A 57,463-nucleotide genomic window follows, 5' to 3' on the forward strand; every position below is an offset into this window, starting at 1 on the left:
TTGCATTGGCGCGGACAAAATGCGGGCCGGCTAAGTCAACGGCAGCGTGACCGGAACTAGGGCGCCGATGGCGTCATCAGGCCGACAGTCGAGCCGATCAGGCACCCGCACCAAAATGCGGGTCGGCCGGGCACGAAGTAGCGTGGTCGGAACAGGAGCGCCGAAGGCCTCGATTGAGGCGGGTCAACCGTTATCGAGTGATCCGCAGTTCTGCGCCGCTGAAATCTTCAGGTGCCATTGCATCGATGCAGTTCCAGTTAGCGCTTGGCTGATACCGATGCATCCAAAGATGGTGTCGTGATGGCCGCTGATGGGCGACGTTCATCGGAAATGCACGATAAATGACGCTTAACTGCGAAACTCATCCAGCCTTATCCCCATCCTTCTACGCTTCGCCTCGACCTGTTCGAGCACGTCATTCAGCGAACGCAGCACGAAACCGTCCCCGAAATCTATGCGCATAAAGTGCATTCGTGCGACATGAGCTGGCGAAGCGAAGAGCAAGCCCTTCGGGGTAATATCGCCATTCGCCCCGATCCCCGGTGCTTGTCTGCACCTGTTGGTGGTCGGTGTTTTCCGCATTCCGTCTCCTGCACCGTTCATGATTGACAGCCCTGCCCAAGGTGGTCGGACGACCGACTTCTTGCCGTACCTCGTCGCCGCAACGTTCTTCATGGAGTACCTCGACACGACCGTGATCGCGACCGCGCTGCCGCAAATGGCACACTCGTTTGGCGTCGGGCCGAACGCGCTGAGCCTCGGGATGACGGCCTACATGCTTGCGCTTGCAGTGTTTATCCCGATCAGCGGCTGGATCGCGGATCGATATGGATCGCGTACCGTGTTCGCCAGTGCGATCGTCGTCTTTACCGGCGCATCGGTGCTGTGCGGGCTGTCCGATGGCGTCGTGACGTTCACGGCAGCGCGACTGCTGCAGGGTGTCGGCGGGGCGATGATGGTGCCGGTCGGACGGATGATCGTCGTGCGCAGCACCGAGAAGGCAAAGCTGATGCGAGCGATCGCGACGATCACGTGGCCGGGCATCGTTGCGCCCGTCGTCGGGCCCCCGATCGGCGGCTTCATCACGACCTATGCGTCATGGCGATGGATCTTCCTGTTGAATGTTCCGTTCGGTATCGCCGCGCTCGCCTGTACCTGGCTGATCGTCCGGAATACGCGGGCCGACGAGCAGCGGCCGCTCGATTGGGGCGGCTTCGTGCTGGCCGGCGGAGCACTGACCTGTCTGTTGATCGGCACCGAGGCGGCCGGCCAGCAGGATGTCCACTTCACGCGCGCGGCCGTCCTGGTGGGCGCGAGCGCGCTGTTCGGCATGGCCGCATGGTTGCATGCGCGGCGTTGCGCGCATCCGTTGCTCGATTTCACGACGCTGAAGGTGCCGACCTTCTCGGTGACGGTGATCACCGGCTCGATCACGCGGATGGCGATCAACGCCGTGCCGTACCTGCTGCCGCTGCTGTTCCAGATCGGTTTCGGGCTGTCGCCGTTCCAGTCGGGCCTGCTGCTGCTCGCGAGCGCGCTCGGCAATCTCGGCATGAAGGCCGGAACGTCGTGGATCCTCGATCGCTACGGCTTCCGGCGCGTCGCGCTCGTCGACGTGACGATCGTCGGTATCTTCACGATCGCGTGCGGCTGGTTGACTGCATCGACGCCGCTGACGATCACGCTGTTCATCGTATTCGTCTACGGGCTGACGCGGTCGATGCAGTTCACGACGCTCGCGACGCTGGCCTATGCGGATATCCCGGCTCACCAGACGAGCGCGGCCAGCACGTTATGGAGCGCTGCGCAGCAGATGACGATCGGGATGGGGATCGCGTTCGGTGCGTTGTCGCTGCGGCTCGCTGCGTTGGTGCGTGGCGACGCGGCCGGCATGCATTACGTGCTCGAGGATTTCCGCTGGGCATTCGTCGCGGCGGGCCTGCTCGCACTGCTGACGTTGCCGGGCTACGCGCGATTGGCCGCCGACGCAGGCGACCGGCTGCGGGCGAATATGGCGCGGGGGTAGGCCGGACTGCTAATCGATCTTGTGTCGCGGCAGGTGAGTGTTTTGTTTCCTGTCGCTCGCCAGCAACGTCGAATCGTCACGGCTGTGATGACCTGACGGGCGGCGAATGCTGTCGTCCGTCGCAGTGGACTAGCTGGCAGATCGTGCGGCGATGCGTGGCCGTAACGTCCTTGGAGCGATCACACGCGACTGGCGCGACAGACGCGCGGCGTTCCCCGCGCGAACCCACCGGCGTGATCAACCGCACGACCGTATCGTGTTCGTCCCGATTACCGTCACTGCGCGTCATGGAAGATGATGCCGACCGTATGGCGGTGTCCGCTTCTTATCCGGCTTACGCCGTGGCGCAGGTTGACGCGATAGACGCCGCGCGTTCCCTGTAAGGGCCTGCCGTGCACGGCGAAGATCACCGCGTCGCCTTGCGTCAGCGGCACCACTTCTGCACGCGACTGCATGCGTGGCCGCTGTTCCGTCAACACGAACTCTCCTCCGGTGAAGTCGCGACCCGGCGCCGATAGCAGGATCGCGGCCTGCAGCGGAAACACGTGCTCGCCATACAGATCCTGATGGAGGCAGTTGTAGTCGTCGAGACCGTATTGAAGAATCAGCGGTGTCGGTCGTGTCTGTCCCGCGGCGTGGCAGCGGTCGAGGAAGATCGCGTGGTCTTTCGGATAGCGGACGTCGATCCCGAGTGCCTGGTTCCAGCGATTCGCGATCGGCGCGAGATGCGGGTAGATGGTCCTACGCAGCTCCGCGACGATCGCGGGCAGCGGATACGCGAAGTACTTGTATTCGCCGCGCCCGAATCCGTGCCGCGCCATCACGACGCGTGAACGATAGAGCGCATCACGCGGATAGAGCGATGCGAGCGCATCGCACTCGTTTGCCGAGATCAGGCCCGGCACGCGCGCGCATCCGTAGCGATCGAGTTCGGCGTCGACGGTCGTCCAGTCGACTGTGTCGACGCGTTGTGCGATGTCCAGCGATTCGACGGCAGGTTGCAGATCGGCGATGTTCACGGGCGTACCTCGTTCGTCAGCAGTGTGGCGCCGTGCGATCGCGTGGAATGCTCAGGAAACGTCGCACGCACGGGTGAATCCACGATGAGAGTTGATGAACCCAGTCTAGCGATGTCCGCGCGCCGGCGCGCTCCAGATCTTGCGCTCCAATTCGGAAAATGAAGAGGTTGAACGCTCGCGACGTTGCATGGACGTACCGAATGCGTCGATATGTCGGAGCGAAGAAGCGAAGAAGCGAGGGTCGAATCTTCAACAGCGGTCGGCCGGCTTCCGCCGGCCACCTGCAGCGTCCCCGATCAGGCCAGCGACCGGAACAACCAGTAGAGCCCGCCCGCAAGTGCGATCGACGCCGGCAGCGTCAGTACCCACGCGAGTACGAGGCTGCGCACCGTACTCCATTGCAACCCGGACCCGTTCGCCGCCATCGTGCCCGCGACGCCCGATGACAGCACGTGTGTCGTCGACGCGGGCAGCCCGTACATGTCGGCGGCACCGATCGTCGTTCGCAATCAAGGTCCTGCCGTGCGGCGATGCAACGAACGTCATGCACGACAGCGGCGCGACGTCGATGCGGGTCGCAGCGTCGGGATCCATCCTCAGCACATGCGCGACGGCTGCGCGAACGATCGCCGCATGCGTGATCGCGACGATGTCGCGGCCGGGCGGCAGCGCGTTCAACCATGTGCCGACGCGGCGAGCGGTGCCTTCGAACGATTCGCCGCCGTGCGGCGACGCGGACGGATCGGCGATCCACGCGCCCAGTTCTTTCGGCAGGTCGTGTGCGAGGTCGTACAGCCGCTCGCCGCGCCAGTTTCCGTGTCATCGCGGCCGTGCAACTCGGGCTGCCGTCGATCAACGAAGTGCCGGCCGCCGAGCTGTGGAAGTTCCGCGTCGCGGCCATCGGCATGCAGGCGATCATGTGGGCGACGATCGGCCTGCTGTTCGGCGCCTGGGTCGAGCGCGACGAACGCATCGGCATGCGCACCGCCTGACGCGCATTGCAACGGGGCGCGCCTACCGCAGCATGCGCGGCGCGCTCCACGTCGATTCGCGCGCAAGCGCGACGAAAGCGGCCAGATAGTCGATCGATGCATCCGCCTCGCGGATGCCGAGGAAGATCTGCTTCGCGATCCCCTTCTTGCCGAGCTTGACCGGCACGACCGGCATCCGGTCCGCGTATTCGTCGGCGAGCCATCTCGGCAGCGCGGCCACGCCGCGCCCGCTCGCGACCATCTGCAGCATGATGTCGGTCGTCTCGATCGACTTGTGCCGCCTCGGCACGATGCCGGCCGGCGTCAGGAACTGGTTGTAGATGTCGAGCCGGTCGGTTTCGACCGGATAGGTGATCAGGATCTCGTCGGTCAGTTGCTCGGGCGTCACGTAATCGGCGTTCGCGAACCGGTGTGAATCGGCGACCACCAGCACCTGCTCGTAATCGAACACGGGATCGAAGCGCAGGCCCGGCTTGTTCAGAGGATCGGGCGTGACGAGCACGTCGATGTCATAGCCGAACAGCGCACCGATGCCGCCGAACTGGAAGCGCTGCTTCACGTCCACGTCGACGTCGGACCAGCGCGACAGATACGGCGACACGACCTTCAGCAGCCACTGGTAGCACGGGTGGCACTCCATCCCGATGCGTAGCGTGCCGCGCTCGCCTTTCGCGTACTGCTTCATCCGCTCCTCGGCGAGCTCGAACTGCGGCAGCAGCCGGTTCGCCAGCTTCAGCAGATACTGCCCGCCCTGCGTGAGCCGCAGGCCGCGTCCTTCCCGATCCCAGATCGGCGTGCCGAGCTGCTGCTCGATTTTCCGGACGGTATGGCTAAGCGCCGACTGCGTGAGATGCAGCGCATTGGCGGCCGCGGTCAGCGAGCCCTGACGCTCGACTTCGCGAATGACGACGAGATGGAATCGTTCCAGCATGGATATCGCTCGCCTGACAGATGCATGAATAAATTTAATGGATGAATGAAATAATGCCATTTTATTTCATGTTTTGAAATCCCTATCATGGTTGCCGGATCTTCTATTTCATCTGGACGGCAGCTTCATGGTTACGACACACAACCTCGGTTTTCCGCGCATCGGCGCGAAGCGCGAACTCAAGTTCGGTCTCGAACGCTACTGGAAGGGCGAATCGTCGCGCGACGAGCTGAAGGCACTCGGCGCCGAGCTGCGCCAGCGTCACTGGCACGAACAGCGCGATCTCGATCTCGCGCCGATCGGCGATTTCGCGTTCTACGACCAGGTGCTCGACATGAGCTTCACGCTCGGCAACCTGCCGAAGCGCGTGCAGGGCTTCCATGGCGACGTGCTCGACAATTATTTCCGCGTTGCGCGCGGCCGTTCGGCTCAGTCGGCGCAAGAGCACGCGGCGTGCTGCGGTGGTGTCTCGGCCGGTGAAATGACGAAGTGGTTCGACACGAACTATCACTACATCGTGCCGGAATTCCACGCGGACACGAACTTCTCGCTCGACCCGTCGCGCCTGCTGCTGCAGCTGGCCGAAGCCAAGGCGCAGGGCGTGAATGCCAAGCCGGTGATCATCGGCCCCGTCACGTACCTGTGGCTCGGCAAGGAGAAGGACGATTCCGATCGTCTCGCGCTGCTGCCGAAGCTGCTGCCCGTGTATGGCGCGCTGCTCGATACGTTGACCGCGCAGGGCGTCGAATGGGTGCAGTTCGACGAACCGATTCTCGTCACCGAACTCGACGCCGAATGGCGGCAGGCGTTCCGCACCGCGTATGCGGCGCTGGAGACGCGCCGCATCAAGCTGCTGCTTGCCACGTACTTCGGCCAGCTTCAGGACAACCTGACGCTCGCGAGCTCGCTGCCCGTCGACGGCCTGCATGTCGACGCAATCAATGCACGCGACGAGGTCGACGCACTGGTGCGCGAGCTGCCGGCCGAGCGCGTGCTGTCGGTCGGCGCGATCAGCGGCCGCAACATCTGGAAGACGGACCTGAACGCGACGCTCGACTGGCTCGAACCGCTCGCGAAGCAATTGGGCGATCGCCTGTGGCTCGCGCCGTCGTGCTCGCTGCTGCACGTGCCGGTCGATCTCGCGAGCGAGGAGAAGCTCGACGCGGAGATCCGTTCGTGGCTCGCGTTTGCACTGCAGAAGCTCGACGAGCTGAAGGTGCTCGCGACCGCGCTGAACGAAGGCCGCGACAAGGTGGCCGATGCGCTTGCCGCGAACGCCGCCGCGATCGACTCGCGCCGCCGCTCACCGCGCGTGAACAACCCGAAGGTGAAGGCCGCGATCGCGCGCATCGACGCGCAGCTCGGCAACCGCGCGAGCCCCTACACGCAGCGCGCGCCGAAGCAGTCGGCGCGACTGAACCTGCCGGCCTTCCCGACGACGACGATCGGCTCGTTCCCGCAGACGGCCGAGATCCGCCAGGCGCGCAGCCAGTTCAAGGCCGGCGCGCTGGATGAAACCGGCTACCGCGCGGCGATGAAGGCCGAGATCGAACGCAGCGTCCGCGAACAGGAGTCGCTTGAGCTCGATGTGCTCGTGCACGGCGAAGCCGAGCGCAACGACATGGTCGAATACTTCGGCGAGCAGCTCGACGGCTACGCATTCAGCCAGTTCGGCTGGGTGCAGTCGTACGGTTCGCGCTGCGTGAAGCCGCCGATCCTGTTCGGCGACATCAGCCGCCCGAAGGCGATGACAGTCGAATGGATCACGTATGCGCAGTCGCTGACGAACAAGCCGATGAAGGGCATGCTGACCGGCCCCGTGACGATCCTGAACTGGTCGTTCGTGCGCGACGACCAGCCGCGCTCGGTGTCGTGCTACCAGCTGGCGCTCGCGATCCGCGAGGAAGTGCTCGATCTCGAGAAGGCCGGCGTGCGCGTGATCCAGATCGACGAGGCCGCGCTGCGCGAAGGGCTGCCGCTGCGCCGCGCGCAATGGGGCGAATACCTGAAGTGGGCGGTCGAATCGTTTCGCATCACCGCGAACGGCGTGCAGGACGATACGCAGATCCACACGCACATGTGCTATTCGGAGTTCAACGACATCATCGCGTCGATCGCCGGCATGGACGCGGACGTGATCACGATCGAGACGTCGCGCTCGGACATGGAGCTGCTCGACGCGTTCGACAGCTTCAGGTATCCGAACGAGATCGGGCCGGGCGTATATGACATCCATTCGCCGAACATCCCGACGCAGGATCACATCGTCGGCCTGATGCAGAAGGCGGCTGAACGGATTCCGGCGGAGCGCCTGTGGGTGAACCCGGACTGCGGCCTGAAGACGCGCCAGTGGGCGGAAGTGATTCCGGCACTGACGAACATGGTCGCCGCCGCGAAGACGCTGCGCAGCCAGGTGCGATAACGCACGCCGTGCCCGTCGGGACGATTACATCCGTTCGCCAGGCCGGTTCCGCAGCATGGTTGGCGACAAGCGCAACGTGATGCTGACCGTGCGCTCGGCCTTCCGGCGGGGAAATGAAAAAGGGCGGCGTGGTGCGCCGCCCCTTGCATGCGAGCGATGACCGGGCAGGCGAGTGACGCAGCCAGCCCGTTGCGGGACGTTACGCGGTGCGCGCGCCGCGCGGCAGCGGCTCGTTCGCCTTGCCGGGCGCACCGGCATCGTCGATGCCGACGCGGCGCGAGATCAGCCACACGCACAGCGACGACAGCACGGCGGCACTCGTGTACTGGATCGCGAGCGGCCACCATTGCGGCGTGGCGTTCTGCGCGATGATGGTCGCGACGAGCGGCGTGAGGCCGCCGGCGAGCGCGCCGCACACCTGGTACGCGATCGAGATCGCCGTATAGCGGATCCGCGCGACGAAGATGCCGCTGACGAAGCCGGCGACCACCGAGTAGTAGCCCGATTCCGCAAGCGTCGCGAGGCCGACGCCGACCGTGATCGACAGCGGCGTGCCCATGTGCACGAGCGGCAGCATCACGAACGGGACGATCGCGGCCCATGCGCCGGTGATCAGCAGCACGCGCGTGGTGCCGAAACGCTGCGCGAGAAATGCTGCGGCGAGTTGCACGACGAACTGCAGCACCGCGACGATCGCCATGCAATGCAGCACCATCGACCGGTCGAGCGACAGGAATTGCGTCGCATAGCTGATCATGAAGATGTTGCTGAAATACACGCCGGCGATGCCGTACACGTTCGCGCCGATCGCGAGCAGCAGCAGCGGCCAATACTTGAGCGCTTCGCGCACCGGGTTGCGCGCGGTGCTGCCGCTCTTCCTGATTTCCTCGAACTCGGGCGACTCGGACACGCTCGCGCGGATCACGAAGCCGACCACCAGCAGCACGGCGCTCGCGAGGAACGGCACGCGCCAGCCCCAGCTCATCATGTCGTCCTTCGACAGCGTGCTGATCGCGCCGAACGCGAGCATCGACAGGATCAGGCCGCTCGCGCTGCCGAGCTGCGCGAACGACGCGAAGAACGTGCGCTTGCCTTCGGGCGCATGCTCGCCGGCGAGCAGCACCGCGCCGCCCCATTCGCCGCCGACCGCGATGCCTTGCAGCACGCGCATCAGCACGAGCAGGATCGGCGCGATCACACCGGCTTGCGCATGGGTCGGCAGCAGGCCGATTGCAACCGTCGACACGGCCATCAGCATCAGCGTCGCGAGCAGCGAACGCTTGCGGCCGAAGCGGTCGCCGAGATAGCCGAACATCACGCCGCCGAGCGGCCGCGCGAAGAAGCCGACCGCGAACGAGCCGAACGATGCGAGCAGGCTGACGAAGCGGTTTTCGCCGGGAAAGAACAGCGGCCCGAACACGATGGCGGCGGCGGTCGCGTAGCTATAGAAGTCGTACCACTCGATCGTGGTGCCGACGAACGAAGCGAGCGCCGCCCGCTTCGGTTGCTTGACGGAAGTCCCCATCTTTTATTGGCTCCTCTGGAATCTTCTGATTTGGAATGGGTCGTGCGTTGCGGGGATCAGTCGCGGTACTTGACGCCCGGCAGCACGCACAGCAGCTCGTACGCGAGGTTCGCGCCGAGCAGCGCGGTGGTGCCGAACGGGTCGTACGGCGGCGCGACCTCGACGAGATCGCAGCCGACGATGTTCAGCCCCTTCGCGCCGCGGATAATCTCGAGCGCCTGCGGCACCGTGAGGCCCGCGATTTCCGGCGTGCCGGTGCCCGGCGCGTAGGCCGGATCGATACCGTCGATGTCGAAGCTGATGTAGACGGGCGTGTCGCCGACGCGCTCGCGCACTTCTTCCATCAGCGGCGCGAGCGACTTGTTCCAGCATTCCTCGGCCTGGACGACGCGGAAGCCCTGCTCGCGGCACCAGTCGAAATCCTCGGCCGCGTAACCCGTGCCGCGCAGGCCGATCTGCGTGACCTTGTCGCCGTGCAGCAGGCCTTCCTCGACCGCGCGGCGGAACGGCGTGCCGTGCGCGATCTTTTCGCCCATCATCGTATCGTTCACGTCGGCGTGTGCATCGACGTGGATCAATGCAACCTTGCCGTGCTTGCGGTGGATCGCGCGCAGGATCGGCAGCGCGATCGTATGGTCGCCGCCGAGCGTGACCGGCTTGCAGTCGTGCTCGAGGATCGCGTCGTACGCGGCTTCGATCCGCGCGATGGAATCGTGCAGGTTGTAGGGATTGATCGCGACGTCGCCGATGTCGGCAACCTGCAGCGAATCGAACGGCGCAGCGCGCGTGGCCATGTTGTACGGGCGCAGCAGCACGGATTCGGTGCGGATCTGGCGCGGGCCGAAGCGCGCGCCGGTGCGGTTGGACGTGCCGAGGTCGAACGGCACGCCGACGAAGCATGCGTCGAGGCCTTCGGCGCTCGCCACGTGCGGCAGGCGCATCATCGTCGCGATGCCGCCGCAGCGCGGCATTTCATTGCCGCCGAGCGGCTGGAAATGGGGGTGGTCGTTCATGGGGCGCCTCTTCCGGTGTGGGGTTGCCGTATCATTCGACGCGGCTTGGCGCACAGTTTTACGCGCTCCGCCGGGAAAGAAGAATGCGAAGATATCGACGTTAACATCGATTTCCATCGATGTATGGAAGGGGAAGAGCGTGCTGGGGAATCTGTCGACCCTCGATCTGCGGTTGATCCGCGTGTTTCTCGCGGTCACGGACGCGGGCGGCGTATCGGCCGCGCAGGCCGTGCTGAACGTCGGGCAATCGACGATCAGCGCGCAGTTGGCGTCGCTTGAGACGCGGCTCGGCTACCGGCTCTGCGAGCGCGGCCGCAGCGGTTTCCGGCTCACGCCGAAGGGCGAACGGTTTCATGCGATGAGCCGCAAGCTGCTCGCGGCGCTCGATGAATTCGGGATGGCCGCGCGGCACATGGACCGCCAGCTGGTCGGCACGCTGAACATCGGCCTGATCGGCCACACGCCGGTGAGCCAGAACGCGCGGATCGCCGAGGCGATCGCCGCGTTCCGCACGCGCGACGAGGCCGTGCGCTTCTCGATCTCCGTGCGCGCGCCGGGCGATCTCGAGGAGAAGCTGCTGAGCGACGAGATCCAGATCGCCGTCGGTTATTTCTGGCACCGCGTGCCGTCGCTGCACTACACGCCGCTGTTCATCGAGCGCCAGGTCGCGTATTGCGGCCGCGGCCATCCGCTGTTCGACGGCGCCGGCACGCTGACGCCGGCCGACGTCGCGGGCTTCGAATGGGCGTGGCGCTCGTATCCGCTGCCGGAAGCGCAGATGTCGACGACGCCCGACCGCGTGACCGCGACCGCCGACAACATGGAGGCCGTCGCGCTGCTGATCCTGTCCGGCCACCACCTCGGCTACCTGCCGCAGCACTTCGCGGCGCCGTACGTCGCGCAGGGGCTGCTCGCGCCGCTCAATCCGGAGCAACTGCGCTACGACGTGACGTTCCACATGGTCGTCGCGCACAACGGGCGCGGTAATCCGCTCGTGGAGGCGTTTCTCGAGGATCTCGAGCGCGCGCACCAGGCGCCGGACATCGCGTGACGCCGGCGCTGCCGACAGTGTGAACGAGCGTTACATCGGCGCGGCACGCTGCGCGGATCACGGCACCGGCAACCCCGCGTCGTGCTTCACCTCGCGCAGCGACAGCGCCGATTCGATCGACGTCACGCCCGGCAGCATCCGCAACGAGTCGCGCACGAACGTGCCGTAGTCGTCGAGGTCGCGCGCGACCACCTGCAGCAGGTAGTCGGCCGTGCCCGCGACGTTGTGGCATGCCAGGATCCGCTCGATGGCCAGCACTTCCCGTTCGAACCGGTCGGCGACCTTGCGGTCGTGCGTCGCGAACCGCACCAGCACGAATGCGACGACGCCGAAGCCGAGCGCCTGGCGCGATAACTGCGCGCGGTAGCGTTCGATGTAGCCGTCGTTTTCGAGACGTTTGAGGCGCCGCGCGCAAGGCGTCTCGGACAAGCCGACGGATTCGGCGAGGCGCGCGATCGGCACGCGGCCGTCGCGCTGCACCGCAGCGAGGATCGCGCGATCGGTTTTGTCGAGTTCGGTCATATTGGCGGAATCCGTGTTCTGATTCCGTGATTGTGGCGGATTCCCCCATGGATCGCCAATCCTGAGCCAAAGTTGGCCAATAATCCCTCTACCTTTAGCGGCAACATATCGTCATTGAAGGACGGGGGCAGAACATGATTTCCACACATTTACTGTTGATCTATCTCGCCGCGCTGGCGGCCATTTATGCGGTGCCGGGGCCCGACATGGCGCTCGTGCTGCAGACCAGCATCGGCCGCGGCGTGCGGCCGGGGATGGCGGCGGCGGCCGGGCTGTCGCTCGCGCGCACCGCGCACGTGACGCTATCCGCATGCGGCGTCGCAGCACTGATCCGCGGTGCGCCGTGGCTGTACGAGGTGATCCGCTACGGCGGCGCGCTTTATCTCGCGTATGTCGCGATCCAGGTGTTCCGCTCGCCTGTGTTCGCGCTCGGCGACGGCGATGCGGCAGCGGCGGGCGAGCTGCGGCAGTCGTTCGTGAAAGGGTTGCTGACGAACCTGCTGAACCCGAAGGCGCTGCTGTTCTGCTCGGTGCTGCTGCCGCAGTTCGTGCGGCCCCAGGCCGGGCCGGTCGTCGTGCAGATGTTCGAACTCGGCGCGCTGCTGGTGGCGGCCGGCGTGTGCTTCGACCTCGCTTGCGTGTTCGGTGCGTCGCGCATCGCGGCGTGGATGCGTGCGCATCCGCTCGCGCAGACGGTGCAGCGCTGGACGTTTTCCGCGGCGCTGATCGGTTTCGCGCTGCGCCTGTCGATGGACTGAGCGCCGCCGCGCATTGCCGCCGCGCGGGTCGACATCGGCTGCGCGGTATCGATGCGCCGATCGGCGCAGGCCGCGCGCAATGCCGGCCTTCGCGCGCATGCCCCGCCGCAGAAGGGCGTGCGCGCAAATCATCTGACTGTTCTAAACTCCCCTTAACTTCGCGCTGCTGCGAACCGACTGACCGAACGGAACCGACTTCCGCCGGCTATGTCCGATTTCCTGGCTGTTCCGTGCAACGCGGTACCAAGGAGGGTCTGAACATGGCAAGGCATCTTCACGCCGACCGTGAACCCCGAATCGTCGCCGAGTCCAAATGCCTCGGCCCGTGCGATCCGGCAGAACGCATCCACGTCACGATCATGTTGCGGCGGCAGGAAGAAGAGCAACTCGATACGTTGGTCCACCAACTCGCCACTGGCGACGCACAGGCAAAACCGCTGTCGCGCGACGCGTTCGCGCAGCGTTTCTCCGCCAATCCCGACGACATCCGCAAGACCGAGGACTTCGCGCGACGTCACCAGTTGACGGTCGATCGCGTCGATCCGGTTGAAAGCGTCGTCGTGCTGTCCGGCATGATCCAGCAGTTCGAAGCGGCGTTCGGCGTGAAGCTCGAGCGTTTCGAGCATCACTCGATCGGCCAGTATCGCGGCCGCACCGGCCCGATCGCGCTGCCCGACGATCTCGGCGACGCCGTCACGGCCGTGCTCGGCCTCGACAGCCGCCCGCAGGCGCGGCCGCACTTCCGGCTGCGCCCGCCGTTCACGCCCGCGCGCGGCGGCGCGGCGGGCGTCACGTTCACGCCGGTCCAGCTTGCGTCGCTGTACGGCTTTCCGGCCGGCGACGGCACCGGGCAATGCATCGCGATCGTCGAACTCGGCGGCGGCTACCGTGCGGCCGACATCCGGCAGTATTTCAGCGGGCTCGGCATCAAGACGCCGCCGACGCTCGTCGACGTGAACGTCGGCACCGGCCGCAATGCACCGTCCGGCGACCCGAACGGCCCGGACGGCGAAGTCGCGCTCGACATCGAGATCGCCGGCGCGATCGCGCCGGCCGCGAAGATCGCGGTCTACTTCGCACCGAACAGCGATGCGGGCTTCATCCAGGCCGTCAACGCGGCCGTCAACGACACGACCAACAAACCGTCGGTGATCTCGATCAGCTGGGGCGGCCCGGAAGCGGTCTGGCAGGCGCAGTCGGCGCAGGCGTTCAACCGCGTGCTGCAGGCGGCGGCCGCGCAGGGGATCACCGTGTGCGCGGCGTCGGGCGACAGCGGCTCGGGCGACGGGCTGCAGGACGGCGCCGATCACGTCGACTTCCCCGCATCGAGCCCGTACGTGCTCGGCTGCGGCGGCACGCAGCTCGATGCGCTGCCCGGGCAAGGCATCCGCAGCGAGGTCGCGTGGAACGACGAGGCGTCGGGCGGCGGCGCGGGCGGCGGCGGCATCAGCACGCTGTTCGACCTGCCGGCGTGGCAGCAGGGGCTCGCCGTCACGCGCGCCGACGGCAGCCGCACGCCGCTCGCGAAGCGCGGCGTGCCGGACGTGGCCGCCGATGCGTCGCCGCAGACGGGCTACGAGGTATCGGTCGCCGGCACGGCCGCCGTGATGGGCGGCACGAGCGCGGTCGCGCCGCTGTGGGCCGCGCTGATCGCGCGGATCAACGCGGCGGCCGGTGCTTCGGCCGGCTGGGTCAATCCGGTGCTGTACAAGAATCCGGGTGCGCTGCGCGATATCACGAAAGGATCGAACGGCACGTATGCGGCCGCGTCGGGCTGGGACGCCTGCACGGGCCTCGGCAGCCCGGACGGCGCGCAGCTTGCCGCGATCCTCGCGCGCAAGCCGTCGAGCTGACGCATCGGCACACGCGTTTTCGTTCGACGCGGGTTTCCTGCCCGCGTCTTTTTTCACCTCCAGGAGCAGCACGATGGGCATCGATTCCGCATCTTCCGGCGGCGTGTATCCGCTGCATCACGGCGACCACAATTCGCATGGCGTGCCGCCGACCATCAATCCGGTCGCGCTGAGCCACGGCCGCGACCAGCCGTTCTTCGATCCGGTTGCGTACGGCAACGGCCCCGACGATTCGGTGACCGACACGACCGAGGCGGCCGCGATCACGCATCACACGATCCTGATCGACGGGAAGCGCATCGCGTACACGGCGACGGCCGGCCACCTCGTGACGGTCGACCCGAGCAGTTCGCAGCCGGCCGCGAAGATCTTCTACGTTGCATTCACGGCCGACGGCGCGAAGGAGGAAACGCGGCCCGTGACGTTCTTCTATAACGGCGGGCCCGGTTCGTCGGCGGTGTTCGTGCTGCTCGGCTCGTTCGCGCCGAAGCGCATCAAGACGTCGATGCCGGGTTTCACGCCGCCCGCGCCGTACCAGATGGAAGACAACCCGGACAGCATGATCGACCACAGCGACCTGGTGTTCATCAACCCGGTCGGCACCGGCTATTCGGCGGCCGTCGCGCCGAACAAGAACCGCAATTTCTGGGGCGTCGACCAGGACGCGGATTCGCTGAAGCAGTTCATCAAGCGCTACCTGACGAAGAACAACCGCTGGAATTCGCCGAAATACCTGTTCGGCGAATCGTACGGCACCGCACGCAGCTGCGTGCTCGCGTACAAGCTGCACGAGGACGGCGTCGACCTGAACGGCGTCACGCTGCAATCGTCGATCCTCGACTACCGGCAGGCCGGCAACCCGGTCGGCGCGTTGCCGACCGCCGCGGCCGACGCGTGGTATCACAAGAAACTCGGCGTCACGCCGGCGCCGACCGATCTCGGCGCGTTCGTCGAGGAAGTCGCGCAGTTCTCGCGCACCGACTACCTGAACGCGCTGCGCAACGCCCCGCATGCGGACCCGGCCGCCGTGCAGAAGCTGTCGCAATACACGGGCATCGACACGGCGACGCTGCAATCGTGGAGCCTCGACATCGCGGGCTACGATGCACGCGGCAATTCGCTGTTCCTGACGACGCTGCTGCATGCGCAGGGGCTCGCGCTCGGCTCGTACGACGGCCGCGTGACCGGGATCTCGTCGGGCATCGCCGGCAAGATCGACCCGAACTCGGGCGGCAACGACCCGACGATGACGGCCGTGACGGGCGTCTATACGGCGATGTGGAACAGCTACCTGAACGAGCAGTTGAAGTTCACGTCGAATTCCGCGTTCACGGACCTGAACGACCAGGCGTTCCGGAACTGGGATTTCGGCCACATCGACCCGACCGGTGCGCAGCAGGGCATCGATGCGCAGGGGAACGTGATCCTCTACACGGCCGGCGATCTCGCCGCGGTGATGGCGCTGAACGTCGACCTGAAGGTGCTGTCGGCGAACGGTTTGTACGATTTCGTCACGCCGTTCTACCAGACCGTGATCGACCTGCAGCAGATGCCGCTCGAGGACCAGAAGGTGCGGCAGAACCTGTCCGCGCGGTTCTATCCGTCGGGGCACATGGTGTATCTCGACGGCGGCTCGCGCACCGCGCTCAAGCGCGATCTCGCAACGATGTACGACACGACGGTCAGCGATACGGGCGCGCGGATGCGGATCCGCGCGCTGCAGGCGAAGAAGACGGGCGGGCACGCGTAGCGTTGCCCGTCGTTTGGTTGCCGCGCGTAGCCGCTACGGTGCGCGCGGCGGTCGGGTTCCGACGCTGTGGGCCGGTCGCGCCGGGCCGCGGCGCCGGATTGCGACGCGACGGCGGTGGTTCAGTCGCAGCAGCGGCTTACGCGGTCGGCCAGTCGAACGGCGTGTACGGCAGCGCGCGCTTGTGGCGCGAGCCGTCGTAGAAGCGCAGCACCGTTTCGTACACATGGTCGCTGACCGGCTTGCCTTCGAGGAAATCGTCGATCTCGTCGTAGCTGACGCCGTATGCGTGCTCGTCGGGGCGCAGCGGGCGCAACTCCTCGAGGTCGGCCGTCGGCACCTTCATCACGATCGCTTCGTCGCCGCCGAGCGCGCGGGCAACCGCGCGCACGCGGCGCTTGCTGAGGCCCGCGAGCGGCAGGATGTCCGCGCCGCCGTCGCCGAACTTCGTGAAGAAACCCATCAGCGATTCGGCCGCGTGATCGGTGCCGATCACGATGCCGCGCCGCGCGCCGGCCACCGCGTACTGCGCGATCATGCGCTCGCGCGCCTTGATGTTGCCGTGCACGAAATCCTGTTGCGCGGGCGTGTCGAACGCATGGCCGGATGCGACCAGCGACGCGAGCATCGCATCGGCGGCCGGCTTCACGTCGACGGTCAGCTCCTCGTCAGCGCGCACGAACGCGAGCGCGCGCTGCGCGTCGGCTTCGTCGTTCTGCACGCCGTTCGGCAAACGCATCGCGATGAAGCGCGCATCGTAGTCGTCGGAGCGCAGGCGTTCGACCGCCAGTTGCGCGAGCCGCCCGGCCGTCGACGAATCGACGCCGCCGCTGATGCCGAGCACGTAGGTCCGCAGGCCGGTTGAACGAAGGTACTGCGCGAGGAACTCGACGCGGCGGGCGATCTCGGCCTCGGCGTCGAAGTGCGGGGCGACGTTCAGTTCGGCAATGATCGCGCGTTGGCGGCTGGCGTAATCGGCGGATGTCATGAAGGTGGTTCCGGAACGAAATGCAAGGCGCCCATCATAAGCGCAATCGCGGCGGGGCGCCGCGCCGGGCGTGCGATCCGGCCGCCTCGCGTTGCTTCGGCGAGACGCGCTGCATCGCCGTGGTGCACGGTGCGCCGGGCGGGTGCAGGATGCCGCGGGACGAGCGTCCGTGAGGCCGATCTCGATGAGCTTGCCGGCAAGCGTCGGCGCGGCCGCACGACCGCGCGCATGTGCGCCCGCGTCAGCGCCGCGCGAGCACGACGCCGGCCAGCGCGAGCGCGAAGCCGAAGAGCTGGATCGCCGCGAGCGTTTCGCCGAACAGCAGGTAACCCTGCAGCGCGGCAAGCGGCGGCGCGAGGAACAGCAGTGACGTCGCGCGCGCCGCGTTGCCGCGCCGTAGCATCCACATCAGCATCGTGACCGCGCCGCCGGACAGGAACACGACGCCCCACACGAGCGACACCCACAGCGCCGGCGCGCCGATCCAGCGTGTTTCATGCAGCAGCACGACGAAGATCGCCGCGACGATCGCGGCGCCGAAGTTCTGCACGGCGACCGCGGTGCGCAGGTCGCTCTGCGCGAGCTTGCCCTTCTGGTACAGCGAACCGGCGGTGATCGACCCGACCGCGAGCACCGATACGGCAACGACGAACCACGCAGGCGCCGCGCCCGGCGGCGGCGCGACGCCGCCCGCGACCTTCGGCGCCAGCACGAGCGCGACGCCGGCGAGCCCGAGCGCCATCCCGAACCAGCCGCGCGCGGGCAGCCGCTCGTTGAACAGCGGGACGGCGAGCACGGCGGTGGCGAGCGGCTGCAGCGCGCCGAGCAGCGCCATCACGCCCGCGTTCAACCCTTGCGCGACGGCCCAGTAGCTCGCGCCGAGATAGACGCCCTGCAGCAGCGCGCCCGCGATCAGGTGGCGCGGCCACTCGCGGCGGGCCGGCCACGGCGCGCGCGCGACGAGCGCAACCGCGCCGAACAGCGCGGCCGTACCCGCGAAACGCGCGAGCAGGAACAGGTTGGGATCGGCGTAGGGCTTGATTGCCCGTGCAACGATGAAGCCGGTGGACCACAGCGCGACGAAAGCGGCGGCGACGATCGAGGTAAGCATGCGAGGCGGGCCGCGATGCGGCCGGACAGGACCGTAAAGTCGGCCAGTATCGCGGGAAGCGGCATCGGCGTCTTGTCGAATCCTGCACTCGTGCCGCGCATCGTGCGAATGCGCCGGCGCTCGTTGCTTGCCGGGCATCCGGCATCCGGCGCGGGCCGGCTATCGGCTATCGGCTATCGGCTATCGGCTATCGGCGGGCGCGAGCGGGGCGCGGACGAGGCGCCGACGGGAAGGGCGCCACACCGCACACGGTGCGGGCAAGCGCGAAGCGGCGGAGCTCAGTCGATCGAGAACGTGTCGAGCGGCTGGTTGGCGCGCGCGTCGGTCGCGAAGCGTGCGGCGAGCTGCTCGTAGAGCCGGCGGGCTTCGTCGAGCGTCAGGTCGATCCAGTACGGATCGCCGGCCGCATCGTTGAGTCGTTCGGGCGGAAACTGGATTTCGATCACGCTGCCTTTGCGATACATTGTGCGGGCCCCTTTGCTTGGTCTGTCGTTTGAGGAAGCGCAAAGTGTAGCAACCGGCACTGCGCCGATTCGCGCGCGTGAGGCAATACAGAATTTCGCTTTCGGGGAATGCGGCCGACCGTGTTTCGCGCCGCGGTCAAATCGCGGTCAAACGGCCGTAATACAATACCCGGCTTACCCATTACCAGTCGCCCCGGGCGCACACGCGATGCTGGCGGAACAACGTCATCAATACATCCTGTCGGAGCTCGGACGGTCGGGCGCGTTGTCGGTCGCGGAACTCGTGCGCTCGCTCGACGTGTCGCGCGAGACCGTGCGGCGCGACCTGAACGCGCTCGCCGCGCGCGGCCTGCTCGTGATGACACATGGCGGTGCGCTGGCCGCCGACCGCCGCGAACCGAGCCTGTCCGAGCGCGAAGCCGCGAACGCCGAAGCGAAGCGCACGATCGGGCGGCGCGCGGCCGAATTCGTGCCCGACGACGCATCGGTGCTGATCGATTCGGGCAGCACGCCGCACGCGGTTGCGCTTGCGCTCGCCGACCGGCACCGGCTGTCGATCTATACGAACGACTGGCGCACCGCGTTCGTGCTCGCGCGGCGCAACGGCAACCGCGTGACGCTGCTCGGCGGCGAACTGTCCGACGACGAGGACGCAACCTTCGGGCTCGACACGATCCACCAGCTTGCGCAATACCACGTCGATTTCGCGTTCGTCGGCGCGGGTGGCATCACGCCCGACGGCGAGTGCACCGACTACTCGCGGATCGCGGCCGAAGTGCGCAGCCGGATGATCGCGGCGGCCGGCACGGCGATCATCGTCGCCGACCATTCGAAATTCGGCCGCGTGACGCCGGTGCGGATCAACGGCGCGGCCGCCGCGCGCTATCTCGTGACCGAACGCGCACCCGACAAGGCTGTGCGCCGCGCACTGACCGCACGCGGGATCGAGCTGCTCGTGTGCGACTGACGCGCGCCCGACATACAAGGTTCACCGAACCGTCATTCCGCGGGAAGAACCTCTGCCGACACTGACGCATTCATTTCGACCGGCCTCGCGGCCAGGGAGCAACGAATGACCGTCAGCGTGCGCAGCTATCTTTCCCCCACTCTCGTCCTGCTGGCCTTCGACTGGGCCGATGCGCAGTCGCGCAACGATTTCCTCGGCTTCGCGATCCGGCGCACGCCGGGATTCTGGTCGGCCGACGGCAAGACGCGCGCGCCGGACAGCTGGCTGCCGAACCGGCTGACGTTCGACGGCCCGGCCGCCGACACGCAGGGCGACGCGCCGACCGACCAGGCTCCGATCCAGAAATTCATGTGGTGGGACGCGCGCATCGATCCGCAGGACCGCGGCGCGTCGTTCCGCTACGACGTCTATCCGGTCGTCGGCACGCCCGACAATCTGCAGGTGCTCGACGCGCAAGCCGGCGTGTGCGACGTCGTGCTGCCCGCGCATATCGAGGACGGCATCGGCACGTGGTTCAACCGCGCGGTGGTGAGTTCGCAGGCGTTCGCGAAGCAGGTCGCGGCGCTGGGCCTCGCGCAGAATGCGGCGCCGAGCGCGGCGCAGGCGTTGAAGCTGCGCACCTGGCTCTCGAACGACATGGAGCAGGTGTTCGCGGAGATGCTCGACCCCGCGTCGCGCGCGGCGTCGGCCGTCTATCACCTGACCGACACGCTGTGGGCGCTGCCCGCGTTCGAAGCGTTCGGGCGCAAGCACGGCGATGCGTCGCTCGCGATCGTCTACGACGCGCACACGACGGCGCGCCAGGGCAAGCCGCCGCTGCCGTCGCCGAACCAGCCGGCCGTCGACGCGCTGCAAGGGCTCGCGACGCTCGCGCCGCGCGACAAGACGCACATCATGCACGACAAGTTCATCGTGACCGATGCGCCTTCGAACCCGTCGCCCGCGCGCGTGCTGACCGGTTCCGCGAACTTCACGACCGAGGGGCTGACCGAGCAGGCCAACGTGCTGCACGCGTTCGACTCATCCGCGCTCGCCGCGCTGTACAACGACCGCGCGCATGCGCTGGCCGCGAATCCGTCGATCGCGGAGACGGCGCGGCTGTCGCCGGGCTGGTCGGCGCCGATGACGATCGGCAGCGCGCAGGTGCGGCTGGCATTCTCGCCCGAACCGGCGGGGCAGCGCACCGAGATCGACACGATCGTCGCCGCGATCGCGGCCGCGAAGCATTCGGTGTCGTTCTGCCTGTTCATGCCGACCGACGCGGCGCTGCGCGACGCATGTTTCGCGGCCGGCGACCGCGGGCTGATGATGTTCGGGCTCGTGAACAAGATCAACATCGGCAGCGCGACGAAGGCCGATGCCGCGCTGCAGGCCGGCCAGCCGCTCGATGCGGCGACGCTTGCGAACCTCGAGCTGTATCACCGCAGCCGCGACAACCACGACGTGATCGACGCCGAGTACTTCTCGCCGGCGACGGTGCCGCAGGGCTTCGAGCCGGAATTGCGACAGTTTCCGGGTGAACCGGCGCCGGCCTATCCGCCCGTCGTGATCCATCACAAGTTCATCGTGATCGATGCGGAAGGCGCGAATCCGGTCGTCTATACGGGCTCGGCGAACATGAGCCGCAATTCCGAGCAGTACAACGACGAAAACCTGCTCGAGATTCGCGACAAGCGGATCGCGGGAATCTATCTGGCGGAATTTCTGCGGCTCTACGAGCACTATCGCGCCAGGGCGCTGGCGATCAGTGCGAAGCAGCACGGTGCTGGCACGGGTACGCATGCGCGGCTCGCGCTTGCGCCCGATTCGAGCTGGGCGAAGAAGTATTACGTGGCGGGAAGCCCGGAAGAGAAGGCGCGGCTCGCGCTGGCGTCGACCGCGCCGACGGATTGAAGCGTTGACGCGCGAAGGGCACGGACGTTTCGTGCCCCCGGCTGCTCCGGCCGCCGCTTACGCGGCGACGTAGCGCAGCACGGCGTCGGCGATCGTGTCGCGATGCCGTGCGCGCAGGCGAGGCGCCGACGGGTCGCGGCCGAACGCGGCGCCGAACGTGTAGCGGTTCGACACGCGGTGGAAGCAGAACGAGCTGATCAGCAGGTGCAGGTCGAACGCATCGATGTCCTTGCGGAACGCGCCGCTTGCCGCGCCGCGCTCGACCAGTTCCTCGAGCGTCTTGATGATACTGACGTTGCGGTTCTTGAACGACTTGAGCTGTTCGAGATACTTCGCGCCGTGGATGTTTTCGATCGACACGAGGCGGACGAAGTCGCGATGCTTGTCGTGATAGTCGAACGTGAATTCGACGAGGCGGCGCATGCCTTCGCGCGGCTCCATGTCACCGACGTGCAGTTCCTGCTCGAGCGCGCGGATGTCGCCGTACACCTTCTCCAGCACGGCCTCGTACAGGCCTTCCTTGCTTTCGAAGTAGTAATAGAGCATCCGCTTCGTCGTGTTCGTGCGCTCGGCGATCGCGTCGACGCGCGCACCGGCGAGGCCCATCGCGGAGAATTCCTGCGTGGCGACCTCGAGGATGTTGCGCTTGGTTTGCTCGGGATCGTATTTGCGCCGCGCGTCGGACGCAAGCGCGCGGCTTTCGGACGTGGCGGCCTTGCTTCCTGCTTTCATGTGAATTTGTTGTGGGTTCGCGGCGGCTTGGAAAAGGCATTCTAGCATGTGGGAAATCGCCGCCCGGCCGACCCTCCGCTCTAATCGGCAAGGCCGTTTCGGTCGCAGCGGCCGCTCAGCGGCGGCAGGACGCGAGCGCGTCGCGGGCCTGGTATGCGGTGTACGTGAGCTGTGCGGCGGCCAGCCCGGCCAGCCCGAACGTACGCGTGAGCCCGAACGCTCCGAATCCGTCCGGCACGGGCCGGCCTTCGGCCAGCGCGGCCGCGAGCGCTTCGCCGGCGACCGTGGTCGGCGCCATCCCGTGGCCGCCGAACGCGATCGCGTGCCACACGCCGTCCGCGTCGCGGCCGATCTGCGGCATCTTGTGCCGCGCGTAGCTCATCAGCCCGCCCCACGCGTAGTCGACCTTCACGCCTTCGAGTTGCGGATACACGCGCAGCAGGTCGCGCCGCAGCAGGCGTGCGATCGCGTCGGGGCCGCGGTCGAGCACCGAGATCCGGCCGCCCCACAGGATGCGCGTGTCCTTCAGCGGGCGGTAGTAGTCGAACGCGAAACGCGTGTCGTAGATCGCGTACGGCGCGTCGATCGCGTCCGGCAGGCGCGCGCCGAGCGGTTCGGTCGCGATTACGTAAGTGGCGATCGGCAGCACTGAGCGTTCGATGCGCGGCGACACGCCGCGCGCGTAGCCGCCGCCGGCGAACACGACGTCCTTCGCGCGCACCGCGCCCTGCGCCGTGCGCACGACGTACCCGGCGCCTTCGCGCGCGATGCCGAGCGCGGCCGAGCGCTCGTACACGCGCGCGCCGCCGCGCGATGCGGCCGCCGCGACGCCGAGCACGTACTTGAGCGGATGGAAGTGGAATGCGTTCGGCTCGAACAGGCCGCCGTAGTAGCGCTGCGTCTTCAGCCGCGCGCGCAGTGCGTCCGTCGACACGGGCTCCCAGTCGACGCCGAGTTCGGCCTTCATCAGCCTACGCACGCTGTCGAGCCGGGAAGGATCGTCGAACCAGTTCGCGAGCATCACGCCCTCGTCGACGATGTCGCAGTCGATCCCGTAGCGCGCGATCCGCGCGCGGATCAGGTCGACCGCATCGACGGTGAGCCGGTACAGCCGGCGGCCTTCCTCGCGGCCGAGCGTGCGCAGCAGGTCGGCGTTGTCGAGGCTGTAGCCGCCGAATACGAAACCGCCGTTGCGGCCCGATGCGCCGAAGCCGACCCGTTCGCTGTCGAGCACGACGACGTCGCGCACGCCGCGCTCGACGAGGCCGAGCGCCGTGCACAGGCCGGCGAGGCCGCCGCCGACGATGCAGACCTGCGTGTCGATCGGGCCGGTCAGTTGCGGGTAGGGCTGGCGGGTAACGGTGGCTTCGTAGAAGTTCTGCATGCGATTTCGTTGACTCGTAACGGCGGAAAAACGGACGGCGCGCGTCGATCTTGCCTGAACGCGCGCGCCGCGTCGAATGGGGGTTGTCAAGGCGCCGGCTGCCGTGGTCGGGCGGCGGCCGGCGCGATGCGGGCCGTCAGCCGCCCGGTGTCGGGTTGGCCGGGCGGGCGACGTAGCCCGCGAAGCCGGTTTCGGCCTGCGGTGCAGCTTCGGGCGTCGCGTTGCGTTCGATCCACGGCGCGATCTCCATGTCCTCGTAGCGCACCAGGCGGCATTTGCGCACGAGCGCATAGCCGAGCCAGATCGCGAGGAAGAACGGCAGGCCGATGTAGGTCGCGGCGATGCCGGCCCAGTCGACCTTGTCCGCGAGGAGCGCCTGGTAATCCTGCCCGAGCGCGACGACCGCGCACAGCGCGAATGCGAACAGCGGGCCGAACGGGAACCACTTCGACCGGTACGGCAACTGGTCGAGCCCGTAGCCCTGCTTCAGGAAACCCTTGCGGAACCGGTAGTGGCTGACCGCGATGCCGAGCCACGTGATGAAGCCGGCCATGCCCGACGTGTTCAGCAGCCACAGGTAGACGGTCTTGTCGCCGTACAGCGACGTGAGGAAGCACAGCGCGCCGACGGCCGTCGTCGCATACAGCGCATTGCGCGGCACGCCGCCCGGCGACAGCTTCGCGAACATTCGCGGCGCGCGGCCTTCGACCGCGAGGTTGTAGAGCATCCGCGTCGATGCGTACATGCCCGAGTTGCCGGCCGACAGCACGGCGGTCAGGATCACCGCGTTCATCACGCCGGCCGCGAACGCGAGGCCCGCGTGGCGGAACACGAGCGTAAACGGGCTCACGCCGATGTCGGTCACGTCGCTCTTCAGCAGGCTCGGATCGGTATAGGGAATCAGCACGCCGATCACGAAGATCGCGAACACATAGAACAGCAGGATGCGCCAGAAGATCTGGCTCACCGCGCGCGGGATCGTCGTGCGCGGGTTTTCAGATTCGCCGGCCGCGACGCCGATCATTTCGGTGCCCTGGAACGAGAAGCCCGCGATCATCGCGACGCCGAGCATCGTCGCCCAGCCGCCGGCGAACGGCGCGTCGCCGATCGTGAAGTTGCCCCAGCCCGCGCTCGGGCCGCCCTGCATGATCCCGAAGATCATCAGCAGGCCGACGCCGACGAATGCGAGCACCGTCAGCACCTTGATCAGCGCGAACCAGTATTCGGCCTCGCCGAAACCACGCACCGACAGCGCGTTGAGCGCGAAGATCAGCGTGAGGAACAGCGCGCTCCACCAGACGCCCGGCACTTGCGGAAACCAGTAGTGCATCACGAGCTGCGCGGCGACGAGCTCCACCGCCAGCGTTACGGCCCAGCTGTACCAGTAGTTCCAGCCGAGCGCGAAGCCGAAGCCTTCGTCGACGAACTTTGCGCCGTAGGTCGCGAACGAGCCCGACACGGGCATGAACGCGGCCATTTCGCCGAGGCTCGTCATCAGGAAATAGACCATCAGGCCGATCACCATGTACGCGAGCATCGCGCCGCCGGGGCCGGCCTGCGAGATCGACGCGCCGGACGCGACGAACAGGCCCGTGCCGATCGAGCCGCCGATCGCGATCATCCGCAGATGGCGGGCCTGCAGCGCGCGGTGGAGGGACGGCTTCGCGGGCGGCGAGCCGGACGGACGGGGCGAATCGGGGCGGGCATCTGAATGCATGGCGGGCGCTGGGCGCTGTCTCCGGGATTGCTTTTTCGGTGACGAAGCGCGACGCGTTGCCGGCCGGGCAGCGGTGGTGCTTCGCGGGAACGGGCCGGATGAACCGGGCCGCGATGCGTGTCGCGTTCGTCTTGTCGTCCGGCTGCCGTAGCGGCGGCCGGCGGCGTGCCGGGTGCGTTGCACCTCGACGTCGCACCGATTGTGTGTGCCCGATGCACGGGCGGCAAACGATATTTCCGCACAGGGTGATGCGGCTTTGTCATCAACTTGCGTCGCGTCGAGACGCGTCCGACGGCCCGGCCAGGGGCTTTGGAAACGTCCCGTATCGGCACTAAAAAGCGTCGGTCCGGGCCGCCGAGGTGTTGCGTTTTGGGAATGAAGTCGTGAGTTAATATCAATAGCGGCCCGACTTGTGGCCGCCGACAATGTGTTTCATGGATCGTGCCTCGCGAGGCTGGGGCGCGCCGTCCGGCCGGGCTTCTCGGCGGCGGCGCAGCGCGATGCGCCGTGCGGCGCACCGGGCCCGCCGAGCTGCGCATCCGCTTGCACAGGGCGCGCGAACGCGCTCCAATCGAATCACGCGGGCGGCGCTGCCGCCGCACCGATCAATCTGTCCCTGAAGAGGAAGTGATGCAATTCAACGACATTCTTGCCGCGCTCGATATCGATCTCGCCCAGTGGAAAGGCAATGCGCTGACCGCGCGTTCGCCGCTCGACGGCGCGACGCTCGCGACGCTGGCCGTCGACACGCCCGCCGACGCCGAGCGCAAGATCGACGCCGCGCATGACGCATTCCTCAAGTGGCGCACGGTGCCGGCGCCGGTGCGCGGCGAACTCGTGCGCGTGTTCGGCAACGTGCTGCGCGAGCACAAGGCCGCGCTTGGCCACCTCGTCACGCTCGAGGCCGGCAAGATCACGTCGGAAGGCCTCGGCGAAGTGCAGGAAATGATCGACATCTGCGATTTCGCGGTCGGCCTGTCGCGCCAGCTTTACGGCCTCACGATCGCGTCGGAGCGCCCGGGCCACCGGATGATGGAAACGTGGCACCCGATCGGCGTGTGCGGCGTGATTTCGGCGTTCAATTTCCCGGTCGCGGTGTGGGCGTGGAATGCGGCGCTCGCGTTCGTGTGCGGCGACCCGGTCGTGTGGAAGCCGTCGGAGAAGACGCCGCTTACCGCGATCGCCTGCCACGTGCTGCTCGAGAAGGCGCTGCGCGAGTTCGACAAGACGCATCCGGGCGTCGCGCCGGAAGGGCTGAGCCAGCTGGTGCTCGGCATGCGCGATGTCGGCGAGGTGCTGACGGCGTCGAAGAAGGTGCCGGTCGTCAGCGCGACGGGCAGCGTGCGGATGGGCACGGAAGTCGCGAAGGTGCTGAGCCAGCGTCTCGCGCGCGGCATCCTCGAACTCGGCGGCAACAACGGGATGATCGTCGCGCCGAGCGCCGATCTCGACCTCGTCGTGCGCGCGGTCACGTTCGCGGCGGTCGGCACGGCCGGCCAGCGCTGCACGACGCTGCGCCGCCTGATCGTCCATCGCAGCATCGTCGATCAACTGCTGCCGCGCATCGAGAAGGCCTACACGTCGGTGAAGGTCGGCAGCCCGCTCGAAGAAGGCACGCTGGTCGGCCCGCTGGTCGATCGCGCGTCGTTCGACGCGATGCAGAAGGCGCTGGCCGATGCACGCGAGCAGGGCGGCGAAGTGAAGGGCGGCGAGCGCGTCGACGTCGGTCACGCGGATGCGTACTACGTGCGTCCGGCAATCGTGCGGATGCCGAAGCAATCGGCGGTGGTCGAGCGCGAGACGTTCGCACCGATCCTGTACGTGATGGTCTACGACAACTTCGAAGACGCGATCGACTTGCACAACGCGGTGCCGCAAGGCCTGTCGTCGGCGATCTTCACGAACGACATGCGCGAGGCCGAGCAGTTCATGTCGTCGGCGGGCAGCGATTGCGGGATCGTCAACGTGAACATCGGCACGAGCGGCGCGGAGATCGGCGGCGCGTTCGGCGGCGAGAAGGAAACGGGCGGCGGCCGCGAGTCGGGTTCGGATGCGTGGAAGGCGTATATGCGTCGCGCGACGAATACGATCAATTACAGCCGGCAGCTGCCGTTGGCGCAGGGCGTGAAGTTCGACGTGTAATGCGGGGCGCCGGTTTCGGCGCCGCGTGTGAATGAAACGGGCCGGTTGCCGCGATGCGGTGCCGGCCCGTCGTGTTTGGGGCGGTGGAGTATCGTGCGCGTTGGCGTCAATCGGGATTCCTGACGCGGGCCGGCGACGAATGAGTGGTGTCCGGGGACGATGCCGCGAACCATCGCATCGAGCGCGTGCGGCCTGTTCCAGTCGAATACGCGCTGGCGCGCAACGCCCGTTACTTCTCCACCGCCGGCATGTTCTGCACCACCAGCATCTGCGGGCTCGACAGCGTGATCCCCGCCGCACGCAACCGCTTCAGGATCTCGAACAGCAGATCGCTCTTCGTCGAACTCGCGATCCGCGGGCTCGCCACGTAGCCCGTCACGCTCAGCGTGATCCCGTCCGGCGTGAGCTGGCTGAACGTCACCGACGGCGCCGGTTTCTCGAGAATCGCGTCATGCGTGCGGTACGCATCGAGCAGCAGGTCGCGCACCTGCTCGGGATCGGTGTTCAGCGGGAACGTCAGCACCAGCGTCGCGACGCCCTGCGTGCTGTTGCCCATCGTCACGTTGCGCAGGTTCTGCGAGATCAGTTGCGAGTTCGGCACGATCACGGTCGAGCGGTCGCTGAGCTGGATCTCGGTTGCGCGCACATTGATGCGGCGGATGTCGCCTTCGACGCCCGCGATGCTGATCATGTCGCCCACCTTCACCGGCCGCTCGGTCAGCAGGATCAGCCCCGACACGAAATTCTTCACGATCTCCTGCAGGCCGAAGCCGATACCCACCGACAGCGCACTGACGATCCACGCGAGGTTGTTCCACCTGACGCCGAGCAGGCCGAGCGTCATCAGCACGAGCAGCACGTAGCCGACGTTGGTGAACAGCGTGATCAGCGACACGCGCATCCCCGTATCCATGCCGAGCGCGGGCATGAATTCGCCGTCGAGCCAGCGGCGCAGCGAGCGCAGCAGGTAGAAGCCGATCGCGAAGCCGATTACGGCATTCAGGATCCGGTCGGGCATGATGTTCAGGCTCTGCAGCCGCTGGCTGCCGATCATCGCGACCGCGCTGTCGAGCAGGTCGCCCGGTGTCGTGCCGAAGCCGCCCGTCAGCAGCGCGATGGCCGCGATCAGCATCAGCAGGCTCGTGCCGAAACCGGACAGGACGGTGCGGGCCTGGTCGAGGTGCCGGTCTTCGAGCGCGAACAGGTTCTTGATCTGCTGGCCCGTCGACAGGCTCGCGGAGAACAGGCTTTCGCTCGCGTCGCGCGTCAACTGGATCAGGATATAGGTGGCGCACAGCACGATCTCGAACCACACGAGTTCGTAGGTGATGAAGCGCGCGACCGTGATGTAGCCGATCAGGAGTGCAATCAGCGACACGACGATCGCCAGCGTGACGCCGGCGTGGATCAGCCCGGCGAGCGTGGAGCGCTGTTCGGGCGCCTCGCCGGCCGCCGCGAGCTCGCTGCGCGCGCGGTTCGAGCGCAGCAGCGACGCGCCGACCGTCAGCGCGACGACGAGCGATACGATGCCGCGGCCGAACAGCGTGACCGACAGGCTGGTGTCGACGATCCGGTTGATCGATTCGAGCGTGCCGGACATCAGCAGCAGCGCGGCCAGGATGCCGGGGAACGGCTTCATCGCGAGCGCGACGGGATCGGCGAGCGCCGGCAGGCGCCACGACGGATGCTTCGTGCAGAGTAGCGCGCGGCCGAGCCCGGCGATTAGTGCGCAGGTCGCGGCAAGCTTCGCGAACTGGTCCCACAGATCGGTCAGCGACGGTGTGAGCTCGTAATGGCGTGCGACCGCGAGGTAGAGGATCTGAACGGCGAAGGCGGTTGCCAGGAAGGTCGACAACGCGGTCGACAGCGCCAGCGCCAGCGCGCTGCGGCGCAAGCGGGTGGGCGGCAGGCGGTTCAGGCAGATCCACGCGAGCCCGCGCTCGATGAGCCGGCGGCCGCCGAGCCACATCGCGAACGAGGCGATCAGCAGCAGCGTGGTGATCGCCCGTTGTCCGGGCACCCACGACGAGCGCAGCATGTCGCGCAGTTCGTCGTTGAAATCCTCGAGCCGCTGGATGTCGTCCGGCGAACGCTGGAACAGCGGCAGCCAGAATTGCGCGCTGAAGATGCCGCCCGAACGGAACGCGAGCTGGTTCTTCAACTGGCTGCGATGCAGCTTCGCGAACTGTTCGGTCAGGTTCGCGAGGTTGGTCTTCTGGTCGGCGGCCTGTTTCAGCGCCGCATCGAGCTGTGTCTTGCGCGCGTCCAGCGTCGCGCGCTGCTTCACGACGGCGGGCGTTTCCGGCGCGGCGCCTTCGGCCGGCGCCGGGCCGAGCACGTCGAGTTGCGCCTGGACCTGCGCGCGCTGCGGAACGAGCTCGCTCTGCAGCTTCGCGACATCGGTGCTGAGTTCCTGCGTCGCATCGCCGAGCGCGTCCAGCTCCTTGCTGTTGGATGCGGTCGAGGTCTGCTGCTTGATGCGGTCCTGTTCGACCTGCATCTGCTTGAGCTGCGCGACGGCGTCGTTCAGCGAGATGGCCGGCACGGACGCGTCGGTGCCGCTCGCGCCCGGGGCGGAAGCGGCCGCCGGAAACGCCGACGCGGTCGCGATCGCCGCGAACTGCAGCAGCGCGATCAGCGCGACCCGGCGGGCGTACGTGGATAGTCGTTGTATGAACATGGAATGCTTGCGATTTGCCGACAATGTCGGTCGCCGAAAGGCGCCCGGAAGCCGGTAGTTGGCCCGGTAAGCATGTTACCGGGGCGGGGAACGCGTGGTTGTACCGATTGCGTACCCCATTTGCGGCGATTTCCGCGGCGCGCGCCCGCGCGAAACGGCGTGCCGGGCCCGTACCGTCGGGCCGGCACCGCCGAGGCGCTGCGCGGGCGGCGCCGGATCGCCGTTCCGACGCGTTTACCGTACCCGACAGACGGTTACGCAATTTACACAATATCCGGCGCGAAATCGGGGTGTCCGAATCGGTTCGGGGCGTGCAACACGGCCGGGCTTCTGGCGTGCACGTGCGCCGGACGGACGTGCCGGTACAATGCAGCGATTCGCCCGACGGCGGCTCGACGGTCGCCGGACAACAACACACAACACGACACGATCAGGAGACGCGCCCAAGATGGCCTCAACGGACAGCCTTTCGCAGGCATCTTCCCAATCCCCATCCATCGACCCCGGCTCGATCTCGGCCCGCCTCGACCGCCTGCCACCGACCCGCAGCGTCTGGAAGCTCGTCATACTGCTGAGCCTCGGCTTCTTCTTCGAACTCTACGACCTGCTCTACAGCGGCTACGTCGCGCCCGGCCTCGTGAAAAGCGGGATCCTTTCGGCGACGACGCACGGCCTGTTCGGCACCACGGGCGTCGCGAGCTTCATCGCCGCGCTGTTCTCCGGGCTTTTCATTGGCACGATCGCGTGCGGTTTCCTCGCCGACCGCTTCGGTCGCCGCGCGATCTTCACGTGGTCGCTGCTGTGGTACACGGCCGCCAACGTCGTGATGGCGTTCCAGGACACCGCGGCCGGGCTGAACTTCTGGCGCTTCGTCGTCGGCCTCGGGCTCGGTGTCGAGATGGTGACGATCGGCACGTACATCTCCGAACTCGTGCCGAAGCAGATCCGCGGCCGCGCATTCGCGTGCGAGCAGGCGGTCGGGTTCGTCGCGGTGCCGGTGGTCGCGTTTCTGGCTTACCTGCTCGTGCCGCATGCGCCGCTCGGCCTCGACGGCTGGCGCTGGGTCGTGCTGATCGGCGCGCACGGCGCGCTCTTCGTGTGGTGGATTCGCCGCGAGCTGCCGGAAAGCCCGCGCTGGCTCGCGCAGCAGGGCCGGGTCGACGAAGCCGACCGCATCATGCGCGCGCTCGAAGCGAAGGTCGAAGCCGAATACGGGCGGCCGCTGCCGCAGCCTGCGCCGGCCGAACCCGTGCCGCCGCGCGGCAGCTTCCGCGACATGTGGGTGCCGCCGTATCGCAGCCGCACGATCATGATGACGATCTTCAACGTGTTCCAGACGGTCGGCTTCTACGGCTTCGCGAACTGGGTGCCGACGCTGCTGATCAAGCAGGGCATCACGATCACGTCGAGCCTGATGTATTCGAGCGTGATCGCACTCGCGGCGCCGATCGGCCCGCTGATCGGCCTCGTGATCGCCGACCGCTTCGAGCGCAAGTCGGTGATCGTCGCGATGGCGGCGGCGATCGTCGTCTGCGGGCTGCTGTTCAGCCAGACGACGGTGGGCGCATTCCTGATCGTGCTCGGCATCGGCCTCACGCTCGCGAGCAACATCATGTCGTACAGCTTCCACGCGTATCAGGCCGAGTTGTTCCCGACGTCGATCCGTGCGCGGGCCGTCGGTTTCGTCTATTCGTGGAGCCGCTTCTCGGCGATCTTCTCGTCGTTCGCGATCGCGGCCGTGCTGAAGGGCTTCGGCACCTTCGGCGTGTTCGCGTTCATCGCGGGCGCGATGGCGATCGTGATGGCCGCGATCGGGCTCATGGGGCCGCGCACGAAGGGCATCGCGCTCGAAACCATCTCGAAGTAGTCAGTGGTTGCGCACGCGTGTCGCAGGGTTCGTGCGGCACGCGTGCGATGCGGTCTTCTCAGGGAGAAACGGCATCACCAAAATGATTTGGCATGCGAATTTGTTTGGCGGGAGCATCGTTGCATGCGGAACGCCGCACAAGCCTGCCGGGCGCATGCTTTGAAACGTCCAACTTGTAAGGTTGACACGCAACGAAGCCACAAGCGGCAACGAGTTGAAACAAAGCGTGACGAAGCGCAATCCGCCGCGAAACCGCGCGTTTCTTCGCTGCCGATTCCTGCGCTGGCGCGTAGAATGAAGGGCCTGACGACTCATTAACCGCCATCGGACCGCACGCGTTGCATCAGCGAACGGCTCCACCGCGAAGAGGCGTCGGCGCCGGGCGCACACGATGCGCCGGACGTGTCGATGGCTCGCGCGGAAGATGCGCCGCTCGCAACAGCAACATGCGGCGGCCGGATCGGCCGATGGCTTCGAACGTATGATGCTTTCCAGCCTGACGCGGCGATTTGCGAAGCCGCGTTGCCGTGCCCGCGCAGTCGCCGCGTATGTGTGGCTCGCTGCCGCGCTGCCGATTTCCGTTCTTGCCTGGCGGCCTGCCTTTGCGGCATCCGACGCCTCGTCGTCCACTGCTACGTCATCCTCATCAGTTGCGTCGCCGGTGTCGGCGGCTTCCCGTGTGCATCCGGCTTCATCCGCGCATGCGTCGTCGGGCGCATCGGCGGCGCAGCCCGCGTCCGCGGCATCGCATGGGCATCATGCGGAGCCTGCCAGCGCAGCATCGGGCGCGTTGCCATCCTCCGCAGCGCCTGCATCGGCGGCTTCCGCCGCATCCACTGCCGAACCTGCGTCGGCCGCGTCCGCCGTACCGGCGAGCGAGGCCGAGCCGCCCGTGCCGACCCCGCCGCGCCGGCATCCGCCGCTGTCGGCCGATGACGCGAAAAACGCGACGGTACGCGCGATCGACATTCGCAAGCGCTTCACGCAGGAAGTCACGCGGCGCCTGAGCGTACCCCTAAGCGAACAGCGCGCATACGGCGCACGGCTCCAGAACGCGCTCGCCGATGCGGACCTCGGCGACCTGGCCGGCGAATACGTTGCGATGGTCGATCGCGCGCCGAACGTGCAGGCGCTTTTCATCTATTTCCGTGCGACACCGGCCAATGCATGGCTGATGATCGGCGCATCGCCGGTCGGCACCGGGTTGCCGGGCAAGTACGATCATTTCCTGACGCCGCTCGGCGTGTTCCATCACTCGCCCGACAACATGGATTTCCGGGCGGAAGGCACGACGAACGAGAACGGCATTCGCGGCTACGGCCGCCGCGACATGCGCATCTACGACTTCGGATGGGTGGACGGCGAGCGCGGCTGGGGCAAGGGCGGTGTGTCGCCGATGCGCTTCCAGATGCATGCGACCGACCCCGACCGCCTCGAAGCGCTTCTCGGCATCCGGCACTCGAAGGGATGCGTGCGGATTCCCGCGTCGCTGAACCTGTTCTTCGACCGGCACGGCCTGCTCGACGACGACTACCAGGCGCGCGTCGAGGCCGGCAAGTCGCTGTGGGTGCTGCGTCGCGACCGCGACATCACGCCGATCGCTGGCCGCTACCTGGTCGTGATCGACAGCGCACGCAAGACGCGCCCGGCGTGGTCGCCGTTGCCGGGGCGCAACGCGTGGTCGAAGCTGCCGAAGGGCGGCGACACGGCAGATTGACCGCCGCTCCGGCGGGCGTGCGGCACGTGGGGATGAGAATAAATCCGTTTTATTGATACATAAGAAAAGCAAACTTTTATTATCCGATCCGGGTTCGTATAGTCGAGGCCAGTTTCGCGGAACCCTGCCGCGCCTGGACCACCACCGATCACACGACCCGCATGAAAACTCTCTACAAGCTCGCTCCGCTCGCGATGCTCGGCGCCTTCGCGACCCATGCCGGTGCGCAAAGCAGCATCACGCTGTACGGTCTCATTTCGGCCGGCGTCGGGTTCGCGACGAACCAGGGTGGCAAGAACGCCTGGCAGGCACTGTCCGGCACGAACCAGAACCCGCGCTGGGGGCTGAAGGGCAAGGAGGATCTCGGGCAGGGGCTGTCCGCGATCTTCCAGCTCGAGAACGGCTTCAACGTGATGACGGGCACGGCCGCGCAGAATGGCCGCGAGTTCGGACGCATGGCCTACGTCGGTCTTGCCGACCGCACGTACGGCTCGCTGACGTTCGGCCGCCAGTACGACGCGATCCACGACTACATCGGGCCCGTGATCATCGCGAGCAACGGCGTGAACATCGGCGACAACGACAACGGCTACAACGACATCCGCGTGCAGAACTCGGTGAAGTACGTGAGCCCCGTCTACTATGGCCTGAAATTCACCGCGCTGTACGGCTTCAGCAACGCGACGGGCTTCGCGAACAACAGCGCATACAGCTTCGGGCTCGGCTACGAGCGCGGCCCGCTGCGCTGGAGCGCGGTCTACGCGCAGTACAACCATCCGTACAGCAGCACGAACCAGGACGGCGCGATAGCGAACGACTATGCATCGCCGCTGCTGATCTTCAGCAAGAGCGCGATGTCGCCGGCGGCGTACGCGAGCCGGCAGCGGATCGCGGGCACGGGCGGCTTCTACACGATCGGCCGCGCGCAGTTCGCAGCGATGTTTACCGACGTGCGCTACGATTACCTCGACAATTCGCACCTGCACCTGCAGAACCTCGGCGTGAACGTCGTCTACACGATGACGTCGCAGCTTTTTCTCGGCGCCGCGTATGCGTTCACGAACGGCAAGTACGACGTGATCGACAGGCGTCCGAAATGGCACCAGGTGAACCTGCAGGCCGATTACTTCCTGTCGAAACGCACCGACGTCGCGCTGACGGTGATCGCGCAGCAGGCGGCCGGCGACGCGGACCATGCGCAGATCTTCGCGTACGCGCGCTCGACTGGTACGCGCCAGATGATGGCGACGCTCGGCGTCCGGCACGTTTTCTGAGCCCGACCATGACCCATCCGATCGCATCCCGCCGCACCTTCCTGAAACTGTCCGCCGCGCTGGCCGGCACCGCATTGCTGCCGGAAACGGGCGCGCTCGCCGCCGGCGGCGACGCCGCGCGCCGCACGGTGATCATCGATACCGATCCGGGCCAGGACGACGCCATCGCGATCCTGTTCGCCCTCGGCGCGCAGGACCGGCTCGACGTGCGCGCGCTGACCGCCGTCGCGGGCAACGTGCCGCTCGACCTGACCGAACGCAATGCGCGGATCATCCGCGACTGGGCCGGCCGCACGAAGACGCTGCCCGTCTATGCAGGCTGCCCGCGCCCGCTCGTGCGCGAGCTCGTGACGGCCGCGAACGTGCACGGCAAGACGGGGCTCGAAGGCGTCGAACTGCACGAGCCGCGCGCGCCGCTCGCGACCGGCCATGCGGTGTCGTACCTCGTCGATACGCTGAGCCGCGCGGCGCCGAACAGCGTGACGCTGTGCGCGCTCGGCCCGCTGACGAACATCGCGACCGCGCTGGTCGAAGCGCCGCAGATTCGCGGCGCGCTGCGCGAAATCGTGCTGATGGGCGGCGCGTTCTTCGAGCGCGGCAACATCACGCCGGCCGCCGAGTTCAACATCTATGTCGATCCGCAGGCGGCCGACGCGGTGTTCGGCAGCGGCGTGCCGATCGTCGTGCTGCCGCGCGACGTCGCGGTGAAGGCGCCGATCACGCCGGCGCGCGTTGCGCCGTTCCGCGCGCTCGGCAACCGCTGCGGTGCGATCGTCGCGGACATCATGACCGCCGAGCTCGCGTACAACAAGAAGCGGCGCGGCGTCGACGACGGGCCGATGTACGACCCGACCGCGGTTGGCTATCTCGTCGATCCGACGATGTTCAACGGACGCAAGGTGAACGTCGTCGTCGAGACGACCGGGCAGTGGACGCTCGGCGAGACGATCGTCGACTGGAACGGGCGCAGCGGTCGCGCGGCGAACGCGACGTGGATCAACGAAGTCGACGCGGACCGCTTCTACGCGACGCTCGTCGAGCGCATCGCGAAGCTGCCCTGAACGCGGGCCGTCGCGCGGCGAACGGATTCAGATGTGCTTGGCGATCCACTCGCGGCACGCGCGCACGTGCGGGCCGCGATCGTCGGCGGCGAGCGAGATCAGCGAGATTGCGCGCGTGACGCGTGGTTTGTCGACGCGCAGCGCGACGAGTTCGGGATCGTGCAGATGCATCGTGTAGAGGCTCGGCAGCACCGCGGTCGCGAGGCCGTTGCGCGCGAGCGCGTAGAGCGGCTCGGTGTATTCCATCCGGTACGTGACGTTCAGGCGCAGCTTCTCGGCGCCGCCGGTGCGATGCAGCGATTCGCTGACGCTGCCGCGCACGAACACGGCCAGCTCGCGATCGACGAGCTTCGCCCACGTGACGCTCTTCGCGCGGGCGAGCGGATCGTCGTGCCGCACGACGATCACGATCTCGTCCTCGAACAGTTGCCGGTAGTGCAGCGTGCCGTCGTCGCTGTCGGGTTCGCGCACGCCGATGCCGAGATCGGCGACGCCGTCGCGCACGGCTTCGACGAGCGCGCTGTTCGGCAGGTCGGTGAGCGTGAAGCGCAGCGTCGGATGCGTGCCGCGCAATGTGTTGAGCGCGGGCAGCAGGCGGCCCGCGACCGACGGGATGAACGCGATCCGCACGGTCTGGATGCGTTCGCCGATGAGCCGCGTCATGTCGTCGAAGGTGCCGCGCGCCTGGTTGAGCAGGCGTTCGGCGAGCGGCAGCACGGCAACGCCAGCGGACGTCAGCGTGAGCCGGTGCGCGGAACGCGCGAACAGGCGCCCGCCGAGCAGGAACTCGATCTGGCGGATCGACGCGGTGAGCGCGGGCTGCGTGAGCGACAGCGCCTGCGCGGCTTGCGTGAAGCTGCGTGCATGGGCGAGCACGACGAAGTGCTGGACCTGCCGCAGCGTGAGCGCGGGCAGCAGCGACGAGCGGTCGGACGACATCGGGCAATAACGGTCGGGGTGCGGTACGCGGCAGTATAAGACCGCGCTGCGTGAATCGGCACAGGACAATATTCGGAATCACAGGAGAACCACCATGTCAGCGACTGACACGATGCCGGCGCGAACGCCGGCCAACTGGCTCGAACGCCGCTTTGCACTCGCCGCGCGCGGCACGAACGTGCGCACCGAGACGATCGCGGGCGTCACGTCGTTTCTCGCGGCCGCGTACCTGCTCGTCGTGATTCCGTCGCTGCTCGCTACAGGCGGCATGGAGCGCGGCGCGGCGACGACCGCGACGATCATCGTGTTCGTGCTGTTCACCACGCTGATGGGGCTCTATGCGAACCTGCCTTTCCTGGTCGGCCCCGGTATCGGTGGCTCGGTGATCATCGGCGTGACGCTCGCGACGACGGAACACGTCGGCTGGCAGACGGGCCTCGGCATCGCGTGCGTGTCGGGCGTGCTGTTTTTCCTGCTGACGATCCTTGGTGCACGCGGCGTCGTGGTGCGGCTGATTCCGGTGCAGATCAAGCTCGGGCTCGGCGCGTCGATCGGGTTGTTCGTCACGATGCTCGGGCTGCGCAATGCGGGAATGGTCGTGGCGAACGCGAAGACCAACGCGTTCGCGCTCGGCGACTTCTCGCGGCCGGGCGCGCTCGTCGCGCTGATCGGCCTGGCGGTTGCGGTCGTGCTGCAGGCGCGCAAGGTGCCCGGCGCGATCCTGATCGCGATCCTCGCCGCAGCCGCGGCCGGCGTGCCGCTCGGCGTCACGCACCTGCCCGCGTCGTTCGTGTCGCTGCCGCACAGCATCGCGCCGATCGCGTTCAAGCTCGACATCGGCAGCGCGTTGAGCCTGGCGGCCGCGCCGTACCTGTTCGCGTTCTTCGCGGCGGAATTCTTCTCGACGCTCGGCACTGCACTTGCGGTCGGCGCGAAGGCGAACCTGCTCGACGAACACGGCAACCTGCCGGACATCAACCGGCCGTTCCTCGTCGATTCGCTCGCCGCGACGATCGGGCCCGTGTTCGGCATCCCCGCGCTGACCGCGCTGATCGAATCGGCGGCGGGCGTCGAGGCCGGCGGGCGTAGCGGGCTGTCGTCGCTGGCTGCGGCCGCGCTGTTTGCAGCGATGCTGCTGTTCGTGCCGGTCGCGCTCGCGATCCCGAAGGAGGCGACCGCGCCCGCGCTGATCCTGATCGGGCTGTCGATGTTCGCGACCATCCGCCATACGCATTTCGACGACTTCACCGATGCGCTGCCTGTGATGTCGATGGTGCTGCTCACGCTGATGTCGAACAGCTTCGGCACCGGCATCGCAGGCGGGCTGCTGTGCTACGTGCTCGTCAAGCTGCTGGCCGGCCGCTGGCGAGACGTGTCGTGGGGGCTCGTCGCGCTCGCGATTCCGCTCGGCTATTACTTCTGGACCGTGGTGAAGCCGCACTGAGAGACGGCTTTCGCGACGTATCGGCATTACCCCAAAAGAGACTGACATGAAGGGAACACCAGGCAACGTCCCGGCCGCGCGCACGGGCATCGAGATCACACCGGCCCATCGGGCCTTCTTCCACGCGCTGCCGAAGGTCGAGCTGCATTGCCACCTGCTCGGCGCGGTGCGGCACGATACGTTCGTCGCGCTCGCGGAACGCAGCGGCGCGCCGATCGAGCGCGCGGAGATCGACGCGTTCTATGCACGCGGCGAGAAGCCGGTCGGCGTGCTGCACGTGCTGCGCGCGCTCGACAAGTATCTGCTTACGCAGCCCGACGATCTGCGAAGGATTGCATACGAATATCTGGAGGACGCGGCTGCACACAACGTTCGGCACGCGGAATTCTTCTGGAATCCGACTGGTACGGTGCGCGTATCGGGCATCGCGTATGCGGACGCGCAGGCCGCGATCGTGACGGCGATCCGCGATGCCGCGCGCGACTTCGGGATCGGCGCGCGCCTGATCCCGAGCATCGACCGCGAGCAGGATCCCGACGAGGCGGCCGCGATCGTCGAATGGATGAAGGCGAATCGCGCGGACGAAGTTGCCGGGATCGGGATCGACTATCGCGAGAACGACCGGCCGCCGGAACTGTTCTGGAAGGCGTACCGCAACGCGCGCGCGGCCGGCTTCCGCACGACCGCGCATGCGGGCGAGTTCGGGATGCCGTGGCGCAACGTCGAGACGGCCGTCGATCTGCTGCAGGTCGATCGCCTCGATCACGGTTATACGATCGTCGACAACCCCGATCTGTGCGCGCGTTATGCGGAACGCGGAATCGTCTTCACCGTCGTGCCGACGAATTCGTTCTACCTGCGCACGCTGCCGCCGGAGCAATGGGCGGAGCTGCATCCGATGCGCAAGATGCCGGGCCTCGGGCTGAAGATCCATCCGAACACCGACGATCCGACGCTGCACAAGGTCAACCCGAGCGAGGCGTGGGAACTGATGTTCAGCCATTTCGGCTTCACCGTGGCCGAGCTGAAGCAGTTCATGCTGAACGGGATCGACGGTGCGTGGGTGGACGATGCGACGAAGGCCGCGTGGCGTGCGGCGTGGGCGCCGGAGTTCGATGCGCTGGCCGCCACGCTCGCGGCGGGCTGAACGCGGCTGTGTTTTCCGCCGATGGGTGCGTCAGCCGGCCGGTGGTTCGTTCAGGTTCAAGTGGTAGCGCAGGTCGCCCGCGAAATCGAACAGCGTATAGTCGCGGCACGTAAAGCGCCACACGCCGTCGACGCGTTCGAACGCGTCGTGATGGCGGCCCGCGGCGACCGGTTGCGGCGCGAGGCCGTCGACGGCCTGCAGCACCGTGTAGTACGAGCGCGCCGTCGCGCGATGCGCGGCCTCGTCGATCTCGATGATCGGATTGGTGACGACATGCTTCGTGCGCGGCGTGCCGCACGGGTAGCGCTTCACGCTTGCGCCGAACAGCGCGAGCAGTTCATCCGCGCCGATCGTCGGCGCGCCTTCCTTCGTCTTGATGCGCGCGTGCCGGAATAGCTCGGCGACGCCCTGCAGGTCGCCGGCATCGAGCCGCTCCGCGTAGCGGTACAGCAGGTTCGCGATGTCGACTGCGCTTTGGGTCATGGGGCCTCGGTCGTCGATGGACGATGACGGCGATGGTGCGCGGCACGCGGAGGGCCCGCTTCGTCCGGGTGGACTAATTCGACACGCTGCACGTTCGGGCCGGCGCGCCGCGCTCTCGACACCTTTACGTTTCCCCACACGTCGCATGAGCCGTGCCGGCTGGCGTACGTCGTTCGCGTTCGCTATATTGGCGTCCGGTGGCGATCGGTCGTGTCGCCGCCGCCGTGCGCTGCCGCGCCGGACATCCAGAAAACAATTCGAATCGAGAGGCTCAGCCGTGCGCAAACCTTTGTTCTGTCTGCTGTTGTTCGCATCGCTGTCCGCGCGGGCCGGCACTGCATGCGATGCGCTGCTCGGCGATTACGCGCCGGCGGCCGGCAAGCCCGCGACGCTGCGGGTTGAGAAGGTGGGTGGAGAGACCGTGCTGCGGGTGCGCGACGCCGGCCAGTGGAGCGTCGAAACGGAACCGACGCGCGAGGCCGAGCTCGACACCGACGGCCCGGACAAGCCGCCGGCGGGCGCCTGCGTGCTCGAGGTGCCGGGCGGCGAGCTGATCAAGTTGCCGATCGGCGCACCGTATCAGGTCACGTCGATCACCGGCAGCAACTTCACGACGAAGCATTCGACGACCGGCGTCGTGATGCTGGCGATGCAGGGCTTCCAGGTCGACGGCATCGAACTGTATCCGGTCGCGCGCAGCGGCGATTCGCCGCCCGCGCCGGTGAAGGCGGTGCCTGGCCGGGAGATCGCCGATGCCGGCCCGTGCCCCGGCCACCATCCGCCCGACATGAGTCAGGCCGACTTCGACGCGCTGCCGCAACCGGTGCACAAGTACTTCGCCGATCTCGATCCGCTGCGCCAGCGCGCGTTCGTGTGCGGCCAGGCGCTCGACGAGATCGTGGGCGACGGCCTGACGTCGAACGACGAGAAGGAAGTCGATGCGATGTGGCGCTGGCTCGGCGTGTTGCTGCGCGCGCACCAGGTGCCGCGCGACGCGCACGGTCGCGACGATCGCTGGCGCGTGGCCGGCCAGTTGCTGCGGCAAAACCGTCCGGACCCGGGCGCGGCGGCGTCGCCCGATCGCGCGCGCCGGCAGGCGCTCTTGCTGGACGTGCTGGTGCCGAACCTGCCGCCGCCCGACACGCTGCGCGACGGCCGCGAGGAGCAGGCGAGCGACCTCGTGGCCGAGGTCGTGAAGCTGCCGGAGCCGGATGCGCTCGCCGCGCTCGGCAAGTTGCAGGCGAGTGGCGTGCTGCGCTGGCAAGTCCACGATAACAACCCGTACCGTATTGCCGACGTCGCGTTGCCGGACGCATTGAATCCGCCCGTGTCGGCGTCGGTCTTCGCGCTGCTCGCGAAGAACGCGAATCCGGATGTGCTGCGCGACGACGCGCTGCTTGACGGCGAGGTGACCGAACATCATGTCGATGGCGTGCGACGCCTGCTCGACGCCGGCGTGAAGCCGTCCGCGAAAGTGCTGGCGAACGCCGGCGGCGATCCGGAGATCCTGCGGCTGCTGCAGGCGTCGGCCGCACGCTGACGGCGATCGAATCGGCGCGACACAACACGACAACAGCGAGGGCGATCGTTCCGATGGGCAATCGAGCATGGCTCTATCTCCAGGCCGGTGACGGAGACGACGCGCGAACGATCGAGTTCGCGGAATCCAACAATCACTTTCCGCTACTGTGGCGCGTGCTGCTCGCCGACGGCGGCGCGGGCGACGCGATTGCCGATCAGCGCGTGTTCGGCGACGCAGGCACGCCGAATCTCGCCAGCGACGCGCGCGAGGCGCATGCGCGCATCAGCCGGCTCGCGTCGTTCGTCGTCGCGCATCCGCTACCCGGCGACGATCCGGCGCTCGCGCGCCAGTTCGATGCGCTCGTGCGCCATCTCGGTGAGTCGATCGACGCGTTCGGTGATGTGCACGGCGCGCCACGGTTTTCCGCGAACCTCGACGAATTGTCGTGGCTCGACGACAGCGATCCGGACGATTTCATCAACGAGGAGCGCGACACCTGCACGCGCCTGTGGTGGCGTGTCGTGAATTGCATGGACTTTCGCGACGTGCGCGGCGTGCGCGACACGCTCGAGATCGACACGCCGGCCGATTGGCGCGACTGGGCGTGGGGCTTCGGGTTCGGCGGCGTGTCGCATCACTACTTCCAGCACCAGGACCCGCCGCGCGGCGTGATGTTCGCCGAGATGTTCGATGCCGGCGAGCTGCACGGCAACTGGCTCGGCTTCGACACGTTCAGCTTTCGCGGGCGCAACGGCCTGTGGGGCGTTCGACGTGAAAACGACGACGCGTGGGACGTGATCGTGCCGCCCGAGTGGACGAACCTGTGGGCCAGCGGCGCACGCGATGACCGGTTGTTATGGGTTGCGCGCGACGGTCAGGTCGGCTTGCTGCTCGCCGACGATGCTGGTGCGCGGGTCGTGCGCGAACCGGCGTTCGATGCGGTGTGGGATTTCACCGACGACATCGCATGCGTGCGCGTCGGCGAGCGGTTCGGGCTCGTACGCGCGGACGGCACCTGGGTGCTCGAACCGTCGCTCGACGATTTCGGTGAATTCTCCGACGGGCTGGCGTCCGCGAGCGTGGACGGGCGCTGGGGCTTCGTCGACATGAACGGTGCGTGGGTCGTCGCGCCGCGCTTCGATGACGCGCAGGAGTTCGTGCGGGGCGAAGCCGTGGCCGTGTGCGAGGGCGAGCACTGGGGCCTGATCGGCCGCGACGGGCAGTGGCGCGCGCGGCCCGAATGGACGTCGCTCGACTGGTCGCCGGAGCGTGACGCGTTCCTGGCGGAGCGCGACGGGACGGTTGCACTCATCGACGTGAAGGGGCGCGTCGTCGTCGAGCCTCGCTGATCGGCGGCGACGACGCCTCGGTAAAACGGGCGGCCGTCGCGCCGGTCTGCGTTGCCCGCCGACGGCACGCTCAGTGGAAAAACTTCAGCCAGTCGAACAGGCCGGGATGCGGGCGCCGCCTCGGTGCCGGCGCCGGCGCGCTGCGCGGCCGGAAGTCGGGCGAGAACTGCGCATGCGGATCGATCGCACGCGCGCGCAGCGCCGCATCGTAGAAACTGCCGACGATCGGCAGCGCGCTGTGCGCGCCCGCACCCCAGTAGTCGCTGCGAAGCGTCACGCTGCCGTCGTCGAAGCCGACCCATGCGCCGGCTACCAGTTGCGGATGCATCAGGATGAACCAGCCGTCCGTGTTGTCCTGCGTCGTACCCGTCTTGCCGGCCACGTCGACGCGAATCCCGTAGCGCGAGCGGATGTCGGCGCCGGTGCCGCGATCGACGACATCGCGCATCACGTCGACGAGCGTTTGCGCGGCAGGTGCCGGCAACGCGCGTTCGGGCGGTGCGCTGCCGAATGCAGCGAGCACCTTGCCGTCGCGATCCTCGATGCGCGTGATCGCCTGCGGCGCGACGTACACGCCGCGGTTCGCGATCGTGCCGTACGCGGACACCATCTCCTTCAGTGTGACGGGGCTCGTGCCGAGCGCGAGCGACGGCACCGCGTCGAGCGGACTGTCGCGCACGCCCATCGCGCGCGCAAGCTGCGCGACCTTCGCGGCGCCTTCCTGCTGCATCACCTGCGCGGTGATGCGATTGCGCGACAGCGCGAGCGCGTCGCGCAGCGTCATCGGTTCGCCCGTCGGCGGCTCCTCGTCGGTCGGGCGCCAGACCGCGCGGCCGCCGATCGGGATCGCGACCGGGCGGTCGATGAACGTATCGCCCGGCCGCATGCCATCCGCGAACGCGGCGCCATAGACGAACGGCTTGAACGTCGAGCCCGGCTGCCGCCGCGCTTGCGCGACGTGATCGAACGGCTCGCTGCCGAAATCGGGGCTGCCGACCCATGCCCTGATCGCACCGTTGCGCGGATCGATCGCGACGAAGCCGGCCTGCACCTGCGTCTTGCGTTCGCACAGCGCATGCATGAACGCGCGATTCGCGCCGAGTTGCTTCAGCGCCGCTGCATCCGCGAGCCCCGCGTCGCGGGCACTGCGATAGTCGGAGGTCTGGCGGATGAAGCCGCGGAACAGGTCGTTGCGCAGCCCGCAGCCGGACGGGCCGCGCCATGCGCTGTCGGCGATCGCCTGTAGCTGCTCGGTCTGCTGCGTCAGCGCCTGCGTCGCCATGTCCTGCAATCGCGCATCGAGCGTCGTGCGCACGACGAGGCCGTCCGAGTAGAGGTCGTAGTTGTTGCGGTCGGCCCACGCGATCAGCCACTTGCGAAGCTGCACCGCGAAATGCGGCGCGAGGCCGGGCTGCGCCGTCTGTGGCTCGAAGTCGACGCGCAGCGGCTGGCGCTGCAATTTCGCGAGCTGCCGCGGCGACAGCATGCCCATCGTCGCCATCCGGTCGAGCACGATGTTGCGCCGCTGCACCGCGCGTTCCGGATTCAGCACCGGGTTGTAGTAGCTGTTGCCCTTCAGCATCCCGACGAGCGTCGCGCTTTCGGCGATGTCGAGCTGGTCCGCCGATTTGCCGAAGTAGGTGCGCGCGGCCATTTCGACGCCGTACGCGTTGTACAGGAACGGCACGGTATTCAGGTACGTTTCGAGAATCTCGTCCTTGCTGTACACCGTCTCGATCTTGAAGGCGGTGATCAGCTCCTTCACCTTGCGCGTGAGCGTCAGCGAACGGCCGACTTCGTCCGGGTACAGGTTGCGCGCGAGCTGCTGCGTGATCGTCGAGCCGCCCTGGCGCGCGCCCGAGAACGTGTGCAGCCCGGCCGCGATCGTGCGGCGCCAGTCGATGCCGTGATGCGCGTAGAAGCGGTGGTCCTCGGTCGCGATCAGCGCGTCGACCATGTGCGGCGAGATTTGCTTGAGCGGCACCCATTCGCGGTTGACGGGCCGGAACTCGGCGATCAGCTCGCCGTCGGCCGACAGCACGCGCGCGGGGCGGTCGATGCGTGCCTTGCGGATGTCGCCGATGCTCGGCGTGAACGGAACGAACGCAAGCAGGACCAGCAGGCCCAGCACCGGTATCGCGGCGAGCGTCAGCGCCACGCCGCGCCGCGTCGGATGACGCAGGCGATGCAGCGCGCCGGCGCACAACGCGCGGGTGCGCGAACGGCAGGCGGCGGCGAGCGGCGCGACACGGGCGCGGCAGCGGAGCCACGCGTCTCGAAGAAACGGCACGAAGCGATTCACGGCGGCAGGGGCGTGGACGGAAGAGGCGCGATCCTAGCAAACGGCGCACGCTTGCCGGCGGCCGAAACGGCCTTTTGCTTGCAGGATTTACAGACGATTACGTTTGTTGCCTGCGGACAACCTTTTGCGGCGCGACCGGCTGCGATTCTTCCGACGAAACCACGTCCGCGAGCCGCTGCGCGGCCGCCTCCATCTGCGCGCGGCCGAACCCGCCGAAGCCGAGCACGAGCCCCGGCCGGGCCGTGCCCGGCGCGAACATCGGCGACACCGCGCGCACCGCGACGCCGGCCTGCGCCGCGCGCGCGACCACGTCGAGATCGTCGATCCCTTCGGCGAGCCACAGCACGACGTGCATCCCCTGGTCGCCGGGCTGCACCCATGCGCGTTCGCGCGGCAGCCTCGCGCCGAGCGTGTCGATCAGCAGCGCGCGCTGCTCGGCGTACACGCCGCGCACGCGGCGGATGTGGCGGTCGAGATGGCCTTCCGCGATGAACGCGGCCAGCACGTGCTGGTCGGCGGTCGGCGCATGGCGATCCATCAGCACGCGCGCGCCGCAGAACGCGGGCACGAGATCGTCGGGTGCGATCACGTAGCCGAGCCGCAGCGACGGAAACAGGATCTTGCTGAACGTGCCGAGATAGATCACGCGGTCGGGCGCGAGCCCCTGCAGCGACGGGAACGGATAGCCTTCGTAGCGCAGCTCGCTGTCGTAGTCATCCTCGACCACCCACGCGCGCTGTGCGCGTGCCCAGGCAAGCAGCGCGTTGCGCCGCGCCATGCTCAGCGGCATGCCGAGCGGGTACTGGTGCGACGGCGTGACGAATGCGGCGCGCGCATGCGGCGCCAGGCGGATGCCCGCGTCGACGTCGATGCCGTCGGCGTCGACCGGCACGCGGACCATCGCGTCGCGCCGCCCGGTGCTTTCGAGCAGCGCGGTGATGCCGCGATAGGCCGGATTCTCGACCCACGCCTGGTCGTGTGCATCGAGCAGCACCTGGCTCGCGAGATGCAGCCCCTGCTGAGTGCCGCTCGTGATCACGACCTGGTCGGCCGTGCAGCGCACCGAGCGCGACCGGCGCACGTAGTCGGCGATCGCCTCGCGCAGCGGCCGCGCGCCTTGCGGGTCGGCATAGCCGGACGGCGCGCCGGCGCCGCGCGCGCGCAGGCGGTTGCCGAGCCGGCGCCAGATGTCGTCGGGCGCGGTGAGGCCGACCGGCACCGAGATCGCGAACGGCATGGCCGGCAGCGGAAGGAATTCGCGGGCGATTCGCGCGAAGGTGGCGGCCGGTTCGGGCAGCCCGGCGCGCGCCGGGCGCCCGCGTTGGGCGGGCGGTTCGGGTTCGTCGACGGGCGGCGGCTCGGCCAGCGCGTGCGCGACGCGCGTGCCCGCGCCGCCGCGCGATTCGAGGAAGCCTTCGGCGACCAGCTGCGCATACGCGTCGACGACGGTGCCGCGCGCGACCTGCAGCGCGGCCGCCAGCAGCCGCGTGGACGGCAGCGTATCGCCCGGACGGACGTCGCCGCGCCGCACGGCGTCGCGCAGCGCCTGCGCGAGCTGGCGGCTCAGGTCGCCGGCCGCGCGGTCGAGCGCGCCGAGCGACGGGATTTCGACGTTCCGGGCCGTTCTTGCCATGATTCTGGTCTGCTGAAATTGTTCCAAACCGGCTCTACAGCATAAACCAGTTTGAGATCACAATCGGCGCATGACGGGCCAGCGCCCGAGCCATTTCAACCCCTGCACGACCGTGGAGCCGACATGTACGTCCCCGCCGATTTCAACGAGCCCAACCCCGATGCGCTGCGCGAACTGATCGTGCAGCATCCGTTCGGCAGCCTGATCACGCACGGGAAGAACGGGCTCGACGCGAACCACATCCCGTTCGAGCTGCTGCCCGGCGACGGCGGGCTCGGCGAGCTGCACGCGCACGTCGCGCGTGCGAATCCGGTCTGGCAGGACGTCGCGAACGGCGACGAGGTGCTCGTGATTTTCCGCGCCGGCGACGCGTACATCTCGCCGAACTGGTACCCGAGCAAGCACGTCGCGCACCGGCAGGTGCCGACGTGGAACTATGTGGTCGTGCATGCGCACGGCCGTATCACGGTGCGCGACGACGAGAAGTTCGTGCGCGGCGTGGTCGCCCGGCTGACGCGCACGCACGAAGCGTCGCAGCCGGTGCCGTGGAAGATGGGCGACGCGCCGGCCGATTATCTCGACACGATGCTGCAGGCGATCGTCGGGCTGCAGATCGAGATCACGCGGCTCGTCGGCAAGCGCAAGCTCGGGCAGAACAAGGCCGAAGCCGATATCCGCGGCGCGGGCGACGCGCTGGTTGCGAACGGGAAGCTTGCGATCGGGGAAGCGATGCTGGCGGCGGCCGACGCGAAGCGCGGGTGAGCATGACGCGCGCGCGGGCGGGCGAGCGCCGCGCCCCCGCGCCGGCAGGTTACTGCGTGCGCGTCGTTCCCTTCATCCCTTCTCCCGCCTGCGCGAGCGCACCGCGAATCGCTGCCTCGGTCTTGTCGTACCCGCCTTCGCCATAACGCGTATAGACGACCTTCCCGTTCGCATCGATCAGGTACAACGCGGGCCAGTACTGGTTGCCGTACGCGCGCCACGTGTCGTAGCGGTTGTCCTGCGCGACCGGATACCGGATCCCGAAGCGCTTGATCGCATCGGCGACGTTGCCCGCGTCGCGCTCGAACGGATATTCGGGCGTATGCACGCCGACCACGACGAGCCCCTGGTCGCGATACTTCCGATACCAGTCGTTCACGTACGGAATCGTATGAATGCAGTTGATGCACGAGTACGTCCAGAAATCGACCAGCACGACCTTGCCGTGCAACTGGTCGAGCTTGAGCGGCGCGCTGTTGTGCCAACGGTCGATGCCGGTGAAATCGGGTGCCGGCGTGCCGGCCAGCGAGGTCGTCATGCCCGCGTCGTCGCGGGTGCCGGCGAAGGCGGCGAGCCCGGCCGTGGCGGCGAGGGCGATGACGAGGGCGGCGGTCTTGAGTCGGGGCAGCATGGCGTTCTCCTGATCGGGAGGCCGCCGCTCGGAGCGGCGGCCGGACGGGTTTCGACAGGCCCCATTAGGCTGCGCCGACGTATCCGAGATATGTCCGGCGAGCCGCGCGTGTGCAATGTTGTGTGTCGTCGCGGCCGCGCGATACATTGGGATACAAACACGTGCCCGCCGTGCGGTATAACAGCGGACATCGCCAGCCTGAACTACCCGACACCGACTCATGGACAAGATCGACCACGTGCTGATCGTCGACGACGATCGCGCGATCCGCGAACTGATCGCGGACTACCTCGAGAAGAACGGCATGCGCGTGTCGCTGGCCGCGAACGGCCGCGAGATGCGCAACGTGCTGGACGACGGCGCGCCCGACCTGATCGTGCTCGACCTGATGCTGCCGGGCGAGGATGGCCTCACGCTGTGCCGCGACCTGCGCGCCGGCAAGTTCCGCACGGTGCCCGTGCTGATGCTGACCGCGCGCGGCGAGGAAACCGACCGCATCATCGGCCTCGAGATGGGCGCCGACGACTACCTGGCCAAGCCGTTCGCGGTACGCGAGCTGCTCGCGCGGATTCGTTCGGTGCTGCGCCGCGCGCGCATGTTGCCGCCCGGCATGCAGGTGACGGAAACGGCCGAGTTGCTCGCGTTCGGCGAATGGCGGCTCGACACGACGGGGCGCCACCTGCTCGACGCCGAAGGCACGCTGGTCGCGCTGAGCGGCGCCGAATACCGGCTGCTGCGCGTGTTCCTCGACCATCCGCAGCGCGTGCTGACGCGCGACCAGCTGCTCAACCTCACGCAGGGGCGGCAGTCCGACCCGTTCGACCGGTCGATCGACCTGCTCGTGAGCCGGCTGCGCCAGCGGCTGCGCGACGGTGCGCGCGAACCGCGCTACATCAAGACCCTGCGCAACGAGGGCTACGTGTTCTCGTCGGCCGTGACCGCCGTCGACGGTACGTCATGAGCGCGCGCACGCTGTGGCACTGGCCGCGCTCGCTGTTCGCGCGGCTCGCGCTGATCCTGTGCGTGGGCCTCGCGCTCGCGCAGACGCTGTCGTTCTGGCTCACGGTGACCGAGCGCGACCAGGCGACCACCAACCTGATGATGGGCTACATCGAGCGCGAGGTCGCGAGCTCGGTCGCGCTGCTCGACCACCTGCCGCCCGCCGAGCGGGTCGCGTGGCTGCCGCGCCTCGCGCGGCGCAGCTATGCGTTCATCCTCGGGCCCGGCGAAACGGGCACGCCGCCGGAAGCGCGGCTGTCGGCGCGCGTCGAGCGGTCGATTTCCGACGGCATCGGCGGCGACTACCCGCTGACCGCGAACGCGATCCCCGGCGACCGCGAACATCTGCAGGTGCATCTGCGGCTGACCGACGGGTCGCCGCTGACGATCGACATTCATCCGATGTCGACGGTGCCGCTGTCGGGCTGGCTGCCGGTCGTGCTCGTGCTGCAGCTCGCGGTGCTGGCCGCGTGCTGCTGGCTCGCGGTGCGGCTCGCGACGCGTCCGCTCAAGCAACTCGCGCAGGCCGCCGACGCGCTCGGCCCCGACCTGAAGGGCGAACGCCTGAACGAGGGCGGGCCGTCCGAGGTCGCGCGCGCCGCGCGTGCGTTCAACGCGATGCAGGACCGCATCGCGCAGTACATGGCCGAACGCATGCAGATCCTCGCGTCGATCTCGCACGACCTGCAGACGCCGATCACGCGGATGCGGTTGCGCGTCGACGTGATGGACGACGACGTGCAGGGCACGAAGTTGCGCCAGGACCTGCTCGAGATGGAGCATCTGGTGAAGGAGGGTGTCGCGTATGCGCGGACGCTGCACGGCACCGAGGAAGCCGCGCGCCGCATCGATCTCGACGCGCTGCTCGACAGCATCGTGTGCGACTACACGGATGCGGGGCAGGACGTCGCGCTGCACAGCCGCGCGCCGCTCGCGCTCGTCACGCGGCCGAAGGCGCTGCGCCGCATCGTCGGCAACCTCGTCGACAACGCGCTGAAGTTCGCGGGCGCGGCGGAGATCGACGTGCACGCCGCGCCGGACGGCGGTGCGGTCATCGCCGTGCTCGACCGCGGGCCCGGCATTCCGGACGATCAGCTCGACGCGGTGTTCGAACCGTTCCGGCGCGTGGAGACGTCGCGCAACCGCGAGACGGGCGGCACGGGGCTCGGTCTTGCGATCGCGCGGCAACTCGCGCTCGCGATGGGCGGCACGCTCACGCTGAACAACCGGCCGGACGGCGGCGGGCTGGAGGCGAGGCTGACGCTGAGGAATGCGGGGTGATGGGGAGACGCGGGCGCGTCAGCACCGGCCGGTGCGCAGCGCGATGGCCCAGTCGTCGCGCTCGCGCGATGCCGCGGTGGCGGCGGCCGTGTGCCAGTCGTATTCGACCGCATGGAATTCGACGTTCCAGCCGGCTGCCGTGCGCGACACCATCGCGTAGCGCGCCTGCGGCGAGCCGGTTTCGATCCGGTGCGGATGCGGCAGGTCGTCCGTGTACGCCTGCAGCCCGACGCTGCCCGGGTTGACGATCAGCCGGCCGTCGGCGAGCTTCGCCGTGCGCGGCACATGCGTGTGGCCGCACAGGATCAGCGATGCCCGCGCGTCGCCCGCGCGCTGCGCGATCTCGTCGGGGGTGGCCGCGCGGCAGCCGTCGGGCGTGACCGTTTCGAGGAAATAGACGACGTCGCTGGCCGGCGTGCCGTGCACCATCAATACGTCGTCGAGCGTCACGCGTTCGGGCAACGCGGCGAGCCAGTCGAGATGGTCGGCGCGCAGCATGTCATGCGCCCAGCGATCCGACAGCCCCATCGACTCGCGATCGCCGCTGAGCAGTTGCCGTTCGTGATTGCCCTTGATGGTCGGCAGGTCGAGCGCGATCAGGCGGTCGGCCGTTTCGGCCGGATGGAGCGCGCCCGACACGATGTCGCCGAGATTGACGATCACGTCGGCGCCGCGGCGGCGGACGTCGTCGAGCACCGCGTCGAGTGCGGCGAGGTTGCCGTGGATGTCGGACAACGCGGCGATTTTCATGGCGGATCGTCGAGGCAAGGAACGGCGATTGTCGCCAATTCGGCGCAGGCCGTCCAATGGCGTGCGCATGCGAAGCGGTGAGCGTTTGGCGTGAAGCCGCGGGTTGCGCGTCAGTCGGTCGCGAGCCGCGCGTACATCGCGAAATCGCCCGGCGTGCCGCGCACCATCTTGTATGCGCGCAACAGCCCTTCGTAGCGGTAGCCGCACTTCTGCAGCACGCGCGCGGAGCCTTCGTTGCTGGTCAGCACGACGGCCTGCATGCGCATGAAGCCACCGTCGGCGAATGCCCACTCCGTGACGGCGGTACACAGCGCGCTCGCGATCCCGCGCCCCCAGTGCGACGGCGCGAGATCGTAAGCGATTTCCGCCGAGCGGTTCACGGTCGATACGGTATGCAGGCCGATCGTCCCGGCGAGTGCGCCCGATGCGTCGTCGATCACGGCGAGACGGCGAACCGAATCGGGGTCCGTCGATTCGATGGCGTCGAACAGCGGCAGCAGATCGTCGGGCGAGCGCAGGTTCCAGCTCGTGTGACGGAAGACGTCGGGGTTCGACAGGTACGCATACCACGCGTCGAGGTCGGCACGTTCGATCTGGCGGAGCGACAGACCGAGAAAGCCGGAGCGGGGCGGCGTTGCGATTTTCATCGGAATCCGCCCCTACGCGGCATGACGCCGGTACAGCGCCAGCGAGCCGGCGAGCGCGAGCAGCATCGCGCCGCATGTGCGTTCGAGCCACAGCGCGCCCGAGCGCTTCAGCAGCCGCACCGCGCGTTCGCCGAGCAGCGCATAGCCGAACATCACGGCGCCGTCGAGCAGCGCGAACGTGACCGCGAGCGCGACGTATTGCGGCGCGAGCGGCGCGGACGGATCGAGGAACTGCGGCAGGAACGCGGAGAAGAACAGATAACCCTTCGGGTTCGTCACCGCGGTCAGGAAGCTCTTCGCGAAGATCGACGCGTTGCGTTCGGGCGCCGCGCCGCCATGCGCGGCGGCGACGTCGAGCGAACCCTTCGACGTCAGCAGCCGGATGCCGACATACGCGAGGTACGCGGCGCCGAGCCACTTCACCACCGAGAACCAGAACGCCGACGCCATCAGCAGCGCCCCGAGGCCGAGCGCGACCGCGACGATCAGCACGAGGTCGGACAGCATCGCGCCGGCGAAGCCGTAAGCCGCGCGGCGCACGCCGTAGCGCGAGCCGTTGGTCAGCGCGAGCAGTACGGTCGGGCCGGGTGTCGCGATGCCGACGAACGCGACGGCGGCGAAGATCAGCAGGGTCGTTTGATGCATGGAGGAGCTCTCGAGGGAAGGCGCGCGTTCGATTATCGGGTGCGTGCGCCCGTGCTGTACAGGCACGGCGATCGTGCGCGTGGCCGCGCTTTCGACTATCTCGACTTTGGCAAGAAACTGTTTTCATTATTGCGCTTTAGTCTGGGACCGGTTCCATCTACCATGGCGGCCGCAGCGGGCCTGCCCGCCGCGACGCCGCGCGCGGACGCCGTCGGCCTCGCACTGCCGGCGAATCTCGCCGCCCGCGCGCTACTCGCAACATCAAGCCAGAACAACGGGCTCACCGCCCGGAGACACAAGACCATGAACAAGCAACTGATCGCAGCACCGCTGCTGCTCTCGCTCGCGGGCATCGCTTCCGCGCAAAGCTCCGTCACGCTGTACGGCATCGTCGATGCGGGTGTGACCTATCGCAGCAACGAACGGGTCGGCTCGGTCGGCTCGGCCGGCTCGTACACCGGGCATTCGAGCGTCGGGCTCACGACCGGCAACCTGTCCGGCAGCCGCTGGGGCATCAAGGGTTCCGAGGATCTCGGCGGCGGGATGCGCGCGCTGTTCGTCCTCGAGAACGGCTTCGACATCGCCAACGGCACGTCGGGCCAGGGCGGCCGCCAGTTCGGCCGGCAGGCATTCGTCGGCATCGGCAGCGACCGCTACGGCTCGGTCACGCTCGGCCGCCAGTACACGTCGCTCGACGACTTCGTGAGCCCGGTCGGCCCGTCGTCGTTCATCGGCGGGTTCGGCGCGCATCCGGGCGACATCGACGATCTCGACCAGACCGCGCGCGTCGACAGCTCGATCAAGTACACGAGCGCCAACTATTCGGGCTTCACGTTCGGCGCGCTGTACGGCTTCGGCGGCCAGCCGGGCAGCATGAAGCAGCGCAACACGTGGAGCGTCGGCGCGGCGTACGCGGCGGGCCCGCTGCGTGTCGGCGTCGGCTACGAGCGCTCGGACAACAGCAAGACGGGCGCGACCGACCCGACTGCGGGCAAGTGGCAGAGCACCGACGACGGCCTGTTCAACTCGTCGATCAACGAAGGTTATGCGAGCGCGCAGTCGCAGCAGATCATCGCGACGGGGGCGACGTACGACTTCGGCCCGGCCGTCGTCGGCGTGAACTACAGCAACGTGCAGTACCGCAGCGGCGACCGTTCGCTGTTCGCCGGCCACGCGACGTTCAACGTCGCGGGCGTGTTCACGCGCTGGAACGTGCGGCCGCAGACGCAACTGTTCGCCGGCTACAGCTACACGCGCGGCAGCGATGTCGATGGCGTCGACGATCGCGCGCAGTATCACAACGTCACGCTCGGCGCCGTCTACGACCTGTCGAAGCGCACCAGCGTGTACCTGCTCGGCGCGTACCAGCATGCGTCGGGCATGACGCTCGATGCGCTCGGCCGGCCGGTGGCCGCGACCGCGTCGGTGTCCGACAAGGCGAACGGCCATTCGTCCGACTCGCGCTCGCAGGCGATCGTCAGCCTCGGGCTGCGCCAGAAGTTCTGACGCGTAGCGGTCGTTGCGGTCGCAACGTCATTCGCAGCCGGTGCGGACGACGGTGCACGCCGGCTCCTATACTGTCGCCTCTGTTCTTCGAGGAGACGACATGACCCGAACGCAATCCGCGCGCTGCCTGTGCGGCGCCGTCACCGTCACGCTGCGCGGCGAGCCGGCGGCGCGCGCGAACTGCCATTGCGCGACCTGCCGCGATTTCTACGGCACGCCGATGCTGTCCGCGACCGCGTGGCCGCCGGAGCGGGTTGCGATCGACGGCGGCAACGCAACGTTCCCGCATCCGTCGAAGTCGATGTCGCGCACGTGGTGCGCGTCGTGCGGCGAGATCGTGTTCGGAACGAACCGGCTCGGCATGCGCGTCGTGCCGAACAGCCTGACCGCGCGTGCGCACGGCGGGCAACTGCCGGACGACCTGCAGCCGACGATGCACCTGTTCTACCGGCAGCGCGTGATCGACGTCGTCGATGCGCTGCCGAAATACCTCGACGGCTGGGACGGCCCGACGCTCGACAACGCGAACTGAACGATCGCGACCGCGTGCCGGCACGGCCGGTGCGCGGCTTGTTCGGCTGCATCCTTCTTCCCCGCTCCTTTCTTCCGCATTCCGTTCCGCCCGCCGCGTTCGCAGCACGCCCGATACGCCGATTTGCGAAAATCCGATTGCGCCGGATAATATTTTTTCTCTTTCATTTTAATTTCGATTTGTAATCATCGAGCCCACACCGGGGAATGAGAAAGCAATGCGGGCATGTCAGAAAAAATGACGCATTCGCATTGGGTGAACCGGAAGAAAATGCCGGGAAAAAGCGCCGAAATCGCGCCGCTGCCAGGCCGTTGCGGCGCGGTGTGCGAGTTTGACCATCATTGACGAAAAAGCGCCGGACGGCATAAAGCACGTGGTGAATAATTCGGGATGACGGGGAATGCGCGTTTGCCGGAATCACCAATATTTCATGCGTCGCGATTTACAGTGTCGACAAACGATCGTCCGGGAGCACTATTCATGTCAATGAAACAAATTCGCGCGGCATTGCTGGGGATGTGCATGGCCGTGCTGGCGCCCGCGAGTCACGCGCAGGTGCAATACACGACCGACTGGCTCGCGAACACGTTCGGCACGCTGGCCGCGCACGTGGGCAACGGCGCGCGCTCGATGTGGGTCGCCCCCGAGGGCGTGATCTACACGGCGTCGCGCTGGGACGAGAACGCGGGCGGCGTCGCGATCTACCAGAACGGCCAGCCGCTCGGCACGATCGGCATTCATGACGAATTCCAGGGCGGCGCGATCACCGGCAACTCGACGTCGCTGTTCGTCGCGCTCGGCTACAACCGCACGTTCGGCAGCGGCTCGGTGGGCCGCTACAACCGCGGCACGAACCTGCGCGACCTGCGCATCCCGGTCAGTGTGTGGACGGGCGTCCAGTACGCGGACGTGATCACGGGCCTCGCGACGGCCGGCAACCTGCTGTACGTGAGCGATTTCTACGGCAACCGCGTGCGCGTCTATACGACCGACGGCGTCTGGCAGCGCGACATCGGCGTGTCGGGGCCGGGCGCGCTGGCGCTCGACGCCGCCGGCAACCTGTGGGTCGCGCGCAAGAGCGCAGGCGTCGTCGCGCAGTTCAGCGCGACCGGCACGGCGATGAACACGATCCAGATGGCGGCCGGCGCGCGGCCGGCGTCGCTGTTCTACGACGCGTCGATGGGCCAGCTGATGGTGGGCGACGAAGGGCCCGACATGAACATCAAGGTCTACAGCGGGCTCCTCGGCCTGCCGATGCAGGTCGGCACGTTCGGCGTGCAGGGCGGTTATCTCGACACGACGACGGGCATCAAGGGGCAGGTCGGCGACAAGCGCTTCACGCGCGTCGCCGCGCTCGGCAAGGATTCGGCCGGCAACCTGTACGTGCTGAACAACGCATGGGGCGGCGGCTGGGATCTCGGCCGCAACGGCAGCACCGACCTGCATTCGTACAGCCCGACGGGCGCGCTGCAATGGAAGCTGCAGGCGCTGAACTTCGAGGGGATCGCCGCACCCGATCCGGTGACGGATGGCGCGTTCTTCTACAGCGGCAACAACGTGTACACGGGCTCGGCGGGCGGCACGTTCGTCGCGAACACGGTCGACCCGTTCACCTATCCGAAGGACCCGCGCCTCGACATGAAAGATTATCAGCGCGGCCAGCACTTCGGGCAGCTCGTGATGGTCGGCGGCAACCGGATCCTCGTCGCGTCGGGCCAGAACCCGGGCAACTTCAACTTCTATTACTTCAACACGGCGAGCGGCTATATCGCGATTCCGGCCGGCTCGCTCCCGGGCAAGCCGTTCAACACGACCCTGCAGGTCACCGCGGGCTTCGATATCGACGGCAACGGCGACGTGTGGGCAGGGCTGAACGGTTCCAACGTGATTTCCCGCTACCCGATGACGGGCTTCGACGCGACCGGCAAGCCGTCATGGGGCAAGCCGACGACCACGCCCGTGCCGAGCACCGTGGCGCCGGTCACGCGCATCATCTACCAGGCCGACAGCGACACGATGATCCTCGCGCAGGGCCTCGCGGGCAACTGGGACTGGACCGCGATGAACGGGCACATCGAGGTCTATCACGGCTGGAAGAACGGCAACACGAGCGCGCCGAATCCGGTGATCAACCTGACGAGCGCGAACCCGAAATCGATCGCGGCGGCCGGCCACTACCTGTTCGTCGGCTACGTGCACACGGTGCCGAACATCGACGTGTTCGACCTGAACTCCGGTGCGCTCGTCACCACGCTGACGAATTCGAACACGTCGGCGATGGACGTCGGCAACGACGTCGACTCGATGTACGGCGTGCGTGCGTACCTGCGCTCGACCGGCGAGTACGTGATCACCAAGGACAACTACAACGGGACGAGCATCGTCGTGTATCGCTGGCGTCCGTGACCGCACCGGCGGGGCCGGCCGGTGCGGCGTGGCGTCATGGCGCGCCGAGCACTCGGCCGTTCACGCGGAGCCCGTACATCGAGTCGGGCGAATCGTGGAACTTCGCGCGCGTGTCCGGCACGGAGCCCGTGAAACGCGGGTCCTGCGGACGTTCGTGGCTGTCCATGAAGGTCGCGACGTCCCATGCTTCCTGATCGGTCAGCGTGCCGCCGAGCCCGAGCGGCATGTTGGCCTTGATGAAGCCGGCCGCGTTGCGGATGTCGCCCATCCCCGCGCCCCAGTTGAACGAGCGCGCACCCCACAGCGCCGGGAAGGCCGGCTTGCCGCCGCTCGACTGCCCCTGGCCGTCCGCGCCGTGGCACAGCGCGCAGTGCTGCGTGTAGACGGCGGCGCCGCGCGCGTAGTCGGCCTTCTGCGCGGGCGGCGGCAGTTTCAGGAAGCCTTGCCCCGGCAGCTTCGTGCCGACCGGCGCGCCCTTCGCGAGCCAGTACGAATAGGTTTCGAGCGCGACGAGGATCGGGTCGCCGGCCGGCGGCGCCTTGCCGTTCATGCTGTAACGGAAGCAGCCCTGCAGGCGCTCGGCGAACGTGTTGACGTGCCCGTTCTTGCTGCGGTAGGCCGGATACAGC

Annotated in this window: 44 protein-coding genes and 3 pseudogenes (1 of these 47 cut by a window edge); 24 read left to right on the forward strand and 23 right to left on the reverse strand. The window is 67.7% G+C overall.

Going from position 1 to position 57,463, the window contains the following annotated elements; all coding sequences use genetic code 11:
- The first annotated feature begins 601 nt into the window (after positions 1 to 601).
- A complete protein-coding gene (locus OEJ37_RS26510; protein ID WP_175918627.1) occupies positions 602 to 2,026 on the forward strand; it encodes a DHA2 family efflux MFS transporter permease subunit in 1,425 nt (474 codons plus the stop codon).
- Between the two features lie 275 nt (positions 2,027 to 2,301).
- Here the strand turns inward: OEJ37_RS26510 and OEJ37_RS26515 are convergent, their stop codons facing one another.
- From OEJ37_RS26515 to OEJ37_RS26525, 3 genes and pseudogenes are all read right to left on the reverse strand, one after another.
- Positions 2,302 to 3,045, reverse strand: a complete 744-nt coding sequence (locus tag OEJ37_RS26515; RefSeq protein ID WP_263347106.1) for a 2OG-Fe(II) oxygenase — start codon at positions 3,043 to 3,045, stop codon at positions 2,302 to 2,304.
- 296 nt (positions 3,046 to 3,341) lie between these two features.
- Positions 3,342 to 3,545: pseudogene (locus OEJ37_RS26520) on the reverse strand (inorganic phosphate transporter); the annotation flags it as partial.
- Positions 3,538 to 3,864, reverse strand: a pseudogene (locus tag OEJ37_RS26525) (histidine phosphatase family protein); the annotation flags it as partial. The pseudogenes OEJ37_RS26520 and OEJ37_RS26525, both read right to left, overlap by 8 nt.
- On the opposite strand from OEJ37_RS26525, the pseudogene OEJ37_RS26530 reads away from it, so the two are divergent.
- Positions 3,864 to 4,037 (forward strand): annotated as a pseudogene (locus OEJ37_RS26530) (CbtA family protein); the annotation flags it as partial. The pseudogenes OEJ37_RS26525 and OEJ37_RS26530 overlap by 1 nt on opposite strands.
- A gap of 22 nt (positions 4,038 to 4,059) precedes the next feature.
- Here OEJ37_RS26530 and OEJ37_RS26535 read toward each other — a convergent pair.
- Positions 4,060 to 4,968, reverse strand: a complete 909-nt coding sequence (locus OEJ37_RS26535; protein ID WP_263347107.1) for a LysR family transcriptional regulator — start codon at positions 4,966 to 4,968, stop codon at positions 4,060 to 4,062.
- A gap of 127 nt (positions 4,969 to 5,095) precedes the next feature.
- On the opposite strand from OEJ37_RS26535, the gene metE reads away from it, so the two are divergent.
- The gene (gene metE / locus OEJ37_RS26540) at positions 5,096 to 7,390 is read left to right on the forward strand and encodes a 5-methyltetrahydropteroyltriglutamate--homocysteine S-methyltransferase (RefSeq protein WP_263347109.1); all 2,295 of its coding nucleotides are present in this window, start codon (positions 5,096 to 5,098) and stop codon (positions 7,388 to 7,390) included.
- Between the two features lie 199 nt (positions 7,391 to 7,589).
- Here metE and OEJ37_RS26545 read toward each other — a convergent pair whose 3' ends face one another.
- Entirely contained in the window at positions 7,590 to 8,915 is a 1,326-nt protein-coding gene (locus tag OEJ37_RS26545) for an MFS transporter (RefSeq protein WP_263347113.1), read from the reverse strand.
- Between the two features lie 56 nt (positions 8,916 to 8,971).
- The gene (gene speB / locus OEJ37_RS26550; RefSeq protein WP_263347115.1) at positions 8,972 to 9,928 is read right to left on the reverse strand and encodes an agmatinase; all 957 of its coding nucleotides are present in this window, start codon (positions 9,926 to 9,928) and stop codon (positions 8,972 to 8,974) included.
- A 139-nt stretch (positions 9,929 to 10,067) separates the two neighbouring features.
- Between speB and OEJ37_RS26555 the strand changes: the two genes are divergently transcribed.
- A complete protein-coding gene (locus tag OEJ37_RS26555; protein WP_174417964.1) occupies positions 10,068 to 10,979 on the forward strand; it encodes a LysR family transcriptional regulator in 912 nt (303 codons plus the stop codon).
- A gap of 57 nt (positions 10,980 to 11,036) precedes the next feature.
- On the opposite strand, the gene OEJ37_RS26560 is transcribed toward OEJ37_RS26555, so the two are convergent.
- Positions 11,037 to 11,501, reverse strand: a complete 465-nt coding sequence (locus OEJ37_RS26560; protein ID WP_174417963.1) for an Lrp/AsnC family transcriptional regulator — start codon at positions 11,499 to 11,501, stop codon at positions 11,037 to 11,039.
- 134 nt (positions 11,502 to 11,635) lie between these two features.
- Here OEJ37_RS26560 and OEJ37_RS26565 point away from each other — a divergent pair, with 134 nt between their 5' ends.
- From OEJ37_RS26565 to OEJ37_RS26575, 3 genes are all read left to right on the forward strand, one after another.
- Entirely contained in the window at positions 11,636 to 12,259 is a 624-nt protein-coding gene (locus OEJ37_RS26565; protein WP_175918622.1) for a LysE family translocator, read from the forward strand.
- A 260-nt stretch (positions 12,260 to 12,519) separates the two neighbouring features.
- Positions 12,520 to 14,112, forward strand: coding sequence for a protease pro-enzyme activation domain-containing protein (locus tag OEJ37_RS26570; RefSeq protein WP_263347119.1), 1,593 nt, complete (start codon positions 12,520 to 12,522; stop codon positions 14,110 to 14,112).
- Positions 14,113 to 14,185: 73 nt separating this feature from the next.
- Positions 14,186 to 15,862, forward strand: a complete 1,677-nt coding sequence (locus tag OEJ37_RS26575; RefSeq protein WP_175918621.1) for a S10 family peptidase — start codon at positions 14,186 to 14,188, stop codon at positions 15,860 to 15,862.
- Positions 15,863 to 15,998: 136 nt separating this feature from the next.
- Here the strand turns inward: OEJ37_RS26575 and nadE are convergent, their stop codons facing one another.
- From nadE to OEJ37_RS26590, 3 genes are all read right to left on the reverse strand, one after another.
- Positions 15,999 to 16,847 carry an ammonia-dependent NAD(+) synthetase gene (nadE, locus tag OEJ37_RS26580; RefSeq protein WP_263347123.1) on the reverse strand — a complete coding sequence of 283 codons (849 nt, stop codon included), beginning with the start codon at positions 16,845 to 16,847 and terminating at the stop codon, positions 15,999 to 16,001.
- Between the two features lie 241 nt (positions 16,848 to 17,088).
- Positions 17,089 to 17,958 carry a DMT family transporter gene (locus OEJ37_RS26585; protein ID WP_065501128.1) on the reverse strand — a complete coding sequence of 290 codons (870 nt, stop codon included), beginning with the start codon at positions 17,956 to 17,958 and terminating at the stop codon, positions 17,089 to 17,091.
- 278 nt (positions 17,959 to 18,236) lie between these two features.
- Positions 18,237 to 18,422: a hypothetical protein gene (locus OEJ37_RS26590; protein WP_006480515.1), complete on the reverse strand. Its 186-nt coding sequence runs from the start codon at positions 18,420 to 18,422 to the stop codon at positions 18,237 to 18,239.
- Between the two features lie 208 nt (positions 18,423 to 18,630).
- Between OEJ37_RS26590 and OEJ37_RS26595 the strand changes: the two genes are divergently transcribed.
- Positions 18,631 to 19,389 (forward strand): DeoR/GlpR family DNA-binding transcription regulator, encoded by a 759-nt coding sequence (locus OEJ37_RS26595; RefSeq protein ID WP_175918620.1) that lies wholly within the window; start codon positions 18,631 to 18,633, stop codon positions 19,387 to 19,389.
- A 105-nt stretch (positions 19,390 to 19,494) separates the two neighbouring features.
- Complete coding sequence (locus OEJ37_RS26600; RefSeq protein ID WP_263347126.1) at positions 19,495 to 21,282, forward strand: phospholipase D-like domain-containing protein; 1,788 nt, start codon at positions 19,495 to 19,497, stop codon at positions 21,280 to 21,282.
- 57 nt (positions 21,283 to 21,339) lie between these two features.
- Here the strand turns inward: OEJ37_RS26600 and OEJ37_RS26605 are convergent, their stop codons facing one another.
- From OEJ37_RS26605 to OEJ37_RS26615, 3 genes are all read right to left on the reverse strand, one after another.
- Complete coding sequence (locus tag OEJ37_RS26605; RefSeq protein ID WP_174417957.1) at positions 21,340 to 22,014, reverse strand: TetR family transcriptional regulator; 675 nt, start codon at positions 22,012 to 22,014, stop codon at positions 21,340 to 21,342.
- Between the two features lie 115 nt (positions 22,015 to 22,129).
- Positions 22,130 to 23,398: an NAD(P)/FAD-dependent oxidoreductase gene (locus OEJ37_RS26610; RefSeq protein WP_174417956.1), complete on the reverse strand. Its 1,269-nt coding sequence runs from the start codon at positions 23,396 to 23,398 to the stop codon at positions 22,130 to 22,132.
- Between the two features lie 136 nt (positions 23,399 to 23,534).
- Positions 23,535 to 25,115 (reverse strand): amino acid permease, encoded by a 1,581-nt coding sequence (locus OEJ37_RS26615; RefSeq protein ID WP_175918617.1) that lies wholly within the window; start codon positions 25,113 to 25,115, stop codon positions 23,535 to 23,537.
- Positions 25,116 to 25,745: 630 nt separating this feature from the next.
- Here OEJ37_RS26615 and OEJ37_RS26620 point away from each other — a divergent pair.
- Entirely contained in the window at positions 25,746 to 27,257 is a 1,512-nt protein-coding gene (locus OEJ37_RS26620) for an aldehyde dehydrogenase family protein (RefSeq protein WP_175943824.1), read from the forward strand.
- A gap of 229 nt (positions 27,258 to 27,486) precedes the next feature.
- Here OEJ37_RS26620 and OEJ37_RS26625 read toward each other — a convergent pair whose 3' ends face one another.
- Positions 27,487 to 29,937 carry a DUF3772 domain-containing protein gene (locus OEJ37_RS26625; protein WP_263347133.1) on the reverse strand — a complete coding sequence of 817 codons (2,451 nt, stop codon included), beginning with the start codon at positions 29,935 to 29,937 and terminating at the stop codon, positions 27,487 to 27,489.
- Positions 29,938 to 30,385: 448 nt separating this feature from the next.
- Here OEJ37_RS26625 and OEJ37_RS26630 point away from each other — a divergent pair, with 448 nt between their 5' ends.
- The 4 genes from OEJ37_RS26630 to OEJ37_RS26645 all read left to right on the forward strand — a co-directional run bounded on the left by OEJ37_RS26630 (position 30,386) and on the right by OEJ37_RS26645 (position 35,856).
- Positions 30,386 to 31,804, forward strand: a complete 1,419-nt coding sequence (locus OEJ37_RS26630; protein WP_263347136.1) for an MFS transporter — start codon at positions 30,386 to 30,388, stop codon at positions 31,802 to 31,804.
- Between the two features lie 391 nt (positions 31,805 to 32,195).
- Positions 32,196 to 33,521, forward strand: a complete 1,326-nt coding sequence (locus OEJ37_RS26635) for a hypothetical protein (RefSeq protein ID WP_263347138.1) — start codon at positions 32,196 to 32,198, stop codon at positions 33,519 to 33,521.
- Between the two features lie 161 nt (positions 33,522 to 33,682).
- Positions 33,683 to 34,795, forward strand: a complete 1,113-nt coding sequence (locus OEJ37_RS26640; RefSeq protein ID WP_263347140.1) for a porin — start codon at positions 33,683 to 33,685, stop codon at positions 34,793 to 34,795.
- Between the two features lie 8 nt (positions 34,796 to 34,803).
- Complete coding sequence (locus OEJ37_RS26645; protein WP_263347143.1) at positions 34,804 to 35,856, forward strand: nucleoside hydrolase; 1,053 nt, start codon at positions 34,804 to 34,806, stop codon at positions 35,854 to 35,856.
- A 27-nt stretch (positions 35,857 to 35,883) separates the two neighbouring features.
- On the opposite strand, the gene OEJ37_RS26650 is transcribed toward OEJ37_RS26645, so the two are convergent.
- Complete coding sequence (locus tag OEJ37_RS26650) at positions 35,884 to 36,795, reverse strand: LysR family transcriptional regulator (protein ID WP_263347146.1); 912 nt, start codon at positions 36,793 to 36,795, stop codon at positions 35,884 to 35,886.
- Between the two features lie 94 nt (positions 36,796 to 36,889).
- On the opposite strand from OEJ37_RS26650, the gene OEJ37_RS26655 reads away from it, so the two are divergent.
- Positions 36,890 to 38,239, forward strand: a complete 1,350-nt coding sequence (locus tag OEJ37_RS26655) for an NCS2 family permease (RefSeq protein ID WP_263347149.1) — start codon at positions 36,890 to 36,892, stop codon at positions 38,237 to 38,239.
- 46 nt (positions 38,240 to 38,285) lie between these two features.
- Entirely contained in the window at positions 38,286 to 39,386 is a 1,101-nt protein-coding gene (gene add / locus OEJ37_RS26660; RefSeq protein ID WP_263347151.1) for an adenosine deaminase, read from the forward strand.
- A gap of 30 nt (positions 39,387 to 39,416) precedes the next feature.
- Here add and OEJ37_RS26665 read toward each other — a convergent pair whose 3' ends face one another.
- Positions 39,417 to 39,869: a nuclear transport factor 2 family protein gene (locus OEJ37_RS26665; RefSeq protein ID WP_174417945.1), complete on the reverse strand. Its 453-nt coding sequence runs from the start codon at positions 39,867 to 39,869 to the stop codon at positions 39,417 to 39,419.
- Between the two features lie 277 nt (positions 39,870 to 40,146).
- Between OEJ37_RS26665 and OEJ37_RS26670 the strand changes: the two genes are divergently transcribed.
- Together OEJ37_RS26670 and OEJ37_RS26675 are read left to right on the forward strand one after the other, a co-directional pair.
- Positions 40,147 to 41,409 (forward strand): hypothetical protein, encoded by a 1,263-nt coding sequence (locus OEJ37_RS26670; RefSeq protein ID WP_244130715.1) that lies wholly within the window; start codon positions 40,147 to 40,149, stop codon positions 41,407 to 41,409.
- A 53-nt stretch (positions 41,410 to 41,462) separates the two neighbouring features.
- Positions 41,463 to 42,740, forward strand: coding sequence for a WG repeat-containing protein (locus OEJ37_RS26675; protein WP_263347154.1), 1,278 nt, complete (start codon positions 41,463 to 41,465; stop codon positions 42,738 to 42,740).
- A gap of 70 nt (positions 42,741 to 42,810) precedes the next feature.
- Here the strand turns inward: OEJ37_RS26675 and OEJ37_RS26680 are convergent, their stop codons facing one another.
- Positions 42,811 to 45,042: a penicillin-binding protein 1A gene (locus OEJ37_RS26680; RefSeq protein ID WP_174417944.1), complete on the reverse strand. Its 2,232-nt coding sequence runs from the start codon at positions 45,040 to 45,042 to the stop codon at positions 42,811 to 42,813.
- Positions 45,043 to 45,139: 97 nt separating this feature from the next.
- Complete coding sequence (locus tag OEJ37_RS26685; RefSeq protein WP_263347156.1) at positions 45,140 to 46,675, reverse strand: PLP-dependent aminotransferase family protein; 1,536 nt, start codon at positions 46,673 to 46,675, stop codon at positions 45,140 to 45,142.
- Positions 46,676 to 46,798: 123 nt separating this feature from the next.
- On the opposite strand from OEJ37_RS26685, the gene OEJ37_RS26690 reads away from it, so the two are divergent.
- Entirely contained in the window at positions 46,799 to 47,437 is a 639-nt protein-coding gene (locus OEJ37_RS26690) for an FMN-binding negative transcriptional regulator (protein WP_174417942.1), read from the forward strand.
- Between the two features lie 49 nt (positions 47,438 to 47,486).
- Here OEJ37_RS26690 and OEJ37_RS26695 read toward each other — a convergent pair whose 3' ends face one another.
- On the reverse strand, positions 47,487 to 48,068 hold the full coding sequence (locus OEJ37_RS26695; protein WP_175943856.1) for a thioredoxin family protein: 582 nt from the start codon (positions 48,066 to 48,068) through the stop codon (positions 47,487 to 47,489).
- 220 nt (positions 48,069 to 48,288) lie between these two features.
- On the opposite strand from OEJ37_RS26695, the gene OEJ37_RS26700 reads away from it, so the two are divergent.
- Together OEJ37_RS26700 and OEJ37_RS26705 are read left to right on the forward strand one after the other, a co-directional pair.
- Positions 48,289 to 49,029: a response regulator gene (locus OEJ37_RS26700; RefSeq protein WP_174421010.1), complete on the forward strand. Its 741-nt coding sequence runs from the start codon at positions 48,289 to 48,291 to the stop codon at positions 49,027 to 49,029.
- Positions 49,026 to 50,348: an ATP-binding protein gene (locus OEJ37_RS26705; RefSeq protein WP_263347159.1), complete on the forward strand. Its 1,323-nt coding sequence runs from the start codon at positions 49,026 to 49,028 to the stop codon at positions 50,346 to 50,348. The genes OEJ37_RS26700 and OEJ37_RS26705 overlap by 4 nt, the downstream gene beginning before the upstream one ends.
- Before the next feature lie 18 nt (positions 50,349 to 50,366).
- Here OEJ37_RS26705 and OEJ37_RS26710 read toward each other — a convergent pair whose 3' ends face one another.
- The 3 genes from OEJ37_RS26710 to OEJ37_RS26720 form a co-directional block, all read right to left on the reverse strand.
- Positions 50,367 to 51,098 (reverse strand): metallophosphoesterase family protein, encoded by a 732-nt coding sequence (locus OEJ37_RS26710; RefSeq protein WP_263347160.1) that lies wholly within the window; start codon positions 51,096 to 51,098, stop codon positions 50,367 to 50,369.
- A gap of 110 nt (positions 51,099 to 51,208) precedes the next feature.
- Positions 51,209 to 51,745 carry a GNAT family N-acetyltransferase gene (locus OEJ37_RS26715; RefSeq protein ID WP_263347162.1) on the reverse strand — a complete coding sequence of 179 codons (537 nt, stop codon included), beginning with the start codon at positions 51,743 to 51,745 and terminating at the stop codon, positions 51,209 to 51,211.
- Between the two features lie 12 nt (positions 51,746 to 51,757).
- Positions 51,758 to 52,390: a LysE family translocator gene (locus tag OEJ37_RS26720; RefSeq protein ID WP_263347165.1), complete on the reverse strand. Its 633-nt coding sequence runs from the start codon at positions 52,388 to 52,390 to the stop codon at positions 51,758 to 51,760.
- Between the two features lie 303 nt (positions 52,391 to 52,693).
- Between OEJ37_RS26720 and OEJ37_RS26725 the strand changes: the two genes are divergently transcribed.
- From OEJ37_RS26725 to OEJ37_RS26735, 3 genes are all read left to right on the forward strand, one after another.
- Entirely contained in the window at positions 52,694 to 53,896 is a 1,203-nt protein-coding gene (locus OEJ37_RS26725; RefSeq protein WP_263347167.1) for a porin, read from the forward strand.
- Positions 53,897 to 53,996: 100 nt separating this feature from the next.
- The gene (locus OEJ37_RS26730; protein WP_263347169.1) at positions 53,997 to 54,428 is read left to right on the forward strand and encodes a GFA family protein; all 432 of its coding nucleotides are present in this window, start codon (positions 53,997 to 53,999) and stop codon (positions 54,426 to 54,428) included.
- A gap of 480 nt (positions 54,429 to 54,908) precedes the next feature.
- A complete protein-coding gene (locus tag OEJ37_RS26735) occupies positions 54,909 to 56,834 on the forward strand; it encodes an SMP-30/gluconolaconase/LRE-like region family protein (RefSeq protein WP_263347172.1) in 1,926 nt (641 codons plus the stop codon).
- A gap of 34 nt (positions 56,835 to 56,868) precedes the next feature.
- Here OEJ37_RS26735 and OEJ37_RS26740 read toward each other — a convergent pair whose 3' ends face one another.
- On the reverse strand, positions 56,869 to 57,463 hold the 3' portion of the coding sequence (locus tag OEJ37_RS26740; RefSeq protein ID WP_263347174.1) for a c-type cytochrome. Its footprint extends 356 nt past the window's final position; only the last 595 of its 951 coding nucleotides appear in the window; the start codon falls outside the window, past its right edge — the gene reads right to left on this strand; its stop codon occupies positions 56,869 to 56,871.

Source organism: Burkholderia sp. BKH01, assembly GCF_025685725.1.
GTDB lineage: Bacteria > Pseudomonadota > Gammaproteobacteria > Burkholderiales > Burkholderiaceae > Burkholderia > Burkholderia pyrrocinia_C.

What these genes read in the sequence shown, in the direction of transcription:
- OEJ37_RS26610 (WP_174417956.1), bottom strand. Translation starts at nt 23,398, where the DNA reads ATGCAGAACTTCTACGAAGCCACCGTTACCCGCCAGCCCTACCCGCAA.
- OEJ37_RS26590 (WP_006480515.1), bottom strand. Translation starts at nt 18,422, where the DNA reads ATGTATCGCAAAGGCAGCGTGATCGAAATCCAGTTTCCGCCCGAACGA.
- metE (WP_263347109.1), top strand. Translation starts at nt 5,096, where the DNA reads ATGGTTACGACACACAACCTCGGTTTTCCGCGCATCGGCGCGAAGCGC.
- OEJ37_RS26735 (WP_263347172.1), top strand. Translation starts at nt 54,909, where the DNA reads ATGTCAATGAAACAAATTCGCGCGGCATTGCTGGGGATGTGCATGGCC.
- nadE (WP_263347123.1), bottom strand. Translation starts at nt 16,847, where the DNA reads ATGACATCCGCCGATTACGCCAGCCGCCAACGCGCGATCATTGCCGAA.
- OEJ37_RS26560 (WP_174417963.1), bottom strand. Translation starts at nt 11,501, where the DNA reads ATGACCGAACTCGACAAAACCGATCGCGCGATCCTCGCTGCGGTGCAG.
- OEJ37_RS26705 (WP_263347159.1), top strand. Translation starts at nt 49,026, where the DNA reads ATGAGCGCGCGCACGCTGTGGCACTGGCCGCGCTCGCTGTTCGCGCGG.
- OEJ37_RS26615 (WP_175918617.1), bottom strand. Translation starts at nt 25,115, where the DNA reads ATGCATTCAGATGCCCGCCCCGATTCGCCCCGTCCGTCCGGCTCGCCG.
- OEJ37_RS26730 (WP_263347169.1), top strand. Translation starts at nt 53,997, where the DNA reads ATGACCCGAACGCAATCCGCGCGCTGCCTGTGCGGCGCCGTCACCGTC.
- OEJ37_RS26585 (WP_065501128.1), bottom strand. Translation starts at nt 17,958, where the DNA reads ATGCTTACCTCGATCGTCGCCGCCGCTTTCGTCGCGCTGTGGTCCACC.
- OEJ37_RS26640 (WP_263347140.1), top strand. Translation starts at nt 33,683, where the DNA reads ATGAAAACTCTCTACAAGCTCGCTCCGCTCGCGATGCTCGGCGCCTTC.
- OEJ37_RS26570 (WP_263347119.1), top strand. Translation starts at nt 12,520, where the DNA reads ATGGCAAGGCATCTTCACGCCGACCGTGAACCCCGAATCGTCGCCGAG.
- OEJ37_RS26715 (WP_263347162.1), bottom strand. Translation starts at nt 51,745, where the DNA reads ATGAAAATCGCAACGCCGCCCCGCTCCGGCTTTCTCGGTCTGTCGCTC.
- add (WP_263347151.1), top strand. Translation starts at nt 38,286, where the DNA reads ATGAAGGGAACACCAGGCAACGTCCCGGCCGCGCGCACGGGCATCGAG.
- OEJ37_RS26695 (WP_175943856.1), bottom strand. Translation starts at nt 48,068, where the DNA reads ATGCTGCCCCGACTCAAGACCGCCGCCCTCGTCATCGCCCTCGCCGCC.
- OEJ37_RS26625 (WP_263347133.1), bottom strand. Translation starts at nt 29,937, where the DNA reads ATGTTCATACAACGACTATCCACGTACGCCCGCCGGGTCGCGCTGATC.
- OEJ37_RS26650 (WP_263347146.1), bottom strand. Translation starts at nt 36,795, where the DNA reads ATGTCGTCCGACCGCTCGTCGCTGCTGCCCGCGCTCACGCTGCGGCAG.
- OEJ37_RS26565 (WP_175918622.1), top strand. Translation starts at nt 11,636, where the DNA reads ATGATTTCCACACATTTACTGTTGATCTATCTCGCCGCGCTGGCGGCC.
- OEJ37_RS26720 (WP_263347165.1), bottom strand. Translation starts at nt 52,390, where the DNA reads ATGCATCAAACGACCCTGCTGATCTTCGCCGCCGTCGCGTTCGTCGGC.
- OEJ37_RS26725 (WP_263347167.1), top strand. Translation starts at nt 52,694, where the DNA reads ATGAACAAGCAACTGATCGCAGCACCGCTGCTGCTCTCGCTCGCGGGC.
- OEJ37_RS26630 (WP_263347136.1), top strand. Translation starts at nt 30,386, where the DNA reads ATGGCCTCAACGGACAGCCTTTCGCAGGCATCTTCCCAATCCCCATCC.
- OEJ37_RS26595 (WP_175918620.1), top strand. Translation starts at nt 18,631, where the DNA reads ATGCTGGCGGAACAACGTCATCAATACATCCTGTCGGAGCTCGGACGG.
- OEJ37_RS26605 (WP_174417957.1), bottom strand. Translation starts at nt 22,014, where the DNA reads ATGAAAGCAGGAAGCAAGGCCGCCACGTCCGAAAGCCGCGCGCTTGCG.
- OEJ37_RS26685 (WP_263347156.1), bottom strand. Translation starts at nt 46,675, where the DNA reads ATGGCAAGAACGGCCCGGAACGTCGAAATCCCGTCGCTCGGCGCGCTC.
- OEJ37_RS26700 (WP_174421010.1), top strand. Translation starts at nt 48,289, where the DNA reads ATGGACAAGATCGACCACGTGCTGATCGTCGACGACGATCGCGCGATC.
- OEJ37_RS26690 (WP_174417942.1), top strand. Translation starts at nt 46,799, where the DNA reads ATGTACGTCCCCGCCGATTTCAACGAGCCCAACCCCGATGCGCTGCGC.
- speB (WP_263347115.1), bottom strand. Translation starts at nt 9,928, where the DNA reads ATGAACGACCACCCCCATTTCCAGCCGCTCGGCGGCAATGAAATGCCG.
- OEJ37_RS26645 (WP_263347143.1), top strand. Translation starts at nt 34,804, where the DNA reads ATGACCCATCCGATCGCATCCCGCCGCACCTTCCTGAAACTGTCCGCC.
- OEJ37_RS26545 (WP_263347113.1), bottom strand. Translation starts at nt 8,915, where the DNA reads ATGGGGACTTCCGTCAAGCAACCGAAGCGGGCGGCGCTCGCTTCGTTC.
- OEJ37_RS26665 (WP_174417945.1), bottom strand. Translation starts at nt 39,869, where the DNA reads ATGACCCAAAGCGCAGTCGACATCGCGAACCTGCTGTACCGCTACGCG.
- OEJ37_RS26635 (WP_263347138.1), top strand. Translation starts at nt 32,196, where the DNA reads ATGCGCCGGACGTGTCGATGGCTCGCGCGGAAGATGCGCCGCTCGCAA.
- OEJ37_RS26710 (WP_263347160.1), bottom strand. Translation starts at nt 51,098, where the DNA reads ATGAAAATCGCCGCGTTGTCCGACATCCACGGCAACCTCGCCGCACTC.
- OEJ37_RS26675 (WP_263347154.1), top strand. Translation starts at nt 41,463, where the DNA reads ATGGGCAATCGAGCATGGCTCTATCTCCAGGCCGGTGACGGAGACGAC.
- OEJ37_RS26575 (WP_175918621.1), top strand. Translation starts at nt 14,186, where the DNA reads ATGGGCATCGATTCCGCATCTTCCGGCGGCGTGTATCCGCTGCATCAC.
- OEJ37_RS26510 (WP_175918627.1), top strand. Translation starts at nt 602, where the DNA reads ATGATTGACAGCCCTGCCCAAGGTGGTCGGACGACCGACTTCTTGCCG.
- OEJ37_RS26600 (WP_263347126.1), top strand. Translation starts at nt 19,495, where the DNA reads ATGACCGTCAGCGTGCGCAGCTATCTTTCCCCCACTCTCGTCCTGCTG.
- OEJ37_RS26535 (WP_263347107.1), bottom strand. Translation starts at nt 4,968, where the DNA reads ATGCTGGAACGATTCCATCTCGTCGTCATTCGCGAAGTCGAGCGTCAG.
- OEJ37_RS26655 (WP_263347149.1), top strand. Translation starts at nt 36,890, where the DNA reads ATGTCAGCGACTGACACGATGCCGGCGCGAACGCCGGCCAACTGGCTC.
- OEJ37_RS26620 (WP_175943824.1), top strand. Translation starts at nt 25,746, where the DNA reads ATGCAATTCAACGACATTCTTGCCGCGCTCGATATCGATCTCGCCCAG.